The organism is Pseudomonas frederiksbergensis (assembly GCF_003732665.1).
Lineage (GTDB): Bacteria > Pseudomonadota > Gammaproteobacteria > Pseudomonadales > Pseudomonadaceae > Aquipseudomonas > Aquipseudomonas frederiksbergensis_G.
The window spans coordinates 51,976-108,380 of record NZ_MOBP01000021.1; the positions used below are offsets into that span (position 1 = coordinate 51,976).

54 protein-coding genes (1 of these 54 running past the window's edge) are annotated in these 56,405 nt (G+C 60.5%); 18 read left to right on the forward strand and 36 right to left on the reverse strand.

From position 1 onward, the window contains the following. Positions 1 to 227 precede the first annotated feature (227 nt). Positions 228 to 1,247: an alpha/beta fold hydrolase gene (locus BK665_RS27020; protein ID WP_259699663.1), complete on the reverse strand. Its 1,020-nt coding sequence runs from the start codon at positions 1,245 to 1,247 to the stop codon at positions 228 to 230. A 313-nt stretch (positions 1,248 to 1,560) separates the two neighbouring features. Between BK665_RS27020 and BK665_RS27025 the strand changes: the two genes are divergently transcribed. After that, positions 1,561 to 1,806 (forward strand): hypothetical protein, encoded by a 246-nt coding sequence (locus tag BK665_RS27025; RefSeq protein WP_123409588.1) that lies wholly within the window; start codon positions 1,561 to 1,563, stop codon positions 1,804 to 1,806. A gap of 60 nt (positions 1,807 to 1,866) precedes the next feature. Here the strand turns inward: BK665_RS27025 and BK665_RS27030 are convergent, their stop codons facing one another. From BK665_RS27030 to BK665_RS27095, 12 genes are all read right to left on the reverse strand, one after another. Beyond that, positions 1,867 to 3,294, reverse strand: a complete 1,428-nt coding sequence (locus BK665_RS27030; protein WP_123409589.1) for an FAD/NAD(P)-binding protein — start codon at positions 3,292 to 3,294, stop codon at positions 1,867 to 1,869. Between the two features lie 13 nt (positions 3,295 to 3,307). Beyond that, on the reverse strand, positions 3,308 to 4,075 hold the full coding sequence (locus BK665_RS27035) for an ABC transporter ATP-binding protein (RefSeq protein WP_123409590.1): 768 nt from the start codon (positions 4,073 to 4,075) through the stop codon (positions 3,308 to 3,310). 3 nt (positions 4,076 to 4,078) lie between these two features. Continuing rightward, positions 4,079 to 5,419 carry an ABC transporter substrate-binding protein gene (locus BK665_RS27040; protein WP_123409591.1) on the reverse strand — a complete coding sequence of 447 codons (1,341 nt, stop codon included), beginning with the start codon at positions 5,417 to 5,419 and terminating at the stop codon, positions 4,079 to 4,081. A gap of 25 nt (positions 5,420 to 5,444) precedes the next feature. After that, positions 5,445 to 6,494, reverse strand: coding sequence for a branched-chain amino acid ABC transporter permease (locus BK665_RS27045; RefSeq protein WP_123409592.1), 1,050 nt, complete (start codon positions 6,492 to 6,494; stop codon positions 5,445 to 5,447). 4 nt (positions 6,495 to 6,498) lie between these two features. Next, on the reverse strand, positions 6,499 to 7,380 hold the full coding sequence (locus BK665_RS27050) for a branched-chain amino acid ABC transporter permease (RefSeq protein ID WP_123409593.1): 882 nt from the start codon (positions 7,378 to 7,380) through the stop codon (positions 6,499 to 6,501). Beyond that, the gene (locus tag BK665_RS27055; RefSeq protein ID WP_123409594.1) at positions 7,380 to 8,156 is read right to left on the reverse strand and encodes an ABC transporter ATP-binding protein; all 777 of its coding nucleotides are present in this window, start codon (positions 8,154 to 8,156) and stop codon (positions 7,380 to 7,382) included. The genes BK665_RS27050 and BK665_RS27055 overlap by 1 nt, the downstream gene beginning before the upstream one ends. Beyond that, entirely contained in the window at positions 8,153 to 9,058 is a 906-nt protein-coding gene (locus BK665_RS27060) for an acyl-CoA synthetase (RefSeq protein WP_123409595.1), read from the reverse strand. The genes BK665_RS27055 and BK665_RS27060 overlap by 4 nt, the downstream gene beginning before the upstream one ends. Positions 9,059 to 9,575: 517 nt before the next feature. Further along, complete coding sequence (locus tag BK665_RS27075) at positions 9,576 to 10,979, reverse strand: LLM class flavin-dependent oxidoreductase (RefSeq protein WP_123409596.1); 1,404 nt, start codon at positions 10,977 to 10,979, stop codon at positions 9,576 to 9,578. After that, positions 10,979 to 11,416, reverse strand: a complete 438-nt coding sequence (locus tag BK665_RS27080; protein WP_123409597.1) for an acyl-CoA dehydrogenase — start codon at positions 11,414 to 11,416, stop codon at positions 10,979 to 10,981. Before BK665_RS27080 ends, BK665_RS27075 begins: the two co-directional genes overlap by 1 nt. Before the next feature lie 10 nt (positions 11,417 to 11,426). Beyond that, entirely contained in the window at positions 11,427 to 12,629 is a 1,203-nt protein-coding gene (locus tag BK665_RS27085; protein ID WP_185076662.1) for an SfnB family sulfur acquisition oxidoreductase, read from the reverse strand. Between the two features lie 223 nt (positions 12,630 to 12,852). Continuing rightward, the gene (locus BK665_RS27090) at positions 12,853 to 13,176 is read right to left on the reverse strand and encodes a hypothetical protein (RefSeq protein WP_123409599.1); all 324 of its coding nucleotides are present in this window, start codon (positions 13,174 to 13,176) and stop codon (positions 12,853 to 12,855) included. Between the two features lie 162 nt (positions 13,177 to 13,338). After that, positions 13,339 to 13,902 (reverse strand): helix-turn-helix domain-containing protein, encoded by a 564-nt coding sequence (locus BK665_RS27095; protein ID WP_123409600.1) that lies wholly within the window; start codon positions 13,900 to 13,902, stop codon positions 13,339 to 13,341. On the opposite strand from BK665_RS27095, the gene BK665_RS27100 reads away from it, so the two are divergent. Next, the gene (locus BK665_RS27100) at positions 13,897 to 14,919 is read left to right on the forward strand and encodes a DMT family transporter (RefSeq protein WP_123409601.1); all 1,023 of its coding nucleotides are present in this window, start codon (positions 13,897 to 13,899) and stop codon (positions 14,917 to 14,919) included. The two genes, BK665_RS27095 and BK665_RS27100, sit on opposite strands and share 6 nt — an antisense overlap. A gap of 30 nt (positions 14,920 to 14,949) precedes the next feature. Here the strand turns inward: BK665_RS27100 and BK665_RS27105 are convergent, their stop codons facing one another. Then, positions 14,950 to 15,348 carry a hypothetical protein gene (locus BK665_RS27105; protein ID WP_123409602.1) on the reverse strand — a complete coding sequence of 133 codons (399 nt, stop codon included), beginning with the start codon at positions 15,346 to 15,348 and terminating at the stop codon, positions 14,950 to 14,952. 299 nt (positions 15,349 to 15,647) lie between these two features. On the opposite strand from BK665_RS27105, the gene BK665_RS27110 reads away from it, so the two are divergent. From BK665_RS27110 to BK665_RS27135, 6 genes are read left to right on the forward strand one after another with little or no spacing between them, the layout of a single operon-like run. Further along, positions 15,648 to 18,584 (forward strand): monovalent cation/H+ antiporter subunit A, encoded by a 2,937-nt coding sequence (locus BK665_RS27110; protein WP_123409603.1) that lies wholly within the window; start codon positions 15,648 to 15,650, stop codon positions 18,582 to 18,584. Continuing rightward, positions 18,584 to 18,928, forward strand: a complete 345-nt coding sequence (locus BK665_RS27115) for a Na+/H+ antiporter subunit C (RefSeq protein ID WP_007986256.1) — start codon at positions 18,584 to 18,586, stop codon at positions 18,926 to 18,928. Before BK665_RS27110 ends, BK665_RS27115 begins: the two co-directional genes overlap by 1 nt. Next, positions 18,925 to 20,610: a monovalent cation/H+ antiporter subunit D gene (locus tag BK665_RS27120; RefSeq protein ID WP_123409604.1), complete on the forward strand. Its 1,686-nt coding sequence runs from the start codon at positions 18,925 to 18,927 to the stop codon at positions 20,608 to 20,610. The genes BK665_RS27115 and BK665_RS27120 overlap by 4 nt, the downstream gene beginning before the upstream one ends. Continuing rightward, the gene (locus BK665_RS27125; protein WP_123409605.1) at positions 20,607 to 21,095 is read left to right on the forward strand and encodes a Na+/H+ antiporter subunit E; all 489 of its coding nucleotides are present in this window, start codon (positions 20,607 to 20,609) and stop codon (positions 21,093 to 21,095) included. Before BK665_RS27120 ends, BK665_RS27125 begins: the two co-directional genes overlap by 4 nt. Beyond that, complete coding sequence (locus tag BK665_RS27130) at positions 21,092 to 21,370, forward strand: K+/H+ antiporter subunit F (protein WP_123409606.1); 279 nt, start codon at positions 21,092 to 21,094, stop codon at positions 21,368 to 21,370. Before BK665_RS27125 ends, BK665_RS27130 begins: the two co-directional genes overlap by 4 nt. Next, positions 21,367 to 21,729, forward strand: a complete 363-nt coding sequence (locus tag BK665_RS27135; protein WP_123409607.1) for a Na+/H+ antiporter subunit G — start codon at positions 21,367 to 21,369, stop codon at positions 21,727 to 21,729. The genes BK665_RS27130 and BK665_RS27135 overlap by 4 nt, the downstream gene beginning before the upstream one ends. Positions 21,730 to 21,843: 114 nt before the next feature. Here BK665_RS27135 and BK665_RS27140 read toward each other — a convergent pair whose 3' ends face one another. Beyond that, complete coding sequence (locus tag BK665_RS27140) at positions 21,844 to 22,281, reverse strand: DUF3995 domain-containing protein (protein WP_123409608.1); 438 nt, start codon at positions 22,279 to 22,281, stop codon at positions 21,844 to 21,846. A gap of 95 nt (positions 22,282 to 22,376) precedes the next feature. Here BK665_RS27140 and BK665_RS27145 point away from each other — a divergent pair, with 95 nt between their 5' ends. Further along, positions 22,377 to 22,763 (forward strand): DUF2946 domain-containing protein, encoded by a 387-nt coding sequence (locus BK665_RS27145; RefSeq protein WP_123409609.1) that lies wholly within the window; start codon positions 22,377 to 22,379, stop codon positions 22,761 to 22,763. Positions 22,764 to 22,853: 90 nt separating this feature from the next. After that, positions 22,854 to 24,986 (forward strand): TonB-dependent receptor, encoded by a 2,133-nt coding sequence (locus tag BK665_RS27150; RefSeq protein WP_123409610.1) that lies wholly within the window; start codon positions 22,854 to 22,856, stop codon positions 24,984 to 24,986. A gap of 122 nt (positions 24,987 to 25,108) precedes the next feature. On the opposite strand, the gene BK665_RS27155 is transcribed toward BK665_RS27150, so the two are convergent. The 3 genes from BK665_RS27155 to BK665_RS27165 all read right to left on the reverse strand — a co-directional run bounded on the left by BK665_RS27155 (position 25,109) and on the right by BK665_RS27165 (position 26,927). Then, complete coding sequence (locus tag BK665_RS27155; RefSeq protein ID WP_123409611.1) at positions 25,109 to 26,125, reverse strand: ABC transporter substrate-binding protein; 1,017 nt, start codon at positions 26,123 to 26,125, stop codon at positions 25,109 to 25,111. Positions 26,126 to 26,253: 128 nt separating this feature from the next. After that, positions 26,254 to 26,457: a hypothetical protein gene (locus tag BK665_RS27160; RefSeq protein ID WP_123409612.1), complete on the reverse strand. Its 204-nt coding sequence runs from the start codon at positions 26,455 to 26,457 to the stop codon at positions 26,254 to 26,256. Beyond that, the gene (locus tag BK665_RS27165; RefSeq protein WP_123409831.1) at positions 26,457 to 26,927 is read right to left on the reverse strand and encodes a hypothetical protein; all 471 of its coding nucleotides are present in this window, start codon (positions 26,925 to 26,927) and stop codon (positions 26,457 to 26,459) included. The genes BK665_RS27160 and BK665_RS27165 overlap by 1 nt, the downstream gene beginning before the upstream one ends. Positions 26,928 to 27,333: 406 nt before the next feature. Here BK665_RS27165 and BK665_RS35020 point away from each other — a divergent pair, with 406 nt between their 5' ends. The 3 genes from BK665_RS35020 to BK665_RS27180 all read left to right on the forward strand — a co-directional run bounded on the left by BK665_RS35020 (position 27,334) and on the right by BK665_RS27180 (position 28,331). Continuing rightward, the gene (locus BK665_RS35020) at positions 27,334 to 27,582 is read left to right on the forward strand and encodes a hypothetical protein (protein ID WP_123409613.1); all 249 of its coding nucleotides are present in this window, start codon (positions 27,334 to 27,336) and stop codon (positions 27,580 to 27,582) included. A 149-nt stretch (positions 27,583 to 27,731) separates the two neighbouring features. Continuing rightward, positions 27,732 to 27,962 carry a hypothetical protein gene (locus BK665_RS27175; protein ID WP_123409614.1) on the forward strand — a complete coding sequence of 77 codons (231 nt, stop codon included), beginning with the start codon at positions 27,732 to 27,734 and terminating at the stop codon, positions 27,960 to 27,962. Positions 27,963 to 28,091: 129 nt separating this feature from the next. After that, positions 28,092 to 28,331: a DUF2789 domain-containing protein gene (locus tag BK665_RS27180; protein WP_054052826.1), complete on the forward strand. Its 240-nt coding sequence runs from the start codon at positions 28,092 to 28,094 to the stop codon at positions 28,329 to 28,331. A gap of 221 nt (positions 28,332 to 28,552) precedes the next feature. Here BK665_RS27180 and BK665_RS27185 read toward each other — a convergent pair whose 3' ends face one another. The 14 genes from BK665_RS27185 to BK665_RS27250 all read right to left on the reverse strand — a co-directional run bounded on the left by BK665_RS27185 (position 28,553) and on the right by BK665_RS27250 (position 46,472). Then, a complete protein-coding gene (locus tag BK665_RS27185) occupies positions 28,553 to 30,196 on the reverse strand; it encodes a methyl-accepting chemotaxis protein (RefSeq protein WP_375538951.1) in 1,644 nt (547 codons plus the stop codon). Between the two features lie 146 nt (positions 30,197 to 30,342). After that, positions 30,343 to 30,747 carry a TraR/DksA family transcriptional regulator gene (locus BK665_RS27190; protein ID WP_010459637.1) on the reverse strand — a complete coding sequence of 135 codons (405 nt, stop codon included), beginning with the start codon at positions 30,745 to 30,747 and terminating at the stop codon, positions 30,343 to 30,345. 336 nt (positions 30,748 to 31,083) lie between these two features. Continuing rightward, positions 31,084 to 32,106 carry an ABC transporter permease gene (locus BK665_RS27195; RefSeq protein WP_054052830.1) on the reverse strand — a complete coding sequence of 341 codons (1,023 nt, stop codon included), beginning with the start codon at positions 32,104 to 32,106 and terminating at the stop codon, positions 31,084 to 31,086. Between the two features lie 191 nt (positions 32,107 to 32,297). Further along, entirely contained in the window at positions 32,298 to 33,863 is a 1,566-nt protein-coding gene (locus tag BK665_RS27200; RefSeq protein ID WP_123409832.1) for a sugar ABC transporter ATP-binding protein, read from the reverse strand. Between the two features lie 70 nt (positions 33,864 to 33,933). Further along, complete coding sequence (locus tag BK665_RS27205) at positions 33,934 to 34,860, reverse strand: sugar ABC transporter substrate-binding protein (protein WP_123409616.1); 927 nt, start codon at positions 34,858 to 34,860, stop codon at positions 33,934 to 33,936. A gap of 147 nt (positions 34,861 to 35,007) precedes the next feature. After that, on the reverse strand, positions 35,008 to 36,060 hold the full coding sequence (locus BK665_RS27210; protein WP_123409617.1) for a Gfo/Idh/MocA family protein: 1,053 nt from the start codon (positions 36,058 to 36,060) through the stop codon (positions 35,008 to 35,010). A gap of 136 nt (positions 36,061 to 36,196) precedes the next feature. Continuing rightward, a complete protein-coding gene (locus BK665_RS27215) occupies positions 36,197 to 37,057 on the reverse strand; it encodes a sugar phosphate isomerase/epimerase family protein (protein ID WP_123409618.1) in 861 nt (286 codons plus the stop codon). Positions 37,058 to 37,195: 138 nt separating this feature from the next. Further along, positions 37,196 to 38,206, reverse strand: coding sequence for a bifunctional inositol 2-dehydrogenase/D-chiro-inositol 1-dehydrogenase (gene iolG / locus BK665_RS27220; protein WP_123409619.1), 1,011 nt, complete (start codon positions 38,204 to 38,206; stop codon positions 37,196 to 37,198). A 32-nt stretch (positions 38,207 to 38,238) separates the two neighbouring features. After that, entirely contained in the window at positions 38,239 to 40,170 is a 1,932-nt protein-coding gene (iolD, locus tag BK665_RS27225) for a 3D-(3,5/4)-trihydroxycyclohexane-1,2-dione acylhydrolase (decyclizing) (protein WP_123409620.1), read from the reverse strand. A gap of 135 nt (positions 40,171 to 40,305) precedes the next feature. Continuing rightward, positions 40,306 to 41,127 carry a TIM barrel protein gene (locus tag BK665_RS27230; protein ID WP_123409621.1) on the reverse strand — a complete coding sequence of 274 codons (822 nt, stop codon included), beginning with the start codon at positions 41,125 to 41,127 and terminating at the stop codon, positions 40,306 to 40,308. A gap of 14 nt (positions 41,128 to 41,141) precedes the next feature. After that, positions 41,142 to 42,644: a CoA-acylating methylmalonate-semialdehyde dehydrogenase gene (locus BK665_RS27235; RefSeq protein ID WP_123409622.1), complete on the reverse strand. Its 1,503-nt coding sequence runs from the start codon at positions 42,642 to 42,644 to the stop codon at positions 41,142 to 41,144. Positions 42,645 to 42,673: 29 nt separating this feature from the next. Beyond that, entirely contained in the window at positions 42,674 to 43,483 is an 810-nt protein-coding gene (gene iolB / locus BK665_RS27240; protein ID WP_123409623.1) for a 5-deoxy-glucuronate isomerase, read from the reverse strand. Continuing rightward, positions 43,480 to 44,373, reverse strand: coding sequence for a myo-inosose-2 dehydratase (gene iolE / locus BK665_RS27245; protein WP_123409624.1), 894 nt, complete (start codon positions 44,371 to 44,373; stop codon positions 43,480 to 43,482). The genes iolB and iolE overlap by 4 nt, the downstream gene beginning before the upstream one ends. Before the next feature lie 161 nt (positions 44,374 to 44,534). Continuing rightward, a complete protein-coding gene (locus BK665_RS27250) occupies positions 44,535 to 46,472 on the reverse strand; it encodes a bifunctional 5-dehydro-2-deoxygluconokinase/5-dehydro-2-deoxyphosphogluconate aldolase (RefSeq protein ID WP_123409625.1) in 1,938 nt (645 codons plus the stop codon). Positions 46,473 to 46,783: 311 nt separating this feature from the next. Between BK665_RS27250 and BK665_RS27255 the strand changes: the two genes are divergently transcribed. The 4 genes from BK665_RS27255 (at position 46,784) to BK665_RS27270 (ending at position 50,101) form a co-directional block, all read left to right on the forward strand. Next, on the forward strand, positions 46,784 to 47,704 hold the full coding sequence (locus BK665_RS27255; protein WP_123409626.1) for a MurR/RpiR family transcriptional regulator: 921 nt from the start codon (positions 46,784 to 46,786) through the stop codon (positions 47,702 to 47,704). Between the two features lie 27 nt (positions 47,705 to 47,731). After that, positions 47,732 to 48,343 carry a glutathione S-transferase gene (locus BK665_RS27260; RefSeq protein ID WP_123409627.1) on the forward strand — a complete coding sequence of 204 codons (612 nt, stop codon included), beginning with the start codon at positions 47,732 to 47,734 and terminating at the stop codon, positions 48,341 to 48,343. A gap of 25 nt (positions 48,344 to 48,368) precedes the next feature. Continuing rightward, positions 48,369 to 49,472, forward strand: coding sequence for a DNA alkylation repair protein (locus BK665_RS27265; RefSeq protein WP_123409628.1), 1,104 nt, complete (start codon positions 48,369 to 48,371; stop codon positions 49,470 to 49,472). A gap of 269 nt (positions 49,473 to 49,741) precedes the next feature. Further along, entirely contained in the window at positions 49,742 to 50,101 is a 360-nt protein-coding gene (locus BK665_RS27270) for a hypothetical protein (protein WP_123409629.1), read from the forward strand. Positions 50,102 to 50,105: 4 nt separating this feature from the next. Here BK665_RS27270 and BK665_RS27275 read toward each other — a convergent pair whose 3' ends face one another. From BK665_RS27275 to BK665_RS27290, 4 genes are all read right to left on the reverse strand, one after another. After that, the gene (locus BK665_RS27275; RefSeq protein ID WP_185076664.1) at positions 50,106 to 51,308 is read right to left on the reverse strand and encodes a hypothetical protein; all 1,203 of its coding nucleotides are present in this window, start codon (positions 51,306 to 51,308) and stop codon (positions 50,106 to 50,108) included. Between the two features lie 196 nt (positions 51,309 to 51,504). Beyond that, positions 51,505 to 52,434: a halovibrin HvnC gene (locus tag BK665_RS27280; RefSeq protein ID WP_123409833.1), complete on the reverse strand. Its 930-nt coding sequence runs from the start codon at positions 52,432 to 52,434 to the stop codon at positions 51,505 to 51,507. Positions 52,435 to 52,522: 88 nt separating this feature from the next. Beyond that, the gene (locus BK665_RS27285; RefSeq protein ID WP_123409631.1) at positions 52,523 to 53,911 is read right to left on the reverse strand and encodes a hypothetical protein; all 1,389 of its coding nucleotides are present in this window, start codon (positions 53,909 to 53,911) and stop codon (positions 52,523 to 52,525) included. Between the two features lie 74 nt (positions 53,912 to 53,985). Beyond that, positions 53,986 to 54,930 (reverse strand): LysR family transcriptional regulator, encoded by a 945-nt coding sequence (locus BK665_RS27290; protein ID WP_123409632.1) that lies wholly within the window; start codon positions 54,928 to 54,930, stop codon positions 53,986 to 53,988. Between the two features lie 120 nt (positions 54,931 to 55,050). Between BK665_RS27290 and BK665_RS27295 the strand changes: the two genes are divergently transcribed. Further along, a protein-coding gene (locus BK665_RS27295) for a GMC family oxidoreductase (RefSeq protein ID WP_123409633.1) crosses the window boundary here: on the forward strand, positions 55,051 to 56,405 show its 5' portion. It continues 364 nt past the right edge of the window; the window shows 1,355 of its 1,719 coding nt (coding positions 1–1,355); the start codon lies at positions 55,051 to 55,053; its stop codon lies off the right edge, out of view.

Below are 56,405 nucleotides of genomic sequence, written 5' to 3' on the forward strand. Positions count from 1 at the left end.
CTCGCGAAGAGGCCAGCACATTCAACATCAATGTCGCCTGCCAGTCCGCCTTCGCGAGCAAGCTCGCTCCCACAATTGATCGGCGGCGGACGCATGTTCCGCGCACACCACACATCCCCCTGTGGGAGCGAGCTTGCTCGCGAAGAGGCCGGCACATTCAACATTGATGTCGCCTGCCAGTCCGCCTTCGCGAGCAAGCCCGCTCCCACAGTAATTGGCGGCAGAAGTTACAGGTGATCCGCGTCAATCACTGCCTGGGCAAAGGCCTTCGGGTCTTCCTGGGGCAGGTTGTGGCCGATGCCGCCGTTGATCAACCGGTACTCATATTTACCGGTGAAGCGTTTGGCGTAGTCCTCAGCAGCCGGGTGCGGCGCGCCGTTGGCATCGCCTTCCATGGTGATGGTCGGCACCGTGATGCTGGGCGCCTTGGCCAGTCGCTGTTCCAGCGCTTCATATTGCGGTTCACCCTGGACGATACCCAGGCGCCAGCGGTAGTTGAATATCGTGATCGCCACATGATCCGGGTTGTCCAGCGCCGCCGCGCTGCGGTCGAAGGTGGCGTCGTCGAAGGTCCATTTTGGCGAGGCGGTTTGCCAGATCAGCTTGGCGAAATCATGGCGATTCTTCTCGTAGCCAGCCTCACCACGATCAGTGGCGAAGTAGAACTGATACCACCATTGCAACTCAGCCTTGGGCGGCAATGGATTTTTGCCCGCGGCCTGGTTACCGATCAGGTAGCCACTCACCGCCACCAGCGCCTCGACCCGCTCCGGCCACAGCGCCGCGACGATGTCCGCCGAGCGCGCACCCCAGTCGTAGCCACCCAGCACGGCTTTTTTGATCTTCAGCGCGTCCATGAAATCGATGACATCACTGGCCAGCGCCGCGGGTTGACCATTGCGCACGGTCTTGTCCGACAGGAAGTGCGTGTCGCCATAGCCACGGGCATACGGGATCAACACCCGGTAGCCCTTGGCCGCCAGCAACGGCGCGACTTCGCTGTAACTGTGAATGTCGTAGGGCCAGCCGTGCAGCAGAATCACCACCGGACCGTCAGCGGGGCCGACCTCGGCGTACGCCACATCCAGCAACCCGGTCTTGACATGCTTCAGCGCGCCGAACGGATCAGCCTTCACCGTACCGACGCTGGCCGCAGCAGGCTCCGCAGCCGCGTGGGCAACCGTCGAAAATGCTGCGACGTTCAGGATCGCAAAAAGGCCGGCTGTAGCGAGTTTGTTCCAGTTCATGGTGATTTCCTCGGAATGGCGATGGGCTGTTGTTTTATCTCGATGGAGCCCATTCAATCGTTCCGAGGTATCTGCCATGTGTCGTAAACCGCTGCTATCAAGGCTCAAGGTATCAAGCAGGACCTCGGATACACTGCGATACAAAACCTTTGGGCTGACAGAGCGTAGCCCCAGATCCACAGCACAGCGACGAGCCCCCCGTGGAAGCAAGAATCAACGCTCTCGATATCGACTATGCCCAAGGGTGTTTTTTCATCGCCGCGTTCCAGCCCTAGAGTGGCGACATCTTCTTACCACTCTCTGGAGCAACATCATGAAACGCATTATCGGTCTTACCTTCGCCCTTACCGTCCTTGGCGCTACTTCGGCCTACGCTGCACCACAAGCTGTAGCCGCCGTGAAAGTCGGCCAACCGGCGACCCAGAACGTCAACACCGTCGGCATCGACACCGAACGCAAAGGCAGCGTCAACCTGCAACAGAACGCCGAACAAACCAAACTCTTCGTCGCGGAAAACCGTCCTGAGTTCGGTTCGAAATATCAGCGTATCGATTCGTAAGTTTGTGCCGCTTCAAACAAAAAACCCCGGGTAATTCCGGGGTTTTTTGTGTCTGACGCTTTAACCCGTCAACCGCGCCGCCAACGCTTTGGCCTGACTCGCCACATCCGTCACCGCTGTACTTTCCCACCACATGCCGCGCAACGGCGGGCCCATGGCGAACAGCCGTCCGGCGACTTGCCCGTCGGCATCCAGCACTGCCCCATCCACCGCCGCCGCAATCCCCAGGGCCAACGGTCCCGGTTTGATCAGGCCCCGTGCCAGCAACTGTTGTGGCAATGGCCGGGCGACTCGCCGCCAGTCGTATTCGATACCGCTGGAATTGATCAACGCCGCACCGCTGACGATCACCGTCCCCGCCTCACCCCGCCGCCGAATACGAATCCTCACCTCGCCGTTCAGCGAAGGCTCCAGCCCTTTGAACGATGCGGCCTGAATCCGCAACCGCCCTTCCCCGAGCAAGCGCTCCACCAGCTCCGCGCTCAACGGCGGCGAACGATGGTGATGACTTTCCCACCACGGCCGCACATGCCGCACAAACTGCCGACGTTGCGCGTCCGTGGCCTGATTCCATAACCGGCCGATATGCGCCCGCACCGTGTCGAGCGGCGATTGCCAGTCGATGCCTTGGGCGATGGCGTCCCGGCAATGCCGGCGCAGTTCGCGCAGCAACTGACGCGGCGTGCGAATGTTGTGGTCCTCGGCCAGAAAATCCACCCACGCCGGCGGCTGGCGCCGGACATGGGGCAGCAGTCCATGCCGGGAAAACACTTCGATCGGCCCGCGATGCCCGGCCTGCTCCAGCGATACCACCGCATCGACCATGGTCAGGCCCGAGCCGATGATCAGCACCGTGGATTGCGGATCGAGTTGCTGCATGGCCGCGACATCCCACGGGTCCAGCGCCGCCGCGTTCAAACCGCTGGACTCGGTCTGCGGGGTGCGTGCGGCGGGGAACATCCCCGTGGCCAGCACCGCAAACGCGCCCTGCAAGCGTTGACCGTCGCTCAAGGTCAGTCGCACCGAATCATCGAAGGTTTGCAGGTCCACTACCTCGGCCCGCACATGCTCCACCGTCGAACCGTTCACCGCGCCCAGCGCCTGGGCCTCCGCCAAACGCTGTTGCACGTACAAGCCAAAAATCCCCCGGGGCGGGAACAACTCGCTGATCGGCACATGCTGCTGATCCGACTCCGGCCAGCCGCCCGCCGCGATGTAGTCCGTCAGCCATTGCGTCAGGTCATCGGCGTTATCCGGATCGACGCTCATCCGCGCCGCGTTGCCGTTCAGCGTATGGCCCAACTCGACCGCGCTGTAGGCCTCGCCCCGGCCGAGTTCGGCGCGGGGCTCGATCACCAACAGCGAACGCTGGCCGGGCAAACGCAACAGTTGCGCCGCCAGCATCGCGCCGCTGAGGCCGCCGCCGATGATCAGGATGTCTGCGTGGCGGATGGCGTCGGTCGCCTGTCCGCTGGGGGGTTGGTTCATCGCATTCTCACGGTCAGTGTTTGCCTAAATAGAAGTCGTGCAAATCGCCCCGGGCCAGCAGCTCTTCGGCGCTGCCGGACAACACCACCCGCCCGGTATCGAGCACATAAGCCTGGGACGCGTACTTGAGCGCCACATTAATGTTTTGCTCGGCAATCAGGAAGCTCACCTGCTCGTCGCGATTGAGCTGGGCGACGATCTCGAAAATCTCCTGGACGATAATAGGCGCCAAACCCATGGAAGGTTCATCAAGCAGTACCAAAGTAGGACGTGTCATCAATGCACGACCGATGGCGACCATCTGCTGCTCGCCACCGGAGGTCAACCCGGCCTGGGTCTTGCGCTTGGTTTTCAGGCGGGGGAACCAGGCGTAGATGCGCTCCAGATCACGGGCCAGGTCCTGGCGACTCAAGCGTCGGACAAACCCGCCGCTACGCAGATTGTCCTCCACCGTCAATTGCGCGAACACGTGCCGGCCCTCGAGCACATGGACCATGCCCTGGCGCACCCGCACACTCGGATCGACCCCGGCCGTATCGCGGCCAAGAAACTCGATGCTGCCGCGACTGACCTGCGCCCGTTCGGCCCGCACCAGCCCGGAAATCGCCTTGAGCGTGGTGCTTTTGCCCGCGCCGTTGGCCCCGAGCAATGCAACGATGCCACCCTTGGGCACCGTCAGCGAAACCCCGGCCACGGCCAGGATCGCACCGTCGTAGATCACTTCGATGTCCTTGACCTGCAACAGGTCATGGGCGGCGATGTCGCTGGCGGCGTGGCTCATGGCTTATTCATCCCCGGTGCAGGTGCGTGGCGTCAGGCCTTTTTCCTTGGCGAACGCAGCCGACTTTTCGTCGATCAACGGCCGCAGCAAGGCGCGATCCGCCGGGATCCAGTCGCTGATCAGCGTCCAGTTGGCGCCGTCCCACTGCTGCACCCGCGCCGAACCGCCGCCCTCGTGGTCCTTGCACGACAATTTGAGGTTTTGCATCAACCCGAAGTAACCCATGTCCTTGAGCCGCGCGTCGTCGATGTTCAAGTGCTCCAGGCCCCAGCGCCCTTCCTCGCCATTGAGCGGACGCTTGCCGAATTTGCCCTGGGCGGTGCGGATCGCTTCGACCATCACCGCCGCGTTCACCAGCCCGGAGTTGTAGTAGACGCTGCCGAAATTCTTCAGGTCCTTGAGGTCGCTCTTACCCTTGTCGAGGATGAATTGCTTGAGGCGTTTGTGGATCTCGAAATCGGTGCCGGCCGGGTATGGCGTCAGCGCCAGATAACCTTTGGCGGCGGCGCCTGCGGGCAACACGTCTTCGCTGGAACTGGCCCAGATATCGCCGACGATATGGTCCACCGGGAAGCCGAAACGGGCAGCGGTCTTGACCGCCACGGGCGTGGAAACGCCCCAGGTGCGCAGGAACACCCAATCCGGGTTGACCTGGCGAATCTGCCGCCATTGCGACGACTGTTCGTTGCCCGGGTCCGCTACCGGAATCTGGATATTTTCAAAGCCGTACTTCTCGGCCAGCAACTTCAGCGGTCCGAGAGTTTCGCGCCCGTAAGCCGAGTCGTGGTAGACCGTGGCAATCTTCTTGCCCTTGAGTTTGTCGAACCCGCCCTCGCGCTGGGCGATGTAGTTGATCAGGCTCGACGCCTCGCTGTAGAAAGTCAGCATCACCGGGAAGTTGTACGGGAACACCGTGCCATCGGTGGCTTCGGTGCGGCCGTAGCCGAGGGTGATCAGCGGGATTTTGTCGACCTCGGCCCGCTCGCTCAAGGCATACGCCGCCGGGGCACCGTTAGGGGAATAGATCGCCACCGGCGCGCCGTCCAGGCCTTTTTTGAAGCGCTCGTAGCACTCGATGCCCTTCTCCGCCGTCCATTCGGTCTCGCATTCCTGCCAGACCAGTTTGACGCCGTTGATCCCACCCTCCACCTCATTGATGTAGTTCAGGTAATCGAGCATCCCGGCCCACACCTGCACGCCGCTGGAGGCGTAGGCGCCGACCCGGTAGGTGGCCAACGGGAAGAATTGCTGGTCCGCCGAAGCCTGGGCCAGCGGCACCGCACTGCTGAAAACCGCCAACGTCAGGGCGGCGCCGAGCAAGGAACGTTTCAAGGATGCACGCATGTTGTCTCTCTAATAGGTCAGGAATTCAGAAGCGCAGCGGCCAGTGGCTCAGCCGTTCACGAAGGTTGCCCAGCAGGCGAATCAAGCCCTCCGGTTCTTTGATCAGGAACAGGATGATCAGCACGCCGAAGATGATTTTTTGCAGGTTTTGCAGTTGCCCGGCGTCCACCGAGCCGCCGAACAAGGCTTGCCCGGCGTGGCTGAGCAGGATCGGCAGCAGGCTGATAAACGCCGCGCCGACGAAGTTGCCGGCGATGCTGCCCATGCCACCGATAATGATGATGAACAGGATCTGGAACGAACGATTGATATCGAAGCTACTGGCGCTGGCGGTGCCCAGGTAGGCGAAGGCCCACAACGCACCGGCGATGCCGAGGTAGAACGAACTGACGGCGAACGCCAGGTGTTTGTAGCGCACCACCGGGATGCCGATCACCGCAGCGGCGGTGTCCATGTCGCGGATCGCCATCCAGTTGCGGCCGATCTGGCTTTTCACCAGGTTCACCGCGACCCAGGTCAACAGCAACACCGTGGTCAGGGTCAGCAAGTAACGACCGACCGGTGTGTTGAGATCGTGGCCGAACAGTGCCAGTTTCGGCGCGGAAATGGTCCCGGAGGAACCGTAGTTGTAGAACCAGGGGAATTTGACGAACAGCCATTCGAGGAAGAATTGCGCGGCCAACGTGGTGACCATCAGGTAAAAACCCCTGATCCGCGAACTTGGCAAACCGAACACGAAGCCGACCACGGCGCTGATCAATCCGCCGCCGAGCAGCGCCACCGGCAGACCCAACTCGGGCAGTCGCAGCAGAAAGCCGTAAGTGACAAAAGCCCCGACCGCCATGAATCCCGCCGCGCCGACCGATGTCTGGCCGGTGTAACCCGTCAGCAGGTTAAGGCCGAGCCCGGCCAGGGACAGCACCAGGAACGGGATCAGAATCGCGTTCAGCCAATAGTCATTGCCGGTCAGCGGCACGATGACGAAAGCGATCAGCAGTAGAGCGCTCAGTCCGATGGACACACGGCGCTGGACCAATAGCGACGGCGCGGTTTCGCGGGTAAGGGAAATCGACATGGGTTCAGACTCGCTCGATGGCGCGCTCGCCGAACAGGCCGGCGGGACGCATATACAGGAAGGCCAGGGCCAGGACATAGGCGAACCACGGCGTGATGCCGCCGCCGATCAGCGGGCCGATATAGACCTCTGCGAGGTTCTCCGCCGCGCCGACAATCAGCCCGCCGACAATCGCCCCGCCAATCGAGGTGAAGCCGCCGATGATCAGCACCGGCAAGGCCTTGAGCACCACCAGCGACAGGGAAAACTGCACCCCTTGGCGCGCCCCCCAGAGCAATCCGGCCACCAGCCCGACCACCCCGGCCACCGCCCAGACGATCTGCCAGATGCGATTGAGGTTGATGCCGATCGACAACGCCGCAGTGGTGTCATCCGCCACGGCGCGCAGGGATACGCCGATCCGGGTCTTGTTGAACAGCAGCGCCAGCACGGTCACCAGCACGATGGCCGCAGCGGCGGCGATCAGGTCGAATTGGCTGACCATCATCCCGCCGATGAAAATCGGTACGTCATCGATACCCAAATCCAGCGCCCGCACTTGCGAGCCCATCAAGCCCTGAGCCAGGCCTTCGATGATGAACGACAGGCCCAACGTGGCCATGAACAAAGTGATTTGCGAACGGTTGACCAAGGGCCGCAGCACCAGCCGTTCGATCAGCAGCGCGCCGATGATCATCACCAGCACCGTCAGCAACAGCGCCAACGCAAATGGCACGCCCTGATCGTGCAGGCTGACAAAGGTCAGCGCAGCGAACAGCAGCATCGAGCCCTGGGCAAAATTGAACACGCCGCTGGCCTTGTAAATCAGCACGAAGCCGATGGCGACCAGGGAATACATGGTGCCGGCGAGCAGGCCGCCGAGCAGGGTTTCGAAGAAGAACGTCATCAGTGCACCACTCCCAGATACGCCGCGATCACGTCGGGATCGGCCTGCACTTGCGCGGGGGTGCCGTCGCCGACCTTGCGTCCGTAATCGAGCACCACCACATGGTCGGACAGGCCCATGACCACGCTCATGTCGTGTTCGATCAGCACCACCGTGGTGCCCAGATCACGATTGATGTCGGCGATGAAGCGGGCCATTTCCTGTTTCTCTTCGGCGTTCATCCCGGCCATGGGTTCGTCGAGCAACAACAGGCGCGGGCCGGCGATCAAGGCGCGGCCCAGTTCCACGCGTTTTTGCAGGCCATAGGACAAATTGCCCACCGGCACATCGCGGTGGGCTTGCAGTTCGAGGAATTCGAGAATGCCCTGGGCTTGCTGGCGGAAGTCCTGCGCCTCGCGTCGGGCGCGGGGCAGGTTCAGCGCCTGCTCGATAAAGCTGCTGCGCAGGTGCCGGGACAGGCCGGTGAGGATGTTGTCGATCACGCTCATTTTCTTGAACAACGCGTTGTTCTGGAACGTGCGGCCGATGCCCCGGCGAGCGGCGCTTAATGGGTCGATGCGTTTGAACGGTTGCTGCTCGAACACAATCGAGCCGGCATCGAAACGGTACACGCCATTCAACACGTTCAGCAGCGAACTCTTGCCCGCGCCGTTGGGGCCGATCAGCGCGCAGATCTCGCCCCGGCGTACGTCGAAGGACAATTTGTTGATCGCCTTCACGCCTTTGAACGACAGGGAAATGCCGCTGACTTGCAGGATGGAATCGGTCGAGCTCATGCGATGTCCCGTTTGAATTCGGCGAGCCAGGTCGGCGCGGTTTGGGTGTCGGGGCTGCGGGTGGCTTGCCAGATGAAATGCAGGTTGTGGAAGCCCAGCAATCGGCGCACGCGGTTTTTGATCAGGCGTTGCAGCGGTTTTTCTGGGTGGGCGATGGCCCAGTCGCAGAGGCGTCGGCGCCAGGTGCCTTGGGGCGCGAGGCGACTTTCAATTTCGTCCGCCAGGCGTTGCAGGCGTTCGGCGGACAACAGCAACCCGGAGGGCGCGACTTCCCGGCGATCACGACTGGCGCTGCCGGGGCTTTCCGGGAAGGCCAGGGCTTGGCCGCTGGCCAGCCATTGATCGAGCAACACGGTGAGGCCGTCCTGCCAGTCGGTGCCCTCTTCGCTCCAGAGTTGGGCGCTGTTGATGCCGAGGCGCAGGCGTTGCGGGGGTTCGACCGGGCCGAGGAGTTGGTCAAAATCCAGCAGTGATTGGCCGTGGTTGAGCCACAGTTGTCGGGTTTGCCGACCCTGGATAAAAGCGTGGGTCGGACGGCTGCGCCACAGCGCTTTGTGCAGTGATTCGGCGTCGAGGGTGTCGGGCAAGGTGAGGACTTCACCGCCGACATGCTTCGCCGCCAGCGCCAGCAGCAACAGGTTCGGTTCGAAAGCACCGCTCAGTGCCAAGCGCGAGTCTTCGGTAAACCCCTGCTGGCGGAAGCCATCGGCCAAACGCTCGACATCGCGCAAGGCATCGATCCAGCGCCAGACAAACCACTGACCGTGGCGCTTATGTCGCAGCGCGGTTTGCAACGGACTGACCTGCCCCCAATGGCGCAATTGCTCCAAAGCCTGGGGCGCCTTGACCTGCCATTCGACAGAGTCCGCGATTGGCGGACGCTTGAGTTCATGCACGCTCATGGATTGACCTCCTGTTCATGGGCTGTGGCGAGGGGGCTTGCCCCCGTTCGGCTGCGCAGCAGTCGCCTGAATCCCCTCGATCCCCTGTGGGAGCGGGCTTGCTCGCGAAGGCGGTGTATCAGGCGACATTGATGTTGAATGTTCAGGCCCCTTCGCGAGCAAGCCCGCTCCCACAGGGGATCTTTGTTGGGACGGGGATTTGTGTACACCCCGGTCAACTGTGGGAGCGGGCTTGCTCGCGAAGGCGGTGTATCGGGCGACATTGATGTTGAATGTTCAGGCCCCTTCGCGAGCAAGCCCGCTCCCACAGGGGTTCTATGCCTGGCCGGGGATTTGTGTACGCCCCGATCAACTGTGGGAGCGAGCTTGCTCGCGAAGGCGGTGTATCTGTCGACATCGATGTTGAATGTGCCGGCCCCTTCGCGAGCAAGCTCGCTCCCACAGGGGGTTCTATGCCTGGCCGGGGATTTGTGTACGCCCCGGCCAACTGTGGGAGCGGGCTTGCTCGCGAAGGCGTCTACGCCGACACCACTTTCTTCTCCTGCTGCCGCAACCCCGCCAGGTCCCGATACCCCGCCCCCGGATGGATGTCGGGCAGTCGCGGCCCCTCGCCAAACAGCTTCTCGCGCAAGGTCCCCGGTGCGTATTCGGTCTTGTACACCCCGCGCTTTTGCAACTCCGGCACCAGCAATTCCACGGCGTCGATGAAGGTTTCGTGGGTCAGCGCATAGGCCAGGTTGAAGCCGTCCACGTCGGTTTCCTCGACCCACTCCTGCAACAGATCGGCGACGGTCTCGGGGCTGCCGACAAACAACGGACCAAAACCGCCAATGCCCACCCAGTCGGCCAATTCGTTAGGCGTCCAGACCTTGTTCGGGTCCGCCGTGGAGAACGCTTCCACCGCCGATTGAATGGCGTTGGTGTGCACATGTTTAAGCGGTTCATCGGGTTTGAACTGACTGAAGTCGATTCCGGTCCAGCCAGAGATCAACGCCATCGCCCCTTCGTAACTAACCCAGGTTTTGTATTCCTCGAACTTGGCTTTGGCCTTGGCGTCGGTCTCGCCAAGGATCACGGTTTGCAGGTTGAAGATCAGAATCTTCGACGGATCGCGTCCGGCCTCGGCAGCACGGCGGCGGATGTCGGCAACGGTTTTCTTCAGCAGCACTTTCGACGGTGCAGCAACGAACACACACTCGGCATGTTCGGCCGCGAATTGCTTGCCGCGACTCGATGCGCCAGCCTGATAGAGAACCGGCGTGCGTTGCGGCGAAGGTTCGCAGAGGTGAATCCCCGGCACCTGGAAGTGCTTACCGACGTGCCGGATCTCGTGGATTTTGCTCGGGTCGCTGAAGATCCGCCGCTCGCGATCCCGCAGAATCGCGCCCTCTTCCCAACTGCCTTCCCACAGTTTGTAGCAAACCTCCAGATACTCTTCGGCGAAGTCGTAACGGGCGTCGTGTTCGGTCTGGTTTTTCTGGCCGAGGTTCTTCGCACCGCTTTCCAGATAAGAGGTGACGATGTTCCAGCCAGCACGGCCCTTGGTCAGATGGTCGAGCGTCGACAGGCGTCGAGCGAATGGGTACGGGTGTTCGAACGACAGCGACGCAGTCAGGCCGAAACCCAGATGCTCGGTGACCAGCGCCATCGGCGGAATCAATTGCAGCGGATCGTTGACCGGCACCTGCGCCGCCTGACGGATCGCCGCGTCACCATTGCCGTTGTAAACGTCGTAGATGCCCAACACGTCGGCGATGAACAAACCGTCGAACTTGCCGCGCTCGAGGATTTTCGCCAGATCGGTCCAGTACTCCAGATCCTTGTATTGCCAGGAGCGATCCCGCGGATGCGCCCACAAACCCGGCGACTGGTGACCGACGCAGTTCATGTCAAACGCGTTGAGACGAATTTCACGGGCCATCAAACCGCACTCCGGAAACTTGGGGGATGGATGCCGTTGAGGCGGAAATTGCCGATGAGGTGGAGTTTCCGGTGCAACGGGTCATGCAGCGATCCAGGCAACACGGTGCGTTGGCCGGTGAGTTCGAATTCGGCGTTGCTGACGGCATTGAGTGCGTCGGCGCTGGCCAGGTGCGATTCGGCGATGGCGACGCTGATTTCCGTGTCGTCATCAACGCTGTTCAGAAAGTCTTCGGCGCGTTCGAGCAGCGCGGCGGCGACTTCAATGCGGATGTGCAAATCGCCGAAGCGGCTGATGACGTAAGGATCATCCGTGGCTTGGGCCTGCTGCCGGACGAAACGCAACGTCGCATCAAGCACGCTGCGAGCGTTGTGCAAATCATGCTGACTTTTCGCCAGGGAGTGCCCGGCAACAATCGATTGAGTCAAAGCGTTCATGGTGGGCTCCTCAGTTCCAGGCGTGGCGCGCAGGCTTCACGCCGTTGAGCAAGTAGTTGCCGATCAGGTGGTATTTCCAGCGTGCCGGATCGTGCAGGGTGTGCGTCCGGGCGTTGCGCCAGTGGCGGTCGAGGTTGTATTTGCCGAGCACCGAGCGAGTACCGGCCAGTTCGAAGAGTTTGCTGCTGGCAAGCAAGGCGATCTCGGCGGACAGCACTTTCGCCTGGGCAACCACCACCGAAGCACGGGCCACCGTGTCTTCGTTGGGGTTGAGCAAGGCATGGTCAATGGCACGACCGGCCTTTTTGAGGATCGCTTCGGTGCCGTGGACTCGCCATTCGAGGTCGCCAATCACAGCGATACTGAACGGGTCCTGCCAGCCGTGATCCTGTCCGCTGTCGATCCAGGGCCGGGCTTCGCGGGCGTAGCGTTTGGTTTCTTCCAGGGCACCGACAGCAATGCCGGTGTCCACGGCAGCCTGAATGATTTGTGAAATCGGGCCGTCGGCGGTGGGTTCGTCGAAGGCTTTGTGGGCCGGAATGACCGCACTGAGCGGGACCTTCACCGCGCTCAGGGTGACACCGCCGCTGGCCGTGGTGCGTTGGCCGAAACCGTCCCAGTTATCGATAACGGTCAAGCCGGGAGTGTCGCGCTCGATGAAGGCGATGAAGGCCTTGTTCTCTTCATTGACCGCCACCGCTGGCACGATGTGCGCAAATAGAGCGCCTGTGCAGTAGAACTTTTCGCCGTCGATTTGCGCGGTGTCTTTATCGAAACGGATTCGGGTTTCGAAGGCCCCGGCGTTTTTGCTTTTGGATTCGGAGAAGGCGTTGCCAAAACGGTAGCCCTGCAGGACTTTGCCGAAGTAGTAACGCTTCTGCTCTTCGGTGGCGGTTTGCAGCAGGATGTCGAGCACGCCGAGATGATTTTGCGGGATCTGGCCGAGGGACGAATCGGCGGCGGAAATGATCTTGATCACTTCGGCGACGGTCACGTAGGAAACACCGGCGCCACCGTATTCCTTGGGAACGGTGATGCCCCACAGACCGCTGGCGGAAAACTCGTCGAGCTCGGCAACCGGCAAGCGTCGCTCGCGATCCCGTACGCTGGCTTCGATGGCAAAGCGTGCGGCGAGCTTGTGAGCGACGGCGATGGCTTCGGCGTCAGAGTGGATGACGTGGGCGGTGCGAGGGGGTTGAGCTGGGGCTGTCATGGGCCGACTCCGAGGTTTCGGGTGAGTACCCGAGACCAATTACACAAGTCGTGCCAATATATTTATTCTTTATTAATCAATAAATTACGAAATTCAGTTGAATTACTTCACAAACGGAAGCGAGACAATCTGTGGATTCACTGTTCCTCGGGAAACAGTAATGACAGCAAAAAATGCTCGACCTCCTCGCGCAAATCGAGCATTTCGTTAACTAAAGCAACCTTTAGTGCGCGATATCGTAATAGGTTGGCTCAGAGTCGCTTCTGTTAGCCCCCCCGTAATAGAGAATGTAACTGAATTTTTTTTGCGGCCCAGTATGATTAAGCAAGTGTGCTCTAGATATGGTTACTGAAAGAAAACCATCGACCCACTCTCCGGCAGGTGCATCCGAAACTACCTCCTTATCTGCAATAAGCACGCTGACAAGGTCGTCTGGTGTGTGATTAGGAGGCTCAGCAATGCGAGCGGTAGCGCCATTTGGAACATCTTTCAGATTGATCACTCCATCTACAGCTTCTTGAATATCAAGCGGTTCTAATAAGGCCATGATTCAAATTCCTTTCAGTTGACGGTCGAGTGAGACCTGACCTCTATTAGGTAGGCCAGCACAAAATAGCAGCGCGCTGAAGGCCATTTGAAAGACAATTACTGCGCCCGTCTACTGTCAGAAATAACAGGTACTCCACCCTTTCCGATCAGCGGTAAGAGGTCAAATCACCACATTTCGCACAAACCGCGCGGCCACCGGCCCATCGTTGCGATAGGCGTGGGGCTGGTTGCTGGCGAACATGTAGAACTCGCCGGCAGCGATCTCATGCGGTGTATCGCCCAGCATCAGCGTCAGGCAGCCTTCGAACACATAGATCTGTTCACTCCAGCCCTCGGCATCCGGTTGCGACGGGTAAATCTCCCCTGGTTGCAGGCACCATTCCCACTGTTCCACCTCACGGGTAGCCGTGGCTTTGGAGAGTAAAACGGCTTTGCTGCCAGGAATCTTCCCGGCCCAGGCCACTTCGTTGATGCGACTCGGGTCGCGGGCATCCGGGGCCTGGATCAGGTCGCTGAATGCGACGTCCAGCGCTTCGGCCACGCGGTCGAGGGTGGTCAGGCTGACGTTCTTCTCGCCGGCCTCGATGGCCACCAGCATCCGGCGGCTGACCCCGGATTTTTCCGCCAGCGTCGCCTGGCTCATGTCGGCGGCGTGGCGCAAGCGTCGAACGTTTAGGCTGACGTGCTGGAGGACCGAGGCCCGCTGGGTAGAATCTTTGTGCACTATATTGCTCACTTGGTGGGGTTGGGCAGTATACTGCGCAACATTCGGCGCATTGTGCGTCCCCCTCAGGTAGCGCGCAAGGTCATGACGTCGGTGAACACTCCCCACACCTCCTCCCGTTTCTCGCGATTCAGCAAGGCCGAGTGCGTGCTGGTGCTGATCACCATGGTCTGGGGCGGCACCTTTTTGCTGGTGCAGCATGCGATGACGGTCAGTGGGCCGATGTTCTTCGTCGGCCTGCGCTTTGCGGCGGCGGCGTGCATTGTCTCGCTGTTTTCCTGGCGCAGCCTGCGGGCATTGACGCTGCTGGAACTCAAGGCCGGGTCCTTCATCGGCGTGGCGATCATGCTCGGTTATGGCTTACAGACCGTGGGTTTGCAGACGATTCCCAGCAGCCAGTCGGCGTTTATTACCGCGCTGTACGTGCCGTTCGTGCCATTGCTGCAATGGATGGTCTTCGGCAAACGCCCGGGGTTGATGCCGAGCATTGGCATCATGCTGGCCTTTACCGGGTTGATGATGTTGTCCGGGCCTTCCGGGGCTTCCCTGGATTTCAGCCCTGGCGAAATCGCCACGCTGATCAGCACCGTCGCCATTGCCGCCGAGATCATTTTGATCAGCACCTATGCCGGCCAGGTGGATGTGCGGCGGGTGACGGTGGTGCAACTGGCGGTGACTTCGATGCTGGCGTTTCTGATGGTGGTACCAACACAGGAAGCGATTCCGCATTTCTCCTGGTTGCTGCTGGGCAGCGCCCTGGGTTTGGGCGCGGCCAGTGCGGCGATTCAGGTGGCGATGAACTGGGCGCAGAAAAGCGTTTCGCCGACCCGGGCGACGTTGATCTATGCCGGCGAGCCGGTGTGGGCCGGAATTGTCGGGCGGATTGCCGGGGAGCGGTTGCCGGCGATTGCGTTGCTGGGGGCGGGGTTGATTGTGGCGGCGGTGATTGTCAGTGAATTGAAGACTCGGGCCAAACCTGCCACCGGGGAGATATTGCAACGGGAAAGCCAGGGCTGAAACCTGCCCGCCGCTGGAACCTGTCAACGGTCAGTCGCCAATGGGGTAGACGCGTCTTTTCGATTCAGTCTTCGAGCCATCCGTATGTTTGACGACGAAGTAAAGCTCGACCCTTCCATCTTGTATTGGATCCTTAAAACCGTGAGCGTTGAAGGTCAGATCTGCCCCCACATTGTCCTCGGTAATGACTCTGGTCTGACCAAAGAAATGCCCATGCCCGACATATTCCACGTAAGGCCCCACTTCCTGCCCGACCGCCATGCCCGGATAAGGGTCAATACGATACTTGTAACCATCTTGAACCCACTTGAGCGGAAGTGCTTTATCGGGGGTAATCCCATCAATAAAGGGCGGGACAAGCTTTTGATCGATAGGTATCACATCTGATTTCCCTTCCGACGCGGTGCCGGATTTGGCTTCGTTCGACATGTTGATGCTCCTTTCATGACTTGGCGAGAAGGTACAGGCATTCAACCGAAGCCTGTCCTGCAAACGATTCAACACGCGAGAAGCCGAGGCCGTCTACTGTCAACCTTGACAGGTAGCGTCTCTAAAACCCTTCACAAACGGACTTGCAGTGAACCGTAGACAGGCATCGCGACCGTGCAACTCAAATAGTGAAAACCCGTTTTCCCGCCTACCTTGTAGGATCCTGCCACACGTTGGCGTTTTGCGATCCGAGAGCTGGCACGTATGATGCTTCACAAACTTCCGCAGATTAGAAGCCTATGTCCCTGATAGTTCTACTGCTTCTGCCTTTTATCGGCAGCTGTGTCGCGGCTTTGCTGCCACATAACGCGCGCAACACCGAATCGCTGTTGGCTGGCCTGGTTGCCCTGATCGGCACCATTCAGGTCGCCCTCCTGTACCCGCAAATCGCCCATGGCGGCGTGATCCACGAAGAGTTTTTCTGGCTGCCGAGCCTGGGCCTGAACTTCGTCCTGCGCATGGACGGGTTTGCCTGGTTGTTCTCGCTGCTGGTGCTGGGCATCGGCACGCTGGTGTCGCTGTACGCCCGCTACTACATGTCACCGGATGATCCGGTGCCACGGTTCTTCGCGTTTTTCCTGGCGTTCATGGGCGCCATGCTTGGGCTGGTGATTTCCGGCAACCTGATCCAGATCGTGTTTTTCTGGGAGCTGACCAGCCTCTTCTCGTTCCTGCTGATCGGCTATTGGCATCACCGCGCCGATGCCCGACGCGGCGCCTATATGGCGCTGATGGTCACCGGTGCCGGGGGCTTGTGTCTGCTGGCGGGGGTCATGCTGCTTGGCCATGTGGTCGGCAGCTATGACCTGGACAAGGTCCTGGCCGCCGGCGATCTGATTCGCGCACATGCCCTCTACCCTATCCTGCTGCCCCTGATCCTGATCGGCGCCCTGAGCAAAAGCGCGCAATTCCCCTTCCACTTCTGGCTGCCCCACGCGATGGCCGCGCCGACTCCGGTTTCGGCTTACTTGCACTCGGCGACCATGGTCAAGGCCGGTGTTTTCCTGCTGGCGCGGTTGTGGCCGTCACTGTCCGGCAGTGAGGAATGGTTCTACATCGTTGGCGGGGCCGGGGCCTGCACACTGTTGCTCGGCGCGTATTGCGCGATGTTCCAGAACGACCTCAAAGGCCTGCTGGCCTATTCGACCATCAGCCACCTCGGCCTGATCACCCTGCTGCTGGGCCTGAACAGTCCGTTGGCCGCTGTAGCCGCAGTGTTCCACATCCTCAACCACGCCACCTTCAAGGCCTCGCTGTTCATGGCCGCCGGGATCATCGACCACGAAAGTGGCACCCGGGACATCCGCAAGCTCAGCGGCCTGATCAAGCTGATCCCGTTCACCGCCACCCTGGCCATGGTCGCCAGTGCCTCCATGGCCGGCGTGCCGTTGCTCAACGGCTTTCTTTCCAAAGAGATGTTCTTCGCCGAAACCGTGTTCATCAACGCCACGGCGTGGGTCGAGATGACCTTGCCAATCGTGGCGACCATCGCCGGTACGTTCAGCGTCGCTTACTCCCTGCGCTTTACCGTGGACGTGTTCTTCGGCCCAACCGCCACCGACCTGCCGCACACCCCGCACGAACCGCCGCGCTGGATGCGCGCACCTGTCGAGTTGCTGGTGTTCGCCTGCCTGATCGTCGGGATCTTCCCGGCGCAAGTGGTCGGCCCGTTGCTCGCGGCGGCGGCCCTGCCCGTGGTCGGCGGCACCCTGCCTGAATACAGCCTCGCCATCTGGCACGGCTGGAACGCGCCGATGATCATGAGCCTGATCGCCATGTCCTGCGGCATCGTGCTTTATCTGCTACTGCGCAATCAGCTCAAGCGCGGCCGCTTCAAGTACCCACCGATCATTGGCCGCTTCAACGGCAAGCGCCTGTTCGAGCGCAGCCTGGTGGTGATGATGCGCCTGGCCCGGCGTCTGGAGCGGCGAATCAGCACCAAGCGCCTGCAAACCCAACTGTTCCTGATGGTGCTCGCCGCCGTGCTGGCCGGGTTGATCCCGATGCTCCACAGCAGCCTGAGCTGGGGCGACCGGCCGAAGATTCCAGGCTCGATTGTGTTCGTGATCCTCTGGCTGCTGGCAATCGCCTGTGCCCTCGGCGCCGCTTGGCAGGCCAAGTATCACCGTCTCGCGGCCCTGACCATGGTCAGCGTGTGCGGGTTGATGACCTGCGTGACCTTCGTCTGGTTCTCTGCACCGGACCTGGCGCTGACCCAACTGGTGGTCGAAGTGGTGACCACGGTCCTGATCCTGCTGGGCCTGCGCTGGTTGCCACGGCGGATCGAAGAGGTGTCGCCGCTGCCGAGCACGCTACGCAAAGCGCGCATCCGCCGTATCCGTGACTTGCTGCTATCGACCGGAGTGGGCGGCGGCATGGCGTTGCTGGCCTACGCGATGCTGACCCGCCAGACGCCCAACGATATCTCCTCGTTCTACCTCAGCCGCGCCCTGCCCGAGGGCGGCGGCAGCAACGTGGTCAACGTGATGCTGGTGGACTTCCGTGGCTTCGACACCCTCGGTGAAATCACCGTGCTGGTGGCCGTGGCGCTGACCGTGTTCGCTCTGCTCCGTCGTTTCCGCCCGCCCAAAGAAAGCCTGCAACTGCCGGCCCAACAGCGGTTGCTCGCGCCGGACGTGGTTACCGATCTGGTCAACCCACGCCACGCCAGCGACACCGCCCTCGGTTTCATGATGGTGCCGGCGGTGCTGGTACGCCTGCTGCTGCCGATTGCCGTGGTGGTGTCGTTCTACTTGTTTATGCGCGGTCACAACCAACCGGGAGGTGGTTTTGTTGCCGGGCTGGTGATGTCGGTGGCGTTCATCCTGCAATACATGGTCGCCGGCACGCAGTGGGTCGAGGCGCAAATGAGCCTGCGACCGTTGCGCTGGATGGGCACCGGGTTGCTCTTCGCCACGGCCACCGGGCTCGGGGCAATGGCGGCCGGGTATCCGTTCCTGACCACCCACACCTGGCATTTCTCATTGCCGGTGCTGGGCGACATTCACATCGCCAGTGCGCTGTTCTTCGATATCGGCGTCTACGCCGTGGTGGTCGGTTCGACCCTGTTGATGCTCACCGCCATCGCCCACCAATCGGTACGGGGCCACAAGACTGCAGCGCAGCCCAAATCCGCCGGCCTGCCCCGGTCCGTTGCCGCCAAAGGAGCCGTCTGATGGAAGAAGTCATCGCAATCGCCATCGGCGTCCTTGCGGCCTCCGGGGTCTGGCTGATCCTGCGGCCACGGACGTTCCAGGTGGTCATGGGCCTGTGCCTGCTGTCCTACGGCGTCAACCTGTTCATCTTCAGCATGGGCAGTCTGTTCATCGGCAAGGAACCGATCATCAAGGACGGCGTGCCCCAGGATTTGTTGCACTACACCGACCCGCTGCCCCAAGCCCTGGTGTTGACCGCCATCGTTATCAGCTTCGCCATGACCGCGTTGTTCCTGGTGGTGCTGCTGGCCTCCCGGGGCCTGACGGGCACCGACCATGTGGATGGCCGGGAGCCTAAAGAATGAATGCAATGACGCACCTGATCGCCGCGCCGATTCTGCTGCCGCTGCTGACCGCCGCGATCATGCTGATGCTCGGCGAAAAACATCGGCCGCTGAAAGCCAAGATCAACCTGTTCTCCAGTCTGGTCGGGCTGGGCATCTCCGTGATGCTGTTGCAATGGACCCAAAGCACCGGCGTGCCCGGCTCCATTGGCGTGTACCTGCCGGGCAACTGGCAGGCGCCGTTCGGCATTGTGCTGGTGGTCGATCGCCTGTCGGCGATGATGCTGGTGCTGACCGGGATTATCGGTGTCAGCGCCCTGCTGTTTGCGATGGCCCGTTGGGACGGCGCTGGCTCGAGCTTTCACGCGCTGTTCCAGATTCAGATGATGGGCCTGTACGGCGCCTTCCTGACCGCGGACCTGTTCAATCTGTTCGTGTTCTTCGAAGTGCTGCTGGCCGCGTCCTATGGCTTGATGCTGCATGGTTCGGGGCGGGCACGGGTGTCGTCGGGGCTGCATTACATCTCGATCAACCTGCTGGCCTCGTCGCTGTTTCTGATTGGTGCGGCGCTGATCTATGGCGTCACCGGCACCCTGAACATGGCCGACCTGGCGATGAAAATCCCCTTGGTGCCGGAAGCCGATCGCGGCCTGTTGCATGCCGGCGCGGCGATTCTGGCGGTGGCGTTTTTGGCGAAGGCCGGGATGTGGCCGCTGAACTTCTGGCTGGTGCCGGCCTACTCCGCCGCCAGCGCGCCGGTGGCGGCGATGTTCGCGATCATGACCAAGGTCGGCATTTACACGTTGCTGCGCCTGTGGACCCTGCTGTTTTCCGGCCAGGCCGGGGCCTCGGCGTACTTTGGCGGCGACTGGCTGATCTATGGCGGCATGGCGACCATCGTCTGCGCCGCCGTGGCGATTCTGGCGGCGCAACGCCTGGAGCGCCTCGCCAGCCTGAGCATCCTGGTCTCAGCGGGGATTCTGCTGTCGGCCATCGGCTTCGCCCAGCCGAATCTGATTGGCGCGGCGCTGTTCTATCTGGTCAGCTCGACCTTGGCGTTGAGCGCGCTGTTCCTGCTGGCCGAACTGATCGAGCGCTCCCGTTCGGTCAACGAGATGCCGCTGTACGATGACGGTGACTTGCTTCCACGGCCGATGGAATCCCTGCAGCCGCCCAAGGGCATCAACCTCGACGACGAACAGAAAGCCGTGGTCGGCCAGGTGATCCCCTGGACCATGGCCTTCCTCGGTTTGAGTTTCATCGCCTGCTCGCTGCTGATCATCGGCATGCCGCCGCTCTCCGGGTTCATCGGCAAGCTCGGCTTGCTCAGCGCCCTGCTCAATCCGCTGGGCATTGGTCACAGCGCTGATGTGCCGATTTCGAACGCAGCCTGGGGCTTGCTGGCGCTGCTGATCCTGTCCGGGCTGGCCTCGTTGATTGCCTTCTCGCGTCTGGGCATCCAGCGTTTCTGGACTCCGGAAGAACGGCCATCGCCGCTGCTGCGACGTTTTGAGTGCGTGCCGATCATCGCCCTGCTGGGGCTGAGCATCGCCCTGACCTTCAAGGCCGAACCGCTGCTGCGCTACACCCAGGCCGCGGCGAATGCGCTGAACAATCCGCAGCAATACGTGATGGCGGTGCTCGGCACCCGCGCCGTGCCGAGCCCCGAAGCCCGGGCGGCGATGCTGGAGGTGCAACCATGAAGCGTCTGTTTCCGGCACCGTGGTTGTCCCTGGCGCTGTGGCTGTTGTGGCTGGTGCTGAACCTGTCGATCAGCCCCGGCAATCTGCTGCTGGGCGCGGTGCTGGGGGTCTGCGCGCCGTTGATGATGCGCAAGCTGCGGCCACTGCCCATTCGTATTCGGCGGCCTGGAGTGATTGTGCGGCTGTTCTTCCTGGTCGGCCGCGATGTGGTGGTGTCCAATCTTGCGGTGGCCTGGAGTGTAATCAACGCCGGTCGCCGGCCACCACGGTCGGCGTTTATCAAGGTGCCGCTGGACCTGCAGGACGCCAACGGCCTGGCGGCGTTGTCGATGATCTGCACGGTGGTGCCCGGCACGGTCTGGTCGGAACTGGCCCTGGACCGCAGCTTTCTGTTGCTGCACGTGTTCGATCTGGATGACGAAGCCTCGTTTATCGAGCACTTCAAGACCACCTACGAGCGGCCCTTGATGGAGATCTTCGAATGAGCGAATTGCTGTCGAATGCGATCCTGCTGAGCCTGTTCATCTTCTCAGTGGCGATGATCCTGACCCTGATCCGCCTGTTCAAAGGCCCCTCGGCCCAGGACCGGGTTCTGGCATTGGATTACCTGTACATCATCGCCATGCTGATGATGCTGACCCTGGGCATTCGTTATGCCAGTGACACTTACTTTGAGGCAGCGCTGCTGATCGCCCTGTTCGGCTTCGTCGGCTCGTTTGCCCTGGCCAAATTCCTGCTGCGTGGCGAGGTGATCGAATGACGGGCGAATTGTCGTTGTGGGTCGAGATTCCGGTGGCGATCCTGCTGGTGCTCAGCAGTCTGTTTGCGCTGATTGGCGCGGTGGGGCTGGTGCGGATGAAGGATTACTTCCAGCGCATGCACCCGCCGGCCCTGGCCTCGACCTTGGGCGCGTGGTGCGTGGCGCTGGCGTCGATCATTTACTTTTCCGCGCTCAAGTCCGCGCCGGTGCTGCATGCCTGGCTGATTCCGATTCTGCTGGCGATTACCGTGCCGGTGACCACGCTGCTGCTGGCGCGGGCGGCGCTGTTTCGCAAGCGCATGGCCGGGGATGATGTGCCGGCTGAGGTGAGTAGTCGGCGCACCGAGATTGAGGGTTAAGTTCAAAGTCTCGCTGTGTTTGGGCGGGCCTCTTCGCGGGCAAGCCCGCTCCCACAGGGAAATGCATTCCAATGTGGGAGCGGGCTTGCTCGCGAAGGCGTTAGCCCGGCCAACTCAGATCCAGGCCACTGCCAACAATCCCGCCCCCAACACCACACACAACGGCGAATAAGCCCAGGTATCAAGCCGGGCAAACCTGGAATCCTTGACCTGCTTGAAGAACCCCACCAGGTTCGAATCCCCAATCGCCCGGGCAAACATCAGCATCGCAATGGCGCTGATCACCCACTGCAACGACCAGTGCTGCACCGTCGGCAGGTACAACCCCACCCGCAGACACACCAGCATCGCAATCAACAATAACCCCACCGCGACCAGCAACGTGGCAAAGCCCGAGGGCTTGAACGCTTGCCTTGACTCCCCGCCGCCCTCCCCGGGCACTCGCGGCACCGCCGCCTCGCTTCCAAGCTTGCCACCTGCCGCCCAATACAAGTGAATCAGGCTGATCAACAGGAAGATTGCAGCAATCCATTGCGCGACCATTAGGCTCATATTCAGACTTCCAGCGTGAAATGTCGCAGCAGGATGAACTTCATTGAGCATTTTTGTAAGGGTAAATGTCATCGGCGGTGGTAAAGTGCCGCCCCATGAAATTCGCCCGAACTGATCGCACATTGATGGCCTGGATGCTTTATTGCTGCGTCCTGTTCAACGTGTTCGCCTGCAGTATTGGTCACGGGCAAATGGTCGGAATGCAGCTCAACGGGCTCGGCGGCCAGTTCTGCAGCGTCGACCCGGCGACCCAGGCGCCCGTATCGTCGAACACCTCCGAGGAGAAGCTGCCGACCCTGTCCAAGGCTTTCGGTTGTCCGCTGTGTTCCACCGGGGGGATGGGCCCGGCGCTCAACTCCAGCCTGACCCTGGCGATCCTGCCGCAACAACACAGCCCGCCGTTGGCTGTTGTTGCCTCCATCGATCTCCCCACCCGCTACACCTGGCCGTCAGCCAACCCGCGCGCCCCGCCTTTCGCCTGAGTTTCTTTGCCTTTACTGATCAGCCCACTGTGCCAACGCGCCGCGTTTGCCTGTGCGCTGTTTCCTAGACAAGCATTCAGGATTCAATCGATGAAACACATCCCTTTACTGGCGAGCCTGTTTGGCTGCCTGTCCGTCAACGCCTGGGCGCAATCCACCGTGGACCTGGCGCCGATTACCATTGATGGCGAGGCCGGCAACGAACCCGGGCTGAGCCTCGATCAATCCAGTGGCATGGCCTCGCGCCTGGGTCTGAGCGTGCGGGACACACCGGCCTCGGTGGCCATCGCCAATCGCAACGACATCGAGCGCCACGGCGCGCAGAACTTCCAGGACGCCGGCAACACCTTGCCCGGGGTGAACGCCAGTGCACCGCCGGGGTTCGGCGGATTTGTCTCTTATCGTGGATTCACCAGCAGCCAGATCACCCAGATGTTCAACGGCATCAACGTATCGGGCGGTTTGGCACGCCCGGTGGACGCATGGATTTATGATCGGGTGGAACTGGTCGGCGGCCCGTCATCGCTGATCAATGGCGCCGGCTCCGTGGGCGGTTCGCTGAACTACGTGACCAAACTGGCGACCCGCGAGGAGCAAGCCGTCGACGGTCGGGTCAGCTACGGCAGCTACGACACCACCGAGACCGCATTTGGCCTCAATCACGCCCTCAGCGAAGCCGGGGCGGACGTTCAGCACTACGCGCGACTCGACGTCAGCCACAACACCAGCAACGGCTACATCGACCGTCAGGAGCGCGATGCCTGGAGCGTGGCGTTTTCGCTGCTCAGCGACCTGACGCCTAACTTGTCCCATACCCTGGCCGTGGAATATCAGGACGAGCACGAGGACAGTCCGTACTGGGGCACGCCGGTGCTCAATCCCAAGGCCGGCGAATTGAAGATCGACAAACACAACCGCTTCAACAACTACAACGTCGAGGACGGCCGCTACGAGCAGCGCACGATCTGGGTGCGTTCGATCATCGATTACCGGATCAATGACAGCACCACCCTGCGCAACACCCTGTATCACCTCGACAGCCAGCGGGATTACCGCAACCTCGAAACCTACCAATACAACGCCGACAACAGCGCGGTGAACCGCTCCACGGCCTATCAGGTGCGGCACCAGGGCGAGCAGAACGGCAACCAGTTCGAACTGCGCCACGACAACACACTGCTGGGGCTGGACACCACCTGGTCCGGCGGTTTCGAGTACAAGGTCAACCAGACCACCAACTCGCCGCTGAACGTCAAAGGCGCGAGCACGGTCGATCCGAACAACTTCCAGCCGGGGCATTTCTATGACATCCCCGGGATAAATCCGAAGCTGATCAGCGACAAAACCAACGAGGTCACCACCAAGGCGCTGTTCGCCGAGAACCGCCTGGCGCTGACCGACAAACTGGCGCTGCTGACTGGCCTGCGTTACGACGACATCGACCTCGACGTGACGAATCACCGGGCGGTGACCGCCGCCAATCCTCGGCACCTCAAGCAAAGCTGGGAGCCGGTGACCGGGCGAGTCGGCCTGACCTACCAGTTCATTCCGTCGGCCAACGTCTACGTGCAATACAGCACCGCCGCCGAACAGCCCAGTGGCACGCAAGACTTTGACGTGTCCACCGGCAAGCAATGGGAAGTGGGCAGCAAGTTTGATTACCTGGACGGTCGCGGTTCGGCGACGGTGGCGGCGTACACCATCGAGCGCAAGGACTTCGCGGTGACCGATCCACTGGACTCGACCCTGAGCATTCCGGTGGGTCAGCAGACGTCGAAAGGCATCGAACTGGCCACGTCCTTCAAGATCACCGACAAGCTGTTGGCCGAGGGCAATTTCGCCTGGGTCGATGCGCAATACGACGAATTCACCGAGAAGAGCGCGGCGGGCGTGGTGGTTTCCCGCAAGGGCAACACGCCGACCAACGTACCGGATCGGGTGGGTAACCTGTGGCTGACCTACGACTTCGCCCCTCAATGGCAGGGCGGCGTCGATGCGCGGTACGTGGCGTCGGTGTTTGCCGACAATGCCAACACCATGACGGTGCCGTCGTACACATTGTTTGGGAGTTTTCTCAGCTACAAGGTCGACCAGCACACCACCGTCACCGGGCGGGTGCGTAACCTGACCAATGAGGTGTATGCCGAGTTTGCGCATGTTTCGCCGGCGTATTATCTGGGAACGCCGCGCACTTTCGAGTTGGCTGTACAGACTAAGTTCTAAGAGCAAAAGCTTCGCGAGCAAGCCCGCTCCCACAGTGGAACTGGGTGTACACAACATGTGTGTTCACCCCAATCCCCTGTGGGAGCGGGCTTGCTCGCGAAGGCGTCAGCCGTGCCGCCGCATCATTGAAGACTGGCACTCACCTTATCCGCCACATCCTTCGGCACCCAAGCCTGCCAAACATCCGGGTGCGCCTTCATGAAGGCCTCCGCGGCCTGACGTGGCGCGGTGTGTTTCTCGCTCATCTCGGCCAGGGCCTTGTTCAACGGCTCGATCGGCAAATCGACCTTGCTGAAGAACTGGGCAATCTCTGGATGCTGTTTCTGGAATGGCGTGGACACCCCAATCGACAGTTTCGACGCCAGGGAACGGGTCGGTTTGGGATTCGGGTTGTCGGCGTCGGTCAGGGTTTTCCAGGCTTCGGCGTCAAACGGCGGTTCTTCCAGTTGAATCAACTTGAACTTGCCGAGCAATGGCGTCGGTGACCAGTAATAGAACAGCACCGGTTTGCCCCGGCGGATCGACGAGGCGATTTCCGCGTCCAGCGCCGCGCCGGAACCGCTGCGAAAATTCACATAGCTGTCGTTCAAGCCGTAGGCCGTGAGCTTCTGCTTGTTGACCACTTCCGAAGTCCAGCCAATCGGGCTGTTGAGGAAGCGGCCCTTGCCCGGGCTTTCCGGATCTTTGAACACGTCCTTGTATTTCGGTAAGTCGCTGACGCTGCGCAGGTCCGGCGCCAGGGGCTTGATGCCTTTGGCCGGATCGCCCTTGATCACGTATTCCGGCACCCACCAGCCTTCGGTGGCACCCTTGACCGTATCGCCCAGGCTCGCGACCTTGCCTTCGGCCTCGGCCTTGACCCACACCGGACTGCGCCCGGCCCATTCTTCGCCGATGACCTGGATGTCATTGTTGGCCAGGGCGGTTTCCAGGGTGATGGTGGTGCCCGGCAACGTGTCGGTGGGCAGGCCGTAGCCCTTCTCGACAATGATCCGCAGGATATCGGTAATCAGGCTGCCGCTTTCCCAGTTCAGGTCGGCGAAGTGAATCGGCGCCTGGGCGGCGAATACCGGGGCCGGCCCGGCCAACAAGCCAAACGTGGCCAGGGTAGCGGCCAACAACCGTCGAAGTCCTTTCATGCTTTTGCACCTCGTGCTTTCACAGCAATAGCAGGATGGCCTGGCAGACAAGACCGCAAGCCTCTGAATACTCAGTCCACTGACTGTAGTAGAGGTTCCTGCTTTTTAGGGATCACAAGGTACGAGGATTACTTTTCAGAAGGTTGCTGCAAGCGGGCAAGCTCCCTTCGCACCATGCTGGCGTACTCCGCCGGACGCAAGGTGTAGATCTGTGACGCCACCCAGGTCAGCCAACCACTCTGCAGAATGGCCTTCTGGTCAAAAAGGCGCTGGGCCTCGACCTGTGCGCTGGCGAGGTTCTGCACATGGAAATCGGCGCGGGTCAGGGGCATTACTCGCTGGCCTTGAAGGTGACCAGTTCACCTTTGCGCCACTTGGCGGCCTTGGCGGTGACTGCCTTGAGGGTTTTGGTCAGGCCTTCCTGCAACTGCTGATGGGCGGCGAACACCATCACCACGCTATGGCCTTCCTTGAACACGATGCCGTGGCCGTCGGCGGTGGTGACAAACGCGTAATCGCCCAGGCCGTAGACCGTCAGTTTGATTTCGCGGAACTTGATGTCCAGTTTGCCGCCTTCGCGACTGGGCAATACCGAAGCGCTGAAATGATCGCCGACCTTGAGTTTCAGACCCGGTTTGTCGTCCACCACCAGCGAGGCTTCGGTGTCGATTTCGGCAATGTAGATGCCTTCGGCGTTCTGTTCGGTGACGTAGACGAAACGGGACTGGAACTGCTTGACCAACTTTGCCCGCAAATCACCCAGAACAAACAATGCGTGCATATCAAGATTACTTACTGCCAAGGAAACATCCCCACATCTGAAAATGATGCCGTGCGCAGGAAAAACGCACAGCAGAAAAAAGGCCATGGCGAAGTGTTGCCGAATGAGCCGGGTTGAAATCCTGAACTGAGCTGAGCGCTCATCCATCGCGAAGTTGTGAGATTACTGGATTGTCACTCGCGCCGTCCCCCCTGACGTTCGCCAGACGTTGAAGGAAAAAGCCCTTCTTGCGGCCAGAAAAAGCGGACTACTGACTTTAGGGAAAATTCTCACTAAGAAAAGCACTTTTCCGACATATCGCTCGTAAAAAATTGCTTTAGATGGATGCCAATCGCCAACCAGTGATGGCGATTCTAGAGCAGCCACGCTCATCGAGACTACTAAAACGACGCACGCACGTCGGTTAACACACGAAAAGGACTTCTGTATGTGCACCATGACTCACTTTGCGCATTACCCGGCACCTCACACAAACCACCCGGCGCCCCTGCTCCCCATGGTGTTCCAGGTCTATGCCCTGCCGCTTCAGCCCTTGGTCATGCCGCGCTTCCAGGTCATACCGGCGGGCAAGTCTTTCTTTCATATCAGGGAAACTTCCACCGGTCGTGTAAGAGGTTTCCGCACACACCATAACGAGGCCTGCGCCCTCGCCCGTTCATTGGCGGCCCGTGACTGAGGCATTTGCCCTTAATGACGTTTCGTCACGCCGACGACTTAACTCAGCCGTCGGCCGGCAACTACTGCCATACTGCACGACCAATGAATTCCGGCCCCTCGGCGGACGGCGTTCAATACAACAGAACATTTCCAAGGGAAGGCTGCTACGTGACGGAATTTGATATCGGCGAATTTTTTATCCGGGGCGAAGCCAGAGAGGTCGAAGGCGAATTCCAGGCTGTCATTGTGATGCGCACCAAACCACCCTTGAACACCGTGACCTACCACCAGGTCGAGAAGGATCGCTGGTTCAAGACCTCCGACGTCGCCGCCGTTGCCGCCCAGGAAGCCGCCAAGGCCTTGAAGCTGGCCGTCGACAATGGCGCCCTGAAAGCCTGATTCCGCTTTGCCGTCTATGCTCTCCCTGCTTTGAACCATCGCAATCGAACTCCTGACGCGCGGCTCCCTCAGATGCAGTGAAGCCGCACCTCAGACTTCGCACTCGACGCGACCCGCAAGGAGATGGACATGGATTCACCTACACACGATTTGAAAGGCTTGTTCGACCAGCTCGGCCTGGACTCCAGCGAAAAGGCCATCGACGATTTCATCGCCAGCCACTCACCGCTTCCCGACGACAAAAAACTCATCGACGCCGAATTCTGGACCCCGCAACAGGCCGGGTTCCTCAAAGAACAACTGCGTGAAGACGCGGATTGGGCACGGGTGGTGGATGACTTGAACTTGCGCATGCATCAGGTTCACTAGGCTGCACACCTGAAAAAATCTTGAGCAAAAAAGAGCCCCCTGAAGTGTGCGCTTGCCTGTGGCGAGGGGGCTTGCCTGTGGCGAGGGGGCTTGCCCCCGTTGGGCCGCGAAGCGGCCCCCTCAGGTTTACCGAGCTGCCTGGATTGGCGACTGCTTCGCAGCCGAACGGGGGCAAGCCCCCTCGCCACAAAAAGCCCGTCAAGTGATCAATAAGCCTCGCACTAGCGCGGCTTCTCGGGTTTGTAACCCAACCGCAACCCACCCCAATGCCGCCCCTTGACCGTGATCGGCACCGACAAGTCGTGCATCAACTCGCCGGTATCGCGGGTGTAGGTCTGCAACAGCACCGGTTGCTGATGGCTGCCGCAGCGAATGCCAGTGCGATCAGCGAACTTGCGCTTGGTGCGGTTTTGCAGGGTATCGACCTGAGTATCCCCGGTCAGCGGCTGGCTGAACACGGTGTTATGGGTCGGCACATAGCCCTGCTGGGTGCAGGCGATGGCAAACACCAAACCTTCATGGCGCGGTAGCAACGGTTCCTGAATCGCCGGCAGCACCTGATCGGTGTAACGGTCGAAGCGTGTCTGGAACTTGGCCGGGCTGGTATTGGGGATCGCCTGATAATTGCGATCGAACAGGTCATCGAGACTGACCCGCCCCTGGTCAATGTCCGCTTCAAAGCGGGCAGCAATCTGGCTCGCGCCTTCTCGGGCCAGGTCATAAATCCGTTGGTGATAGTCGTCCAGCCCGACCTCGGCCAGGCGTTCGCTGATGGTTTCGGCCTGGCCTTCCATCTGCACCGCCGCCTGGGCCAGGCGCTGGGTTTGCTGGTCGCTGATCGCCAGGTCGCCACGCATCTGCTCGATGGCATGGAACAGGCTGTCCAGTTGCTCGCGGTTGGTCTCAGCCCCCCGGGCGATTTCCCCGACTTGCTGTTCAACACCGGCGGACAGGCGTGCGATGTTTTCCAGATGCTGACCGGTGTGTTCCACCTGTTTGACGCCGACGTCCAGGTCGCTGGAAAGTTGGCGGATCTGCTCCACCACTTGCGCGGTGCGTTGCTGGATATCGGCAACCATTTCCCCGACTTCACCAGTGGCCGTCGCCGTGCGCGCCGCCAGCCCGCGAACTTCATCCGCCACCACGGCAAAGCCGCGGCCATGTTCCCCGGCCCGGGCCGCTTCGATGGCGGCGTTGAGCGCTAACAGGTTGGTCTGGCTGGCGATGGACTGGATCACCAACGTGACTCGCTGGATATCGTCGCTGCGCAGGCTCAAGGCCTCGATCAGTTCTCGGCTGGCACTGGCGCGCTGACTGAGTTGATGCATGCGCGAGATTGACTCAATCAGCTCCGTGCGTCCGGCGGCACTGCTCTGATGAGCTTCGCTGGCCGCGCCCAAGGCTTCTCGGCTGAGGGTCGACGTGGCTTGTTCGGTGCTGATCATCACTTCGGCATTGCTGACGATGCGCTTGGCGGCGTCGAGCTGCGACTGCACTTTCTCGGCCAGTTGCTTGACCGAAAATGCCACGCCAGCGGCGGACAGTGCGTTGTGACTGGTGGTGTAGGAAAGATCGCGAGTGAGCTCGGCGATGGCGCTGGTGGCGTTCGCCGGGATTGAATCGGTGATCGCCCGGGAGCGCAGGCGCGGCAACCAGATAATCAGCACCGCCACCGGCAAGCCGATGTACAGCGATGCGCCACCCAGGGACATGCCACAGAGCAACAGCACCAGGGCGATGCTTTGCAGTGTCGGCGTCAGCCAAAGGTCCTTTGCCGCTGGCACGGGTGCAGGAACTGCCCCAACCAGAGATCCGTCTCTCGTCATCTTCGTCACCCCATGCGTTTCTATTTGTTGTGCCTGCATTAAACGCCACTACCGGGCCATTATCTATGGTCCGTTAGTCGCGGATGTTGCAGCAGGTCAACAAAAATCGCAGACGGCAAAAAGCATCGCGGGCAAGCCTCGCTCCTGTAGGAGCACGGCTTGCCCGCGATGGTGACGCTACGAAATCAGGCCTGACGCTGGTGCTTGTCGATCTGTTCGTGACGCTCTTGAGCTTCGATGCAGTACTTGGTGGTCGGGCTGATCAGCAGGCGTTTCAGGCCAATGGCCTCGCCGCTGTCGTCGCACCAGCCGAAGCTGTCTTCTTTGATGCGTTCCAGCGCCTGTTCCAACTGAGGCAGCATGCGCTGGTCGCGATCGATCGCGTTGACCAGCCAGGTGCGCTCTTCTTCAACGGAAGCCGCGTCGGCCGGGTCAGCCGGGGTGTCCAGACTTTCGATGGCGATGCGGTTCTGTTCGATGCGCTCGTGGGTTTCGACTTTCATGTTCTGCAACAGCTCGTAGAAAAAAGCATGTTGCTCGGCATTCATGTAGTCATCCGCCGGCATGGCCAGCAACTTGTCCTTTGTCATTGATATCTCTATAAAAAAACGTGCATTAAGGCGAATTAGGGAGCGTTGCGGCGGACCTGGGAGGCCGTCGCAAAGGCGCCGTTTATTCCAAGCGCCACCCGGCACTCAATTTACGAGGGCCGGCAGTCTAAGGCCGACTTGAGGCCTCAGCAACTGAAAAGACAGCGAATTTGTCCGACAACACCCGCAAAGTGCACTACGGCAGCCGTTGTGGCGGTCATCGGAGTGCGTTTATAGCAAGAAATTCAGTCCAGCGGCTGTATATAGAAGACAAACGGCAGCGCCACGCGGGTCAGGCGTGGCGCATTTTGCGGTTTGTTTCGGGTTGTTTCTGTTTCAGCGCTTGAGTTTGCGCTTGTTGCGGTACTGGTCGATCACCACCGCCACAACAATAATCAATCCCTTGATGATGTCCTGAATATACGCATCCACCCCGACAAAGGTAAAGCCGCTGGCCATCACCCCGAGGATCAGCGCACCAATCACGGTGCCAGTGATGCGCCCGACGCCACCGGCCAGGCTGGTGCCGCCAATGACTGCAGCGGCAATTGCATCCAGTTCATAGGACATCCCCATTCCGGCCTGCCCGGTCGCGGCGCGGGCCGAGGCCACCACGCCGGCCAGGCCTGCGAGCAACCCGGCGATGCTGTAGACGATCACCAGATGCCGCTTGACGTTGATCCCGGAAGTGCGCGCCGCCTGCATGTTGCCGCCGATGGCGTAGGTGTATTTGCCGTACTTGGTGTAGCGCAGGGCGATGTGGAAGATCACCGCCACCACCAGGAAGATAATGACCGGCATCGCGCCGTGGCCGATGGCGGTGTAGGAATCGGACAACATGCTCACCGGTTGGCCTTCGGTGTAATAGCGCGCCAGGCCCCGGGCCGAGACCATCATGCCGAGGGTGGCAATGAAAGGCGGGATCCCGGTGACGGCAATGATGCTGCCGTTGATCGCCCCCGCCAACAACCCGACCCCGAGCCCGGCAATCACCGGTATCCACACCGGCAAGTCGGTCAGCGACGGAAACACCGCCCGGGCAAAGTCCGAGGTCTGGGCCAGGCTGGCGGCAATCATCGCCGACAGCGCCAACACCGAACCCGAGGACAGGTCGATACCGGTGGTGATGATCACCTGGGTCACGCCGATGGCCAGCAGGCCGATGATCGACACTTGCAGGATCATCAGCACCAGGCGCTGGGAATTCATCAGGAAGCTCTGGTCGCGCACGATCCAGCCAAACACCTCAAACACCAGGCCGATGCCAATCAGCACCAGGAAGATGCTCAATTCGGTCGGAAAGCGCCGACGACTCTTGGTCGGTGCCGTTGCTGGCTTGTTTTCCAGTATCGCGTTCATAACCACTCACCTTCTAAAAAATCTGGCGTCGAATACATACCCTGTGACCAGTGATTACCTGTGGTCTGGAGCTTACTTGTGGCGAGGGAGCTTGCTCCCGCCGGGCTGCGAAGCGGCCCCAAAAGCGTGGGACTGCTGCGCAGTCCAGCGGGAGCAAGCTCCCTCGCCACAGAGACTGTGTTCGCCATTGATTAATGGCACTGGGACATACCCGAGGCCAATTGCATCACCCGTTCCTGGGTCGCTTCGCTGCGGTCGAGGGTGCCCATCAGGTCGCCCTCGTGCATGACCATCACCCGGTCGCTCATGCCGAGCACTTCCGGCAGTTCCGAGGAAATCATGATCACCGCCATGCCTTCGCTGGCGAGGTAGGAAATCAGTCGATAGATTTCGGCCTTGGCGCCGACATCGATGCCACGGGTCGGCTCGTCGAGGATCAGGATCCGAGGGTTGGTCATCAGCCAGCGAGCGAGCAAGGCTTTCTGCTGGTTGCCGCCGGACAAGGTGTCGATGCACTGCTCAAGCGACGGGGTTTTGACCCGCAGCTTCTTGCACATGTCTTCGCACAACACCCGCAGGGCTTTTTGCTGGATAAAACCGTGGCCGGCGTAATGCGGCAGCACGGCCATTTCCATGTTCTCCAGGACCGACAGGCACGGGAACAGGCCACTGAGCTTGCGATCCTCGGTCAACAGGGCGAAGCCCTTCTCGATCGCCATGTGCGGATCGGTGATGCGCACCACCTGGCCATCGAGGCGAATCTCGCCGCCGTCGCTGGGCGTGATGCCGAAAATCGCTTCGGCGACGTTGGTCCGCCCGGAACCCATCAACCCGGCGAGCCCGAGGATTTCCCCGGCGTGCAGGTCGAAGGAAACGCCTTTGAAAATGCCGTCCAGTTTCAGGTCGCGCACCGACAGCAGCAGGTCGCCAATCGGCTTCTCCCGCACCGGGAACAACTGGCTCAGCTCGCGCCCGACCATCATCGAAATCAGGCTGTCGCCGTCCATGCTGTCAGCCCGTTGCAGGCCGATGTAGGCACCGTCGCGGAACACCGCCACTTCATCGGCGATGGCGAACACTTCGTTCATTTTGTGGGTGATGTAGATGATGCCTTTGCCCTGGCTTTTCAGGTCGGCAATGATCGAGAACAGGTGGGCGACTTCCTTGTCGGTGATGGCCGAGGTCGGTTCGTCCATGATCAGGATGTCGGAATCGTATGACACGGCTTTGGCGATCTCGACCATTTGCCGCTCGGCGATGCTCAGGTTGCCGACCTGCTCTTCCGGGTCGAGGTTGATGCGCAGGCGTTCCAGCAGTTTCGCGGTGCAGCGGTGCATTTCCCGGTGATCGACCATGTGCAGGCCATTGAGCTGTTCGCGGCCGATCCAGATGTTCTCGGCGATGCTCATGTGCGGCATCAGGTTGAGTTCCTGGTGAATCATTGCGATCCCGGCCTGGAGCGCCGACAGCGGGGTTTCAAACACCACTTTTTGCCCACGAAGGCGCAGTTCGCCGGCGTCCGGTTGGTAGATGCCGGCGATAATTTTCATCAGGGTCGATTTGCCCGCGCCGTTCTCGCCCATCAGGGCCAGCACCGAGCCGGGACGCACGCGAAGCTGCACATCGGACAAGGCAATCACACCGGGAAAACCCTTGCTGACGTTGATGATCTCCAGCAGGTACGGCTCATCGACAGGTGTTGCGGTTGGCTGGCTACCCACCAACGGGGTGCTCGAAGCAGTCGCTGAAGCGAACATGATCAGGTACTCCATCAGCAAGGTCGCAGTGGCCACCTTGCGTGCTTATTGTTGTTATTGGGCGGACGGGCTATTTGAACGTGTCGACGTTTTGCGGGGTGATCAAGCGGTATGGCACCCAGACGTTCTGTTCCACCGCTTCGTTCTTGGCCATTCTCACGGCGGTGTCGATGGAACCGTCGGCCTGCCCTTTCGCATCCTGAAACACCGAGACGGTCATGTTGCCTTTCTTGATCGCGTTCAAGCCATCCGGCGTACCGTCGACCCCGGCGATCAGCACTGTGCCCTTGTCGACGCCGGCCTGACTCAGGGCCATCGCGGCGCCAATCGCCATTTCATCGTTGTTGGCCACCACTGCGTCGAATTTGCGGCCCTGGGTCAGCCAGTCGTTGACCAGGGTCATGCCCTTGTCGCGCAGCCAGATACCGGTCTGCTCTTGCTCGACCTTGATGTTCGGGTACTTGGCCAGCACCTCTTTCACACCCTTGGTGCGATTGGTGGTGGAGTTGTTGGCCAAGTCGCCGAGCAGGATCACGATGTCGCCCTTGCCGCCCATTTTGTCGGCCAGGTATTGCATCTGCATCTCGCCAGCCTCCAGGTCGTTGGAGGCCACGGTGACCACGCCTTTGGGGAGTTTCAGGTCATCCGGGCGGCGGTTGACGTAGACCAGCGGAATGCCGGCTTTCACGGCGGCTTCGGTGATTTTACGGGTGGCGGCGGTGTCCACCGGATTGACCACGATGGCATCGACTTTCTGGCTGATGAAGCTTTCGACCTGGCTGAGCTGCTTGACCACATCGCTGCGGGCATCTTCGAATTGCAGCTGCACGCCGTCAGGATAGGACTTGGCTTTCTTGTCCATGGATTCGCGCAGGTAGGTCAGCCAGGTGTCATCGAACTGGGACATGCTCACGCCGATCTTCATATCGGCCAATGCAGCGCCGCTGGCGAACATCAAGGAGAGAGCAAGGGCGGTGAAACGGATCTGGGTCTTCATGAAAAGTCTTTCTCCACATTCTTGTTGGTTTTATGGATATGGCGTGACGATTTCAGTAAGCGGCAACAGGGTCAAACGTGGCGCGAGGCAGGTCGCTGGAAATGACTCTATTGGAATATAATTTCTATATCAACTCATTTTAGAATTTTATTCTGATTTTATTCCACGGGGATCGAACGGCCCCAAATCCACCACTTGCCGGCGCTCGGCACTCAAGCGCGCAGCGTCCAGAACGTGGGTGGTCGCCAGTGCATCACGGGCCTCGACCGGCAATGGGCCACCGCTCTGTAACGCGGTTTGTAGCTGTAAATAGAACTGATTCCAGCAGCCACGCTCGGACGGCACGCGCTCGCGCACTTCGCCCTGCTCGAACCAGCCCCAGCGCCGATGCTCTTCCACACCCCAGCGCTCGCCCTCGGATTTCGGCGAGAGCCCGGCCAGCGCCAGGTCCTCCTGCCCGTCCAGGCCATCGACGCTGTAGCAGCCCTGGGTGCCGGTCACCCGAAAGCGCGGGCCGGGGGTGTTTTGCAGGCAACTGCCGCCCAAATGCGAAATCACCCCGCTGGCGTGGGTCAGGGATATAAAGAAGCCGTTGTCGTAGGTTTGGTCTTTTTCCTGGTATTCCAGCTCGGCGTAGACCTTTGTAACCGGGCCGAACAGCAGCAATGCCTGATCCACCAAGTGGCTACCGAGATCGCGCAGGAAACCGCCGCCGCTGCCGTTGTTCACTGATTTCGGCGAGTAGCGCTCGACCCGGGATTCGAACCGGGTGATTTGGCCGAGGGCACCGGACTCGATGAGCTTGCGCACGGTGAGGAAATCCGAATCCCAGCGTCGGTTCTGGTAGACGCTGAGCCGCACGCCCTGGCGCTCGGCCATGGTGATCAGGGTTTTCGCCTGTTGCGCATCGGCGGCGAACGGTTTGTCGCTGACTACCGCCACGCCGTGTTCGATGCCGTCGAGGACCAGCGCCGGGCGGCCCTTGAGTGGCGTGGAAATCACCAACACGTCGACCCCGGCCTCCACCAATTGGCCGATGCTGTCGAAGGCCGGCACGTTGGGGTGTTCGGCGGCCAGCAACTGACGGCGCTCCGGGGAGCGTGTGACCACGCCGACAAACGTCGCGCCCGGCAGGCTGCCGAGCAGCGGCGCATGGAAAAACCGGCCACCGTGGCCGTAACCGACAAGTCCGATTCGCATGATTCAACTCCTTCTTGATCGCGGCCCCCTGTGGGAGCGGGCTTGCTCGCGAATACGGTGTGTCAGGCGACATCAATATTGACTGTGCTGACGCCTTCGCGAGCAAGCCCGCTCCCACAAGGGGTTTGTGTGGGGCTTAGCGGCAGAGTTCGCTTTTGACCCGTTCGAGCATCATCCGGTTGGATTCGTCCGGCCGGTCTTCCCAGGCGAATACCGACACCGTGGCGATGCCGTCGAACTGGATTTCGCGCAACGTGCTGAAAAACGCCTCCCAATTCACCTCACCCTGGCCGATGTCCAAATGCTGGTGCACGGTGGCCACCACACCCGGCGGGTTAACGATGTAGCGCAACCCCGACGACGCCTTGTGGTTGTAGGTGTCGGCGATGATCAAGTGGCTCAGTTTCGAGCCGGCGTACTTGAGCATCGAGGCGATATCACCCACGCCGTCGTCATAGAAAAACGTGTGCGGCGCGGCGTAGAGGTAGTTGATCCAGTCGCGATCCAGCCCGCGAATGATGTCCACCGACTCGTTGTTGCGCTCGCAGAAATCGTAAGGGTGAGCCTGGATGTCGAGCTTGATGCCTTCACGTTCGAACTCAGGGATCAACTCGTCCATGGAGCGCATGAACTGGTTTTCGCACACCAGCGGGCTGTCCGACTGGCCGGTGAATTCGGTGTTGACCAGTTCGCAGTCCATCTCCACCGCAATCTGGATCGCACGCTTCCAGTTGCGCACGGCGGCTACGCGCAGGCCCTCGTCGGCGGCGGCCCAGTGGTACATCGGTAATAAAGAAGAGAGCTTGACCCCGGTGTCGCTCAGGGCTTTGCGAAATTCCTTGATCCTGGCCCTATCGACGCGGGGGGCTTTGTAGAACGGCAGGAAGTCTTCACGGGGCGAGAGCTCGATGTGTTCGTAACCGAGCTCGGCGACCTTATCGACCATCTTGCCCAGGGACAGGGTGCGGTACATGTAGGGGTCTAGTGCGATGCGCATGTTCTTGTTCTCCTTCACCTGACGCTGATCGTTCCCACGCTCTGCGTGGGAATGCCGCCATGGACGCTCTGCGTCCGCTCTTGGGACGCGGAGCGTCCCGGGATTCATTCCCACGCGGAGCGTGGGAACGATCAGCGGTTAGCCGTAGAAATGGGGGCGCTCTGGCAGGCTGACGTTGACGATCTGGCCGTTGTTTTGCGCTTCGATACATGCGTCTGCGGCCACTGCTGCGGCGAAGCCGTCCCATGCCGATGGGCCGCCGACTTGCCCTGCACGTACGCCATCGATGAACGCCTGCAACTCAACGTCGTAGGCAGCAATAAACCGATCCTTCCAGTCCATCAGGATCGCGTTCGACAGCTTCGCCCCGCTGCGCAATTGCACCTGTTGCGGTTCCGGCAATTTGGCGATGCCGGTCTCCCCCACCACTTCGCACTGGATGTCGTAGCCGTACTGGCAGTTAACGAACACTTCCACGTCGATGCGCGTGCCCTTGGCGGTTTCCAGCAGGACGATTTGCGGGTCTTTCAAATGCGCGAGGGCCTTGCTGGATTTGCGCGGGAACACCACTTGCACCGACACGTAGTCGTCGTCGAGCAACCAGCGCAGCACGTCCAGTTCATGGATGAGGGTGTCGGTGATCGCCATGTCAGTCTTGTAGTTCTCGCCCACGGTCGGGTTGCGGTGCGCGCAATGCAGCATCAGCGGTTCGCCGATCTGGCCGCTGTCGATCACAGCCTTGAGGGCGCGATAACCTTCGTCGTACGGGCGCATGAAACCGACCTGCACCAGACGCTTGCCGTGGGCCACTTCGGCCTCGACGATCTTGCGGCAGCCTTCGGCGGTGACGGCCAGGGGCTTTTCGCAGAACACCGGTTTACCGGCAGCAATCGCGGCCAGCACGAACTCTTCGTGGCTCGGGCCCCAGGAGGTGACAAGGATCGCCTCGACTTCTGGCGCCTTGATCAGCGCGTGGCCATCGGGGTAGACCTCGGCAGTCAGTTTCAGGTCGGACACGACTTTCGCCGCTTGCTGCAAGTTGATGTCGGTGACGGCAACCACCTGGCTATTGAGCAAGGTCTGGCTGCAACGACGGATATGGTCCTGGCCGATGGCCCCGGTGCCGATGACGCCGATCTTCAAAGACATATAAACACTCCCGCTTATTGGTTTGAGGGCTATCAGTACTGACGGGCCTTGACCAGTCGTTCGTTCAGGGTCTTGGCCACGGCATCGGTGCGCGCACTGGTGGAAACCTGCGCCACGCCGACCCGCCACCACGACAGGTATTTGTGAATCATGGTCTTGGGCAGAACCTTGATATCGATCAGCGTCGAGACCGTCTGCAACCGCGCATCCGCCAACGCCGCTTGCAGTTCTGCAACGGTGTTCACTTTGTAAGTCTTGCAGCCATAGGCCGCCGCGCTCATGGCGAAATCCACCGGCACGAAGCCGCCATCGAGCTTTCCGGTTTCCGGGTTGCGGAAGCGGAACTCGGTGCCGAAGCTGTCCATGCCGTGTTCCATTTGCAGGTTGTTGATGCAGCCGAAGGTCATGTTGTCCAGCAGCACCACGTTGATCTTGCGGCGCTCCTGGATCGAGGTCGCCAGCTCCGAGTGCAGCATCATGTAGGAGCCGTCGCCGACCAGCGCATAGACCTCGCGCTCCGGTTCGGCGAGTTTCACGCCCAATGCGGCGTTGACCTCGTAACCCATGCAGGAATAGCCGTACTCGACGTGGTAGGTGTTCACGCCCTTGCTGCGCCAACTGCGCTGCAAGTCGCCGGGCAGGCTGCCGGCGGCGGCGACGATCACTGCATCGTCGGCCAGGGTTTCGTTAAGCACCCCGAGCACGCGGCTCTGGGTCAGGCAGGAACCGGTCAGCTCGATGAATTCCCGCAGCACGGCCGGGTCCATGTGGTCGTTGATTTCCGGGACGAAATCCTTGGCCTGATAGTCGATCTGATAGATGCGGTCGACTTCTTCGTCCAGTTGCACCTTGGCCTGACGCGGTTGATCGCCCCAGCTCGAGCGGTAGTCGCCCAGTGCATCGGCCAGTGCCAGCAAACCGGTTTTTGCGTCGGCCAGCAGTTGCACGCCGTCGAGTTTCAGCGCATCGCAGGGGCTGATGTTGAGGTTGAGAAACTGAACCTCAGGATGCTGGAACAACGATTTCGACGCCGTGGTGAAGTCGCTGTAGCGGGTGCCAATCCCGATAATCAAATCAGCGTCCTTGGCCAGCAGATTCGCCGCCAGACAACCGGTTTCGCCGATACCACCAACGTTCAGCGGATGGCTCGACACCACCGCGCTCTTGCCGGCCTGCGTTTCCGCGAAGGGAATGTCGAAGCGCTCAGCAAACGCCTGCAACGCGGCATTGGCCCCTGAATAACGCACCCCGCCACCACAAATGATCAGCGGCTTGCGCTTGCCTTTGAACAGCGCCAACGCATCGCCAATCATCGCTTCGGTGGCCGGACGGCGCTCGATGCGGTGCACGCGTTTTTGCAGGAAATAATCCGGGTAGTCGTAGGCCTCGGCCTGCACGTCTTGGGGCAAGGCCAGGGTCACGGCGCCGGTTTCGGCGGGGTCGGTGAGCACGCGCATGGCGTGGATCGCCGCGGTCATCAGTTGCTCGGGACGGTTGATGCGATCCCAGTATTTGCTCACGGCTTTGAAGGCATCGTTGGTGCTGATGCTCAGGTCGTGGAACTGCTCGATCTGTTGCAGCACCGGGTCCGGTTGGCGGCAGGCGTAGACATCGCCGGGCAGCAGCAACAAGGGGATGCGGTTCGCCGTGGCGGTGGCCGCAGCAGTGAGCATATTCGCGGCGCCGGGGCCGACCGATGAGGAACAGGCGTAGATCTTGCGCCGCAGGTGTTGCTTGGCGAAACCGATGGCGGCGTGGGCCATGCCTTGCTCGTTGCGGCCCTGATGCACGATCAGGTCACCGCTGTCCTGCTCCAGAGCCTGGCCCAGGCCGAGCACGTTGCCGTGGCCGAAAATGGTAAAGATCCCGGCGACGAATTTGCTCTGGACGCCATCGACCTCGATGTACTGGTTATCGAGGAATTTCACCAGGGCCTGAGCCATGGTCAGTCTTGTTGTGGTCATGCTTGCACCTTTTTTTAAGGCAAACCCAATCTAATGTGGGAGCGGGCTTGCTCGCGAAGGCGGCGGTACATTCAACATTGATGTCGCCTGACACACCGCTTTCGCGAGCAAGCCCGCTCCCACAGGGGATCTTCATTAGCCTTGAGAGTTTTGCAGGTGGTTCATGCTCGCGCCGATCGCCTGTTCGATGTTCGCCAGGCCATGCACGCTGTCGGCAAACGGTTCGAACGACAGGTAGCCGCTGTATCCGCTGCTCAGCAAGGTCTCGATCTGCGCGGCATTGCCGAGAATGTCGCCCTCGCCCACCAGCACTCGATGCCCATCGCGGATGCTGTTCAGCGGCGCTTCGGCATCCTCGACCCCGGAGATATGCACCAACCCGGTCAGCTCAGGGAAAAACTCCTGCTCACTGGCGAGGTGATGGTGAAAGGTGTCGTGCACCAACCGGAACACATCCAACCCGCCAATGGCCTTGATCGCGTCCACCGCCGGACGTTTACGCCGCAGCGAGCACTCTTCAAAACCCAGCGGCTCGATAAATCCGAGGATGCCGTGATCCCGCAGGATCGGCGCCAGTTCAGTCAACGCCGTGCGCAACCCCGAAGCCCGTTCGGCTTCGTTGCGCGGATCAGCGCGATCATTCAACGGGCACATGACCAGCCCTTGCGCGCCGCAATCCCGAGCATAAGCCGCCAGTTTCAACGCCTGCACACGGCGCTCGTCATTCCACACATCAAACGGGTACAGCGCGTTGATCGACAGCACGGTGATGCCTTTGGCCGCGCATAACTCACGCACCGTTTCAGGCGCGGTGCCGTCTTCGATTTCGACGCCTTTGAGGTCGTTGCGGATCTCGATGGCGTCGGCCTTGAGGGTCACCGCCAGGTCGATGAACGCCGGCAGGGACAAACGGGGGGCGACCATACGGTTCAGGGCGAAACGCAGGTGTTTACTCATGATCGATATGCTCCTTATTTGGCCGTCGGCATGCTGAATTCAGGGCCCTTGACGATGCTGTCGGGCCAGCGTTGCATCACGCTTTTGTAGCGGCTGTAGAAACGCAGGCCTTCTTCGCCATACGCGTGGTGATCGCCGAACAACGAACGCTTCCAGCCGCCGAACGAATGCCAGGCCATCGGCACCGGAATCGGCACGTTGATGCCGACCATGCCGACCTTGATGGTGCGGGCAAACGCCCGGGCGATGCCGCCGTCACTGGTGAAACACGACACGCCGTTGCCGAATTCATGGGCGTTGATCAACGCCACGGCGCTGGCGAAATCCGGCACGCGGACGATGCCCAGCACCGGGCCGAAGATTTCTTGCTGGTAGATGCTCATCTCGGTCGTGACGTTATCGAACAGCGTCGCGCCAACGAAGAAACCGTTCTCGGCGCCGGGCACTTTGAAATTGCGGCCATCGACGATCAATTGCGCGCCCTGGGCCACGCCTTCGCCGATAAAACCTTCGACCTTGGCCTTGTGCTCGGCAGTGACCAGCGGCCCCATGTCGCTGTCGCCCTGCATGCCATTGCCGACCTTCAGTTGGTCGATGCGCGGCAGCAACTTGGCAATCAACTGGTCGCCGACATCACCGACCGCCACGGCAATCGAAATCGCCATGCAGCGCTCGCCCGCCGAGCCGTAAGCCGCGCCGATCAAGGCGTCGGCGGCTTGATCCAGATCCGCGTCGGGCATGACGATCATATGGTTTTTCGCGCCGCCCAGTGCTTGCACACGCTTGCCGCGAGCCGTGCCTTGCTGGTGGATGTACTCGGCAATCGGCGTCGAACCGACAAAGGAAATCGCCTCGATGTCCGGGTGTTGCAGCAAGGCGTCCACCGCGACTTTATCGCCCTGGACCACGTTGAACACACCGTCCGGCAACCCGGCTTCGGTGAGCAAACGGGCCATAAGCAGGCTGGCCGACGGATCGCGCTCAGAGGGTTTGAGGATGAAGCAGTTGCCGGTGACCAGCGCCAGCGGGATCATCCACAGCGGCACCATCACCGGGAAGTTGAACGGCGTGACCCCGGCGCAAACGCCCAGAGGCTGGCGCAGGTTCCAGTTGTCGATGCCGCCGCCGATGTTGTCGCTGAACTCAGTCTTGAGCAGGTTCGGCGCACCGCAGGCGTACTCGACGATTTCGATGCCGCGAGTGACTTCACCCTTGGCGTCGGACAGCACTTTGCCGTGTTCGCGGCTGATGATTTCCGCCAGTTCGTTGTGATGACGGTCGAGCAGTTCCTTGAACTTGAACATCACCCGGGAGCGGCGCAGGGACGATTGCTCGGACCACGCCGGGAAGGCTTGCAGCGCCGAGGCCACGGCTTGGTCGACGGTCTGCTCGCTGGCCAGGCCGACCCGCGCCTGCACCACGCCGGTGGCCGGGTTGAACACATTGCTGAAGCGCTCACTGCCGGTGTCTTGCACTTGGCCGCTGATGTAATGGCCGATGACCGGGGCGTTGCTCATTGTTCTTGTTCTCCGTGCAAGTGTTGGAATTAGAGATCCAGAAGCCAGCTGTGCTGCGGATCGTTGTGGAACTGCCAGACGCGTTTCGGCCCGGCCATCACGTTCAGGTAATACGACTCGTAGCCGTAGGGCACGCTGACCGGGTGGTAACCCTTGGGCACCACGACCAAGTCGCTGTTTTCCACAGCCATGGCCTGATCGATGCTGCGATCGTCGGTGTAGACCCGCTGAAACACGAAGCCCTGGGGCGGGTTGATCTGGTGGTAATAGGTTTCTTCGAGAAAACTCTGGTGCGGCAGGTCGTCGGTGTCGTGCTTGTGCGGCGGGTAGCTCGACGAATGCCCGGACGGCGTGCGCACTTCCACCACCAGCAGCGAATGCGCGGGCTCGGTGTCGGGCAGGATGTCGCAGACGTAGCGCGTGTTGGCGCCTTTGCCGCGTACGCTGCGTTTCATAGAGTCAGGTTTGATCAGGCGTGGGCCGAGGTTGTCGGCGGTTGAGCCGGGCGCGGCGCACACGGCGATTTGCACGTCGCTGAGGGCGGTGACTTGGGCTTGGCTGCCGGGTGGGAGATACGCGGCGAATGGGGATTTGTCTTCGAACACCGATTGGCGATCGCCGATATTGTCCCAGTCGAACGCGCCCTGCCCCGGTGCTTCGCCCTTGAGGCTGACGCGACCGCTGAGCAGCACCAGACACAGTTCTTTATCGCCCGCAGACACCGGCAAAGTTTCGCCGAGGCTCAAGCGGTACGCGGCGAAACCGACGTATTCCAATTCCCCTTGGCCCAACTCGACCATGGTCCGGCCACGGGCATTGCTTTTGACCAGCAGGCTCATAACGCAATCCTCTCGTCGAGCAACGTACGCAAGGTGTCGAAGCCTTTCTTGGCGTAGATGTAGCTCGGCGCGACCGCTGGGTCCTGTTCGGCCTCGACCACCAGCCAGCCGTGATAATCGGCGCCCAGCAACACGTCGAGCAAAGCACCGAAATCGATATCGCCATCCCCCGGTACGGTGAAGGTGCCGTTGATGATGCAGTCCGGGAAGCTCCAAAGGTTGTTGCGCGCCAGTTGCACCACCGGTTTGCGCACGTCCTTGAAATGCACGTGGCAGATGCGTTCGATGTGTTTGCGCAGCACCTGCAACGGTTCGCCGCCGCCCATGTAGCAGTGGCCCGAATCGAACAACAGGCCGACTTCGCTGCCGGTCAGGGCCATCAACTTGTCGATGTCCGCCGGGGATTCGACGTAGGCGCCCATATGATGGTGATAGGCCAGGCGCACGCCTTGGGACAGGGTGAAGCGGGCCAGTTCGGTGAGTTTGTCGGCGTATTCCTGCCACGCTTGTTCGGTGTGGAAACGCGGGCGTTCGACCAGTGGAATGCGCTGGCCCTGGATCGAGTCCGCGACTTCGCCGTAGACCAGCACCGTGGCGCCGTTCTTCGCCAGCAACTCGACGTGGCTGCCGATGGCGTCGATTTCCTCGGCCACCGAGCGACGGGCCAAACGGCTGGAATACCAGCCGGAAACCAACGCCAGATCGTAAGGCCGCAGCACGTCACCGACGCCTTTGGCATCCTTGGGGAATTTGCCGTTGAGTTCGAAACCTTCGTAACCGATGTCCTTGCCTTCGCTCAACGCGGTGCTCAGCGGCGTCTCGCCACCGAGGGACGGCAAGTCGTCGTTGCTCCAGGAGATCGGGTTGATGCCAATTCGAATAGCGGGCATGGCTGCACCTTTTATTGTTTTTACAAATCTGTAAGACCGACGCAAATCCCCTGTGGGAGCGGGCTTGCTCGCGAAGAGGCCGGCACATTCAACATTTTTGTCGCCTGACACACCGCTTTCGCGAGCAAGCCCGCTCCCACATGGGGTTTTGCGGTGTGGCGTCAGGCCCGGGCCGTGCGCCAGGCATCAATCAATTCGACAAACGTGCCCTGCACCTGGCGGATCAGCGTTTCATCGTCGATTTCCCCGGCCATCCACGCTCGGCTCGGTTCCTGGAAGATCGTGCGGCCCACAGCAAACCCGCGGCAGGTCTGGCTCTGGCTGGCCTGTTGAAAGCCTTCGGCCAGTGCCGCTGCCGGGGCATTCAGGCCCAGCAACACGACCCCTCGGCAGTACGGGTCGCGTTCCTGAATCAACTCATCAAGCTGTTTCCACTCCTCGGCACTCTGCGCTTCGATCTTCCACCACGCAGGGTAGATGCCGAGGTTGTAGAGGCGTTTCAGCGCCCGATACAACACGTCCGGGTGCGCCGATGGGTGATCCTTCGGCGGGATGATTTCCAGCAGCAGTTCGTGACCGCTGACCTGGGATGCCTGATACAAACCCTTGATCTGCGCTTCCTGTTCCAGGCGCAGCAGCGGTTCGTCGTCCGGGTGAAATTGCACCAGGCACTTGATGATTTGTTCCTGCGGCCAGGCAATCAAATTGCTGCCAATCGAGCGCCCGTGTTCGAAGGCCAGTGGCCGCGAACCCTGGACTTCCACCGGCCGCGCCACCCACCAGCCGCGACCGGTGGCGGCGTTCAGTGAGTCCTGGCCGAAGCGTTGATCCGCCAGCAAGCCGACATCAGCCTCGATACCCTGCTTTTGCAAATCGGCTTCGACCCGTTCCACGGCTTTAATAAAGAGTTGCTTCAGTTCGCAAATCGCACTCAGCTCACGACCGCCCTTGTGCGCCAGTTCTACGAGTTGCCCGCGATGGTCGAAGGCGAAGATGAACAGTTGCTTCCACTGTTTGCGCGGCACGCTGACCTGATGCAAGCGTTGCAGCGTGACGTCCTGATCCGGCCGGGTGATCGGCACCGGGCTGTTGAATAGATAGTCGAGTTCGGCGCGGGTCGGCATCGCCGGGGCGCAGGCATGACGCGACACCACCAGACCACCGCAGGCGTTGGCCAACTGGCAGCAGCGCTCGTCGCTGGCGTCCTCCAGCCAACCGGCGAGGAAGCCCGACATAAAGGCATCGCCGGCGCCGAGCACGTTGAGCACTTCCACCCGCACGCCGGGGTAGATCGCGCCGTCTTCAAGACGCACCGGGATGACACCGTGAATCACCGTGCAACCCTGCGGGCCGAGCTTGACCACCAACGTCGCGTCGCTAAGGCGCCGCACGTTACGCAGTGCCGTGAGCAAATCCTCGGAGCCGCCGGCAATCAAAAACTCTTCTTCAGTGCCGACAATCAGGTCAAAACGCGGGAGGATTTTCTGCACGTGCTGGCTGACATTCTGGTCGGCGACAAAACGGGTTTCGCCGTCCGCCTTACCCGCCAGGCCCCACAGTACCGGGCGGTAGTCGATATCCAGAATACGTTTGACGTTGTGTTTCTCGGCGTAGTCCAGGGCCTGGATGCTCGCCTTGTAGACGCCGTCGGTGGAGAAATGGGTGCCGGTGATCAGCAAGGCTTTGCTGGAGGCAATAAAGGCCTCGTTGACGTCTTCGGCCCGCAGCGCCATGTCGGCGCAGTTTTCGCGGTAGAAGACCAAGGGAAAGGTTTCGCGGTCCTTGAGGCCCAGCAGGACCATGGCGGTCAGGCGTTCCGGGTCAACCTTGATGCCGCTGACGTCACAGCCTTCGCGGGCCAGGGATTCAAGCAGGAAGCGCCCCATGTGGTCGTCCCCTACCCGGCTCAGCATCGCCGATTTCAGGCCCAGGCGTGCAGTGCCGAACGCGATGTTGGCGGAGGAGCCGCCCAGGTACTTGGCGAAGCTTGAAACATCTTCCAACCGCGCGCCGACTTGCTGCGCATAGAGGTCGACGCCAAGGCGCCCCAGGCAAATCAGATCCAATTGACGCCCACTGGCAAAACGAGTCTGGCCCATGCTGGCTCCTGTTATTTTTATCAGCCTGCGTTCGGGACGGTGGCCGTGCCGAACACTCTTGGTGGATGCAGACTAAAACGAGCGGGACCGAACAATCAATATTTATTCTATATATTTTTTACGTGGAATATTTTTTCCAATAAACTCCGGTACGAGCGTTCCAGAGCACAGTGCATCGTTTCAGCAGCGTGTGTGCCGACGGCATGCTCAAGATTTTATCCGGGCCTACCCTGTAGACTGCGCACAGCCAACCTATTGTCAGGGGATGACCGATTCGTCATTCCTATAAGAACAAGCCAGAAGGATCCTTTATGTCCCGCACCGATCAGCCGGCCACGACCGAGAGCACGCCCGAGAGCGATCTCCAGAGCCCACCGATCAATGCCGAGCGTTTGCTGCAGCTGATCACCAACGAATACGAAAGCCTGCCGCGCCAGCTCAAACGCATCGCCAGCTACATGAGCCAGCAAAGCGACCGGATCATGGTCGACCGCATCAGCGACATCGCCCGTGAATGCGAGGTGCATCCGTCGGCCATCGTGCGGTTTTCCCAGCGCTTTGGTTTCAGCGGTTTCAGCGAGATGCAGGCGCTGTTCCGCGAGGCGTACACGCACAAGACCACACCGGTGCAGAACTACCAGCAGCGCATCCGCAGCATGATCGCCAACAAGTCGCAGAAGGCCAGTGGCGGCGACCTCGCACGGGAATGCATCGACGCCACGCTGTCGGGCATCGAACGGTTGGGCATGGAACTCGACGATGTGGCGTTCGACAAAGCCGTGGATCTGGTGGTGAATGCCGACAACATCTACGTGGTCGGGGTGCGCCGCTCGTTCGCGGTCGCCGACTATCTGGTCTACAACCTGCAACACACCAACAAGCGCATTCACCTGGTTTCCGGGCTTGGCGGCAGTTATCGCGAGCAGATGCGCAGCGTGCGCGCCAATGATCTGGTGATCGCCATCAGCTTCACGCCCTACGGCAAGGAAACCCAGCACTGCCTGCGTATCGCCCAGCACCATCAGGCGAAAACCCTGATCATCACCGACAGCAACCTCTCGCCGCTGGCCAAGCGGGCGAGCACGGTGTTGCTGGTCAATGAAGGCAGTTCGTTTGCGTTCCGGTCGTTGAGTGCGACGTTGTGCTTGTGTCAGGCGTTGTTTATTGCGGTGGCGTATCGGTTGGAATTGAAGGTGGATGAGATTCATGAGCAGGTTGGGTTTGAGGACTGAGATCAAAGCGTTTACAGGAGAGCGTTGATGAAACTGATCGGCATGCTGGACTCGCCCTACGTGCGTCGGGCGGCTATTTCCGCCAAGTTGCTGGGCATCGACCTGGAACATGAATCGGTGTCGGTGTTCCGGCATTTCGAGCAGTTCCAGCAGATCAACCCGGTGGTCAAGGCGCCGACGCTGGTGCTGGATGACGGTGAAGTGTTGGTGGATTCGACGCTGATCATCGACTACCTCGAAGCGCTTGCCGGCCCATCGAAAAGCCTGATGCCCAGTGATTTGCAGCAGCGCTTGCGTTCGTTGCGGGTGATCGGATTGGCGTTGGCGGCGTGCGAAAAATCGGTGCAGCTTTACTACGAACGCAATCTGCGCCCGGCGCAGATTCAGTATCAGCCGTGGGTTGAGCGGGTTGAAGGGCAACTGGCGGCGGCGTATTCGGCGCTGGAGCGGGAGCTGTCGAAGCAGCCGCTGGTGGGTGGTTCCGGGATTGCGCAGGATGGCATTACCGTTGCGGTCGCCTGGAGCTTCACCAATCTTGTAGTCCCGGATCAGGTCGATGCCTCGCGGTTTCCACACATCGCTCAATTCACCGCGCAAGCGGAAACGCTTGAGGCGTTCATCGCTACCCCGATAACCTGAGCCGCCCTTCTCCACGGATTCGCCCATGACCGCCGCCGAAACCCCTAACCCGGCGCTGAAGGAAATCTTCAACGCCGAGCGCCTCAAGCACATCGCGACCGAAATGACGGCGGTTTACCCGGCGTTCAACGCCAAGGCCTTCCTGAAAATGGCCAATGACGGCCTCGCTGATTTGTCGATCATGCAACGCATGGCCCGGGTCAGTGAGTGTCTGCATGCGGTGTTGCCGCTTGGGTATGAAGAGTCTCTTGAAGTGCTGCGCGCCCTCGCCCCTCGGCTCAATAGCGGGTTTGTCAGCATCTCGTTGCCGCATTACGTGGCGATGTACGGCGCTGATGACTTTGAGCAGTCGATGGAGGCGCTGAAGTTTTTCACCTCGTTCGGTTCTTCTGAATTCGCGGTCCGGCATTTTCTGCGCAGTGATCTTGAGCGTTCATTGGCGCTGATGCAGGTGTGGTCGCTGGATGAAAGCGAACACGTGCGCAGGCTGGCCAGCGAGGGCAGCCGCCCGCGTTTGCCGTGGTCGTTTCGCCTGGAACCGATTCAGGCTGACCCGACGTTGGCCGCCGCGATTCTCGACAATCTCAAGGCCGATGAAAGCCTGTACGTGCGCAAGTCCGTGGCCAACCACCTCAACGACATCACCAAGGACCATCCCGAGTGGGTGCTGGACCTGATCGAGGGCTGGTCGCTGGAGAACAAACACACGGCGTGGATCGCCAAGCATGCGTTGCGCAGTTTGATCAAACAGGGCAATCAGCGGGCGTTGGCGGTGATTGGCGCGGGTGGCAAACCTGAGGTGGAGATTGTCGGGGTGAAGGTGCAGCCGGCGGTGATTCGGCTGGGGGAGAAAATCACTTTGTCGTTCACCGTTAAATCCACCGTGGCGCAGAGTCAGCGGTTGGTGATCGACTATGCGATCGATTATGTGAAGGCCAATGGCGGGACATCGGCGAAGGTGTTCAAGCTCAAGGCGTTGACGTTGCCCGGCCACGTCAGCGAATGGGTCAGTCGCGGCCAGCAGATCAAAGAGCTGACTACGCGCCGGCACTACGCGGGTGAGCATGCCGTGCACATCATGGTGAATGGCGAACGACTGGCCAGCACCTCATTCGAAATCCTGCCCTAGATGCGGTGCGCGATCTGACGCCTTCGCGAGCAAGCTCGCTCCCACAGGGAATGGCGCTGGCTGCAAATCTTGTGAACAACGCAAAACAAGTGTAGGAGCGAGGCTTGCCCGCGAAAGCGGTGTGTCAGGCGATATTGTCATTGCCTGTGCCGACGCCTTCGCGAGCAAGCTTCGCTCCTACAGGGCCCGGCGCTGGCTGCAAATCTTGCGAACAACGCAAAACAAGTGTAGGAGCGAGGCTTGCCCGCGAAAGCGGTGTGTCAGGCGACATGGTTATCGACTGTGCCGACGCCTTCGCGAGCAAGCTTCGCTCCTACAGGGCCGGGCGCTGGCCACAAATTCCGCTAACAACACCGAAAGAATGTGGGAGCGGGCTTGCCCGCGAAAGCGGTGTGTCAGGCGACATGGTTATCGACTTTGCCGACGCCTTCGCGAGCAAGCTTCGCTCCTACAGGGCCGGGCGCTGGGCACAAATTCCGCGAACAATACCGAATCAATGTGGGAGCGGGCTTGCTCGCGAAAGCGTCAGCACATCCGAGTTCAAAGCCTGGACGTTGCCCGACCATGCCTTGAACATCTTGGTGAATGGCGAGCGCCTGGCCAGCACCTCATTCGCAATCCTCAACTGATCAGCTACCGATCCACCACCCAGACAGAGTTGCCCGCCCAATTGCAAATATAGACTCGGGCACCGTCCGCACTGAACGCGACGCCCGTCCCTTCGGCAGTGTCAGGAAGGTAACTGAGGCTGAAGGTGCTGGTGTCAATGATCGCCGCACCATTACCGGGAATCGCGTTACTGGCACACAAATACTTGCCGTCCGGACTGAGCGCCAGAAAAAACGCGCCTATTCCAATTGGCACCTGGCGGATCACGGTCAGGGTCGCGGCGTCCATCACGATGAGCGTTTTATAAAAGAAGTTGACGGTGTACACGCGCGTGCCATCGAGGCTGACCACCGTCCCGTCCGGGTTCACACCAACCTCGATATCCTTGAGCACCGCCAGGGTCCGCGTGTCCAGAACGCTGACCGTTCCACTGCCGCTGGGGCCGTTGCCAGTGCCATTGGAATTGCTTGCATAGACACGGCGGCCATCCGGACTGATGGCCACGCTCTTGCTGTTGTTTTGCAGAACGATGGCCTGGACCACCTGGCCACGGGCGATGTCGATCACGGCCAGCCTGCCATTGGGGAAACCGGCGAAAGGTGACGTGTTGCCACATGCATAAAGGAAGGCGCCATCCGGGCTCAGGGCCAGGCGGGATGAACCGATGCCTGCGACGGGGATCGTGCCGATGATATTGAGGCTGGCGCTGTCGAGGATGGCGATGTCAAAGTTGAGCGCCTCATCGACACATCGTGCGACATACACCCGCCGGCTATCTGCACTGACCGCGATACCCGAAACTTCGACCCCCAATGTGAGGGTGCGGATCACTTCGTTGGTGGCGGTATCGATGACCGCCAACGCCCCATAACGATAGGCGTAGTGCGTGCCAGCGACATAGACGCGTGTGCCATCGGGACTTATGACCAAGCTTTGCGGGAACGCGGTTCCTAGAATCCGCTGCACCACCCCCAGCGAGGTGGCTGCCGCTTCGGCGGTCACGCTCCCGGGCCCAGACGAGGTGGCCAGGAAGCCGTTGCCGGGCAACGCATTCCCCTTCTCTTGTGCGGTGATCCTCAGTCGAGTACCGATTCCCGGATCAACCTCGACCACCACCGACTCGCCGGGCTGCAAACAGACGGTTCTGGGTATCGGGCCGCCATCAGCGGCGGCGAACGGCTCCGGCTCGCTGATGGGCAGCGAGGGATCCAGCGGTAAATCACTCATGGCGTCATACCCCAAACGAGTGCCCCCGGAATGAGGCACGTACATGTCCGTCATCACAACCCGGGCCAAGCGGTTTGCCTACTGTCAGATCTGACAGGTGAATGTGCGATCGCGACGAACGGCTCAGGCCTGCGCAGCGGCAGCGAGGGGTCCAGTGGCAACTCACTCATGACATCACACTCCCTATGACCGCCGATTATCTCTGCGCGCTGATGACCTGGTCGTCTTCTTGATAGGAGAAGTCGACAGCTCCCGTCGACGTGGCAGGCAAGGTCAGGCGAATGATCGGCACGATGATGTGTGACCGTGTGGTGTTGTAGAAATCCCGTTGGTTGTATCGAGCGTCGGCCAAAGCGCTGGCCGGACTGCCTGGGACGTAAAAAAATGCCATCAGTGGCAGCGTGTCGGGTTGACCGGCAGTCCAGGTCTTTACAACGACCTCGTTTTGTTCACCAAACCCTCTGGCGCCCAGCATTCCCTTGGCCCGCACGGATTGGTAGAACGCCGGGCCGGCAAGGTTTTCTCGTTGAGCCCGGACATCAAAACTGCATTGGCGCAAATTCTGCAGATCGGACGGACGGCTCCACAACTCTATCCATTTTTCGGCGGTGGTTACTCCCGTGTCCTGGCACGGCCCACTTTCAACTGGAAAATCAGTGTAAGGACCACAGGGCGAGTTACGGCTCCAGCCCCAGGCATCCACGGGATAGGAGCAAAGGTACTGCACGGCAATCTTGCCTGCGGGGGCGGCGAGGGTCGGATAAAAGATCAGGCCATTAGTACCGTCCCACGCGAACCTCTGAAAGTTGGTGTCAGAGCGCAAATAGGAAAATGAAACACCACCGCTCAGCTGCGAAGTTGGGCTGGGGTCCCACACTTTATAGATGTTTTCCTTGTCTCTGCTTGTGACACGCAAGGACACCCCGGAACACAGAAATGCCGGTTGTGCGTCGGAGTTATTGCAATTGGGGAATCGACGCAAGTACAGGACGTTCAGTTCTTCGGCAACTTCCGGGCCGGATAACACATGGCTGAATGGCTTTATCGGAACCGTCGTGTCAATAACCGCTTGTTGGCTGCAACCCACCATCAGCAGCACGGACAATAGTGCAATAATTTTACGCATGACAATGCCCTCGCTTGAATACGCCGGCATCAGCCCCGCCGTATTCAAGCCAGATTAAAAGCGTGTAAGTAGAAGTTCAGATGCGGCGTTACAGGCGCACTCGTAAAATCCAGGAAAAGATGATGTTTTCACCTGTGCCGGTTTTTCTCAGCGTGTAGTTGAAGATGACATCTCTGCCTCGGTATTGCGTAATCCAGGCTTGTAGAATTGCAAGATTCGTATAAGTAGCATCCGGAGCAATGGAAAACTCATCAGAATCCCGTACATCGTCATGATTTTCGGCATTGGTCAGTCTGAGCCGAACGCTGTACCGGCCAATTAAATTCTCGTGATACGCCCGGATATTATTCTTGGCCTCATTAATGGTCGGCGCGATAAGTTGATGTTCTTGCGGGGAGACATCGACATTCAGGTCTCTGGATGGCCGGTCTTGCGTTTCACCCGGCAGCCTGACGGTGTAGTAGAACCTCATGCTCTTGCCGATGGAATCAACCACCTCCATTCGTGGAACGAGGAACGTCAAGGTTTGCCCAGCGACTTGAACGCTCTGGATTTGCGAACCGTACGTGTGATTGCGGCCGACGCAGTACACCTTCACGGATTGCCCGGGTGCGGAACCGGTGTAATTGACCCGCACGGTGGCGAAATTTGCGTAGTAAAAATCCCGGTCAAAGTTGATGCCCGTACCGTTGAGCTCCCTGGCTTCCAGAACGGTTGGCTCCTTCAGGTCCAGGTCCACGCGATCAAGGTGAATATCGATTTCAACAATCGGCGACTGCGCGCGATTACCGAGCTGATCGAAGACGGTGAAGTAGAAGGGTGCCGCCGGGTTATCTCCGGCCTGACGGAAAAAATTGGTGTCTAGCGTAAACACGATGGGGGAGTTCTGCCCTGCCGCCACCGATTGGTTGACGTTGGCGGAATTACCGGTCAGATACACCATGTCATAGGGGTGCGGAGTGCTGTAGTGACATTCGCAAATCACCCCTTGCGCGGCGCGCGCGGCACTGACACCGTCCCTCAACACGTCCTGTGGCAGGACCAGGCGCGGATTGGTGGGGCCCGGGCGATAACACAGCACCTTCAGGGGGTCGGACTGGTCACTGTTATTGCTGATGCGTGTCACCTTGTAATAGATTTCGTTGACGCCGTTGACCAGCGTACGCGGAGGAACATAGAGAAAGATTCGCATGTCCTCCTCGCCGCGAAGGATGGTATGACCGTCCACAGGGAAAGGGATTGTATTGACGTAGAGGTCGACCCGGTCACCGACGGCCAGCGCACCGAACGCGCGGCTGTCCGGCCATGGGTCGATCACGCACGCCATCCCGCTGCCGTCGACCGGATCGGCGATAGAAAGCGGAACCCCACCGTGAGCCAGGTCGGCGGGGCGAATCGGTGTTACCAAGCCGGGAATGGCGGGAAAGTCCAGTCTCAGGATGCCTGGTGTGTTCGAGGTGTCGGATGGCTTGCCCATGATGTGCTCCTGTCGATGTGAAAACCGCTGGGGTTATCAAGCGCTCGACCAGGAAAAATGGCTACTGTCAGAACTTACAGGTTGGCGCCGTTTTCAGATGAGCGGTTGCCTGCGTCGGTAACCTGTCGTTGCCCCTGCCCCAGCAACAAGCCCTGCTCCTGCTCACACAACTCCACCACGTAATCCCACAACACCCGCAACCGCACAGACTTGTGCAACTCCCGCCGCGTGCTGATCCAGTAGCTGCGCTGAATGCTCTCCTGCGGCAACAACGGCACCAGTTCTGGATCAGCGCTGGCCATGTAGCACGGCAACACCGCGATCCCCAGCCCCGAGCGTGCGGCTTGTTGCTGGGCGATGACGCTGGTGCTGTGAAACACCACCTGGGGGTTGCGGCAGAAGCTGTTGAGGAACATCAGTTCCTGGCTGAACAGCAGGTCGTCGACGTAGCCGATCCAGGCGTGGCGACCGAGGTCTTCGCGGCTGTTGAGCGGCGGTGCCTGGTCGAGGTAGGCCCGGCTGGCGTAGAGCGCCAGTCGGTAATCCGTGAGTTTGCGCGTGACGAGCATGTCGGCGGCCGGGCGTTCGAGGTGGATGCTGATTTCGGCTTCGCGGTTGAGGATGCTGACGAAGCGCGGCACGGCGACCAGTTCCACTTCCAGGCCGGGGTAGCGTTCGAACAGGCCGTTTATGCGACTGGCGAGGAACATGATGCCCAGGCCTTCGGTGACGCCGACGCGAATTTTGCCCAGTGGCGCGGTGGATTGGGTGATTTCTTCCTGGGCCAGCAGCGCGACGTTTTCCATGGCTTCGGCGTGTTTGAGCAGCGCTTCGCCGGCCGGGGTCAGTTGATAGCCCTGGGCGTGCTGGACGAACAGCGCGGTGCCGAGGCTCTTTTCAATGGCCTCGATGTGCCGGGCCACGGTGGCGTGGGTGGTGTTCAAGCGGCGGGCGGCGGTGAGCAAGCGGCCGCTGCGTTGCAATTCGAGAAAAAACCGCAGGTCGTTCCAATCGAACATCTGGCTTCCTTAGGGCTACGCTGTCTGAAAACGCACAGCGGCTGCGCAAAAACTAACATTCTTTATACGAAAGCTAACATCTAGGATGAACCCAACAACAAAAACAATCAGAGGTCAGGGATGCAGACTTCCCTTGATGAATACGATTACATCGTGGTCGGCGCCGGGCCGGCCGGGTGTTTGCTGGCCAATCGATTGTCCGCCAACCCGCAACATCGGGTGTTGCTGCTCGAAGCCGGCGGGCGCGATAACTACCCGTGGATTCATATTCCGGTGGGTTACCTGTTCTGCATCGGCAACCCGCGCACCGATTGGTGCTTCAAGACTGAAGCGCAACCGGGCCTGCAAGGCCGCACGCTGAGCTATCCACGGGGCAAAGTGCTCGGTGGCTGTTCCTCGATCAACGGCATGATTTACATGCGTGGTCAGGCGGGCGATTACGATGGCTGGGCCGCTGAGGGCAATCCCGGTTGGTCCTGGAAAGACGTTTTTCCGTTATTCAAACAAAGCGAAAACCACTTTGCCGGCGACTCTGAATTTCACGGGGCCGCCGGGGAATGGCGCGTGGAGCGCCAGCGTCTGTCATGGCCGATTCTGGATGCCTTTCGCAGCGCCGCCGAGCAAAGCGGCATCGCCAGCATCGATGACTTCAACCAGGGCGATAACGAAGGTTGCGGTTATTTTCAGGTTAACCAGAAGGCCGGGATTCGCTGGAACGCGGCCAAGGCGTTTCTCAAGCCGATCCGGCATCGGGCCAATCTCACGGTGTTGACCGACGTTGAAGTGGACCGGGTGTTACTGGAAAACGGTCGTGCTTCGGCAGTGATCACTCGCTGGCAAGGCCAGGCGAAAACCTTCAAGGCGCGCAAGGAAATCGTCCTGTGCGCTGGCTCCGTTGGTTCGCCGAGCATCCTGCAACGCTCCGGCATCGGCCCGCGTCCACTGTTGCGACGGCTGGGGATCGGCGTGGCGCATGAGTTGCCGGGGGTGGGCGGAAATCTGCAAGATCACCTGCAACTGCGGCTGATCTACAAACTGGAAAACGCCCGCACCCTCAATCAAATCGCCGGCAGTGTGTGGGGCAAGATGGGCATGGGCCTGCGTTATCTGTATGACCGCAGCGGGCCGTTGTCCATGGCGCCGAGTCAGTTGGGCGCGTTTGCCCGCTCGGGGCCGGAGCAGGCTTCGGCGAATCTTGAATACCATGTGCAGCCGTTGTCGCTGGAGCGATTTGGCGAACCGTTGCACCCCTTCCCTGCGTTCACGGCGTCGGTGTGTGATCTGCGGCCGCAAAGCCGTGGGCGAATTGAAATTCGCAGTGCCGACCCACAGGAAGCGCCGCTGATTCAGCCTAATTACCTGAGCCATCCTGAAGATTTGCGGGTGGCGGCGGACGCGATTCGCCTGACCCGGCGCATCGTCGCGGCCCCGGCCCTGGCGGCGTTCAGACCGGTTGAGTATCTGCCGGGGGACAG

Bases quoted from the DNA above. Each gene is read 5' to 3' on its own strand.
- BK665_RS27020 (WP_259699663.1), bottom strand. From the start codon at position 1,247: ATGAACTGGAACAAACTCGCTACAGCCGGCCTTTTTGCGATCCTGAAC.
- BK665_RS27025 (WP_123409588.1), top strand. From the start codon at position 1,561: ATGAAACGCATTATCGGTCTTACCTTCGCCCTTACCGTCCTTGGCGCT.
- BK665_RS27030 (WP_123409589.1), bottom strand. From the start codon at position 3,294: ATGAACCAACCCCCCAGCGGACAGGCGACCGACGCCATCCGCCACGCA.
- BK665_RS27035 (WP_123409590.1), bottom strand. From the start codon at position 4,075: ATGAGCCACGCCGCCAGCGACATCGCCGCCCATGACCTGTTGCAGGTC.
- BK665_RS27040 (WP_123409591.1), bottom strand. From the start codon at position 5,419: ATGCGTGCATCCTTGAAACGTTCCTTGCTCGGCGCCGCCCTGACGTTG.
- BK665_RS27045 (WP_123409592.1), bottom strand. From the start codon at position 6,494: ATGTCGATTTCCCTTACCCGCGAAACCGCGCCGTCGCTATTGGTCCAG.
- BK665_RS27050 (WP_123409593.1), bottom strand. From the start codon at position 7,380: ATGACGTTCTTCTTCGAAACCCTGCTCGGCGGCCTGCTCGCCGGCACC.
- BK665_RS27055 (WP_123409594.1), bottom strand. From the start codon at position 8,156: ATGAGCTCGACCGATTCCATCCTGCAAGTCAGCGGCATTTCCCTGTCG.
- BK665_RS27060 (WP_123409595.1), bottom strand. From the start codon at position 9,058: ATGAGCGTGCATGAACTCAAGCGTCCGCCAATCGCGGACTCTGTCGAA.
- BK665_RS27075 (WP_123409596.1), bottom strand. From the start codon at position 10,979: ATGGCCCGTGAAATTCGTCTCAACGCGTTTGACATGAACTGCGTCGGT.
- BK665_RS27080 (WP_123409597.1), bottom strand. From the start codon at position 11,416: ATGAACGCTTTGACTCAATCGATTGTTGCCGGGCACTCCCTGGCGAAA.
- BK665_RS27085 (WP_185076662.1), bottom strand. From the start codon at position 12,629: ATGACAGCCCCAGCTCAACCCCCTCGCACCGCCCACGTCATCCACTCT.
- BK665_RS27090 (WP_123409599.1), bottom strand. From the start codon at position 13,176: ATGGCCTTATTAGAACCGCTTGATATTCAAGAAGCTGTAGATGGAGTG.
- BK665_RS27105 (WP_123409602.1), bottom strand. From the start codon at position 15,348: ATGTCGAACGAAGCCAAATCCGGCACCGCGTCGGAAGGGAAATCAGAT.
- BK665_RS27110 (WP_123409603.1), top strand. From the start codon at position 15,648: ATGTCCCTGATAGTTCTACTGCTTCTGCCTTTTATCGGCAGCTGTGTC.
- BK665_RS27115 (WP_007986256.1), top strand. From the start codon at position 18,584: ATGGAAGAAGTCATCGCAATCGCCATCGGCGTCCTTGCGGCCTCCGGG.
- BK665_RS27120 (WP_123409604.1), top strand. From the start codon at position 18,925: ATGAATGCAATGACGCACCTGATCGCCGCGCCGATTCTGCTGCCGCTG.
- BK665_RS27125 (WP_123409605.1), top strand. From the start codon at position 20,607: ATGAAGCGTCTGTTTCCGGCACCGTGGTTGTCCCTGGCGCTGTGGCTG.
- BK665_RS27130 (WP_123409606.1), top strand. From the start codon at position 21,092: ATGAGCGAATTGCTGTCGAATGCGATCCTGCTGAGCCTGTTCATCTTC.
- BK665_RS27135 (WP_123409607.1), top strand. From the start codon at position 21,367: ATGACGGGCGAATTGTCGTTGTGGGTCGAGATTCCGGTGGCGATCCTG.
- BK665_RS27140 (WP_123409608.1), bottom strand. From the start codon at position 22,281: ATGAGCCTAATGGTCGCGCAATGGATTGCTGCAATCTTCCTGTTGATC.
- BK665_RS27145 (WP_123409609.1), top strand. From the start codon at position 22,377: ATGAAATTCGCCCGAACTGATCGCACATTGATGGCCTGGATGCTTTAT.
- BK665_RS27150 (WP_123409610.1), top strand. From the start codon at position 22,854: ATGAAACACATCCCTTTACTGGCGAGCCTGTTTGGCTGCCTGTCCGTC.
- BK665_RS27155 (WP_123409611.1), bottom strand. From the start codon at position 26,125: ATGAAAGGACTTCGACGGTTGTTGGCCGCTACCCTGGCCACGTTTGGC.
- BK665_RS27160 (WP_123409612.1), bottom strand. From the start codon at position 26,457: ATGCCCCTGACCCGCGCCGATTTCCATGTGCAGAACCTCGCCAGCGCA.
- BK665_RS35020 (WP_123409613.1), top strand. From the start codon at position 27,334: ATGTGCACCATGACTCACTTTGCGCATTACCCGGCACCTCACACAAAC.
- BK665_RS27180 (WP_054052826.1), top strand. From the start codon at position 28,092: ATGGATTCACCTACACACGATTTGAAAGGCTTGTTCGACCAGCTCGGC.
- BK665_RS27185 (WP_375538951.1), bottom strand. From the start codon at position 30,196: ATGCAGGCACAACAAATAGAAACGCATGGGGTGACGAAGATGACGAGA.
- BK665_RS27190 (WP_010459637.1), bottom strand. From the start codon at position 30,747: ATGACAAAGGACAAGTTGCTGGCCATGCCGGCGGATGACTACATGAAT.
- BK665_RS27195 (WP_054052830.1), bottom strand. From the start codon at position 32,106: ATGAACGCGATACTGGAAAACAAGCCAGCAACGGCACCGACCAAGAGT.
- BK665_RS27200 (WP_123409832.1), bottom strand. From the start codon at position 33,863: ATGTTCGCTTCAGCGACTGCTTCGAGCACCCCGTTGGTGGGTAGCCAG.
- BK665_RS27205 (WP_123409616.1), bottom strand. From the start codon at position 34,860: ATGAAGACCCAGATCCGTTTCACCGCCCTTGCTCTCTCCTTGATGTTC.
- BK665_RS27210 (WP_123409617.1), bottom strand. From the start codon at position 36,060: ATGCGAATCGGACTTGTCGGTTACGGCCACGGTGGCCGGTTTTTCCAT.
- BK665_RS27215 (WP_123409618.1), bottom strand. From the start codon at position 37,057: ATGCGCATCGCACTAGACCCCTACATGTACCGCACCCTGTCCCTGGGC.
- iolG (WP_123409619.1), bottom strand. From the start codon at position 38,206: ATGTCTTTGAAGATCGGCGTCATCGGCACCGGGGCCATCGGCCAGGAC.
- iolD (WP_123409620.1), bottom strand. From the start codon at position 40,170: ATGACCACAACAAGACTGACCATGGCTCAGGCCCTGGTGAAATTCCTC.
- BK665_RS27230 (WP_123409621.1), bottom strand. From the start codon at position 41,127: ATGAGTAAACACCTGCGTTTCGCCCTGAACCGTATGGTCGCCCCCCGT.
- BK665_RS27235 (WP_123409622.1), bottom strand. From the start codon at position 42,644: ATGAGCAACGCCCCGGTCATCGGCCATTACATCAGCGGCCAAGTGCAA.
- iolB (WP_123409623.1), bottom strand. From the start codon at position 43,483: ATGAGCCTGCTGGTCAAAAGCAATGCCCGTGGCCGGACCATGGTCGAG.
- iolE (WP_123409624.1), bottom strand. From the start codon at position 44,373: ATGCCCGCTATTCGAATTGGCATCAACCCGATCTCCTGGAGCAACGAC.
- BK665_RS27250 (WP_123409625.1), bottom strand. From the start codon at position 46,472: ATGGGCCAGACTCGTTTTGCCAGTGGGCGTCAATTGGATCTGATTTGC.
- BK665_RS27255 (WP_123409626.1), top strand. From the start codon at position 46,784: ATGTCCCGCACCGATCAGCCGGCCACGACCGAGAGCACGCCCGAGAGC.
- BK665_RS27260 (WP_123409627.1), top strand. From the start codon at position 47,732: ATGAAACTGATCGGCATGCTGGACTCGCCCTACGTGCGTCGGGCGGCT.
- BK665_RS27265 (WP_123409628.1), top strand. From the start codon at position 48,369: ATGACCGCCGCCGAAACCCCTAACCCGGCGCTGAAGGAAATCTTCAAC.
- BK665_RS27270 (WP_123409629.1), top strand. From the start codon at position 49,742: ATGGTTATCGACTGTGCCGACGCCTTCGCGAGCAAGCTTCGCTCCTAC.
- BK665_RS27275 (WP_185076664.1), bottom strand. From the start codon at position 51,308: ATGAGTGATTTACCGCTGGATCCCTCGCTGCCCATCAGCGAGCCGGAG.
- BK665_RS27280 (WP_123409833.1), bottom strand. From the start codon at position 52,434: ATGCGTAAAATTATTGCACTATTGTCCGTGCTGCTGATGGTGGGTTGC.
- BK665_RS27285 (WP_123409631.1), bottom strand. From the start codon at position 53,911: ATGGGCAAGCCATCCGACACCTCGAACACACCAGGCATCCTGAGACTG.
- BK665_RS27290 (WP_123409632.1), bottom strand. From the start codon at position 54,930: ATGTTCGATTGGAACGACCTGCGGTTTTTTCTCGAATTGCAACGCAGC.